The 49,818-nt window shown below is 36.8% G+C and carries 41 protein-coding genes, 1 pseudogene and 1 riboswitch; of the genes and pseudogenes, 27 read left to right on the forward strand and 15 right to left on the reverse strand.

What is annotated here, in order from left to right:
- Positions 1-255: 255 nt before the first annotated feature.
- The 7 genes and pseudogenes from metA to rne form a co-directional block, all read right to left on the reverse strand.
- Entirely contained in the window at positions 256-1,188 is a 933-nt protein-coding gene (metA, locus tag ACGH6P_RS10190; RefSeq protein ID WP_411597400.1) for a homoserine O-succinyltransferase MetA, read from the reverse strand.
- Between the two features lie 221 nt (positions 1,189-1,409).
- A complete protein-coding gene (locus tag ACGH6P_RS10195; RefSeq protein ID WP_220216008.1) occupies positions 1,410-2,222 on the reverse strand; it encodes an ATP-binding cassette domain-containing protein in 813 nt (270 codons plus the stop codon).
- Between the two features lie 24 nt (positions 2,223-2,246).
- Positions 2,247-3,236 (reverse strand): putrescine export ABC transporter ATP-binding protein SapD, encoded by a 990-nt coding sequence (gene sapD / locus ACGH6P_RS10200; protein ID WP_065559789.1) that lies wholly within the window; start codon positions 3,234-3,236, stop codon positions 2,247-2,249.
- Between the two features lie 2 nt (positions 3,237-3,238).
- Positions 3,239-4,099 carry an ABC transporter permease subunit gene (locus ACGH6P_RS10205; RefSeq protein WP_411590910.1) on the reverse strand — a complete coding sequence of 287 codons (861 nt, stop codon included), beginning with the start codon at positions 4,097-4,099 and terminating at the stop codon, positions 3,239-3,241.
- Positions 4,092-4,922 (reverse strand): ABC transporter permease subunit, encoded by an 831-nt coding sequence (locus ACGH6P_RS10210; RefSeq protein WP_411597401.1) that lies wholly within the window; start codon positions 4,920-4,922, stop codon positions 4,092-4,094. Before ACGH6P_RS10210 ends, ACGH6P_RS10205 begins: the two co-directional genes overlap by 8 nt.
- A 184-nt stretch (positions 4,923-5,106) precedes the next feature.
- A complete protein-coding gene (locus ACGH6P_RS10215; protein WP_411597419.1) occupies positions 5,107-5,640 on the reverse strand; it encodes a hypothetical protein in 534 nt (177 codons plus the stop codon).
- A gap of 162 nt (positions 5,641-5,802) precedes the next feature.
- A pseudogene (rne, locus tag ACGH6P_RS10220) lies at positions 5,803-7,797 on the reverse strand (ribonuclease E); the annotation flags it as partial.
- Between the two features lie 741 nt (positions 7,798-8,538).
- Between rne and syd the strand changes: the two are divergent.
- On the forward strand, positions 8,539-9,066 hold the full coding sequence (gene syd / locus ACGH6P_RS10225) for a SecY-interacting protein (protein WP_411597402.1): 528 nt from the start codon (positions 8,539-8,541) through the stop codon (positions 9,064-9,066).
- A 136-nt stretch (positions 9,067-9,202) separates the two neighbouring features.
- A complete protein-coding gene (locus ACGH6P_RS10230) occupies positions 9,203-10,378 on the forward strand; it encodes an aromatic amino acid transaminase (protein ID WP_411597403.1) in 1,176 nt (391 codons plus the stop codon).
- A 117-nt stretch (positions 10,379-10,495) separates the two neighbouring features.
- On the opposite strand, the gene ACGH6P_RS10235 is transcribed toward ACGH6P_RS10230, so the two are convergent.
- The gene (locus tag ACGH6P_RS10235; protein WP_220216015.1) at positions 10,496-11,632 is read right to left on the reverse strand and encodes an MFS transporter; all 1,137 of its coding nucleotides are present in this window, start codon (positions 11,630-11,632) and stop codon (positions 10,496-10,498) included.
- 304 nt (positions 11,633-11,936) lie between these two features.
- Between ACGH6P_RS10235 and purB the strand changes: the two genes are divergently transcribed.
- From purB to ACGH6P_RS10260, 5 genes are read left to right on the forward strand one after another with little or no spacing between them, the layout of a single operon-like run.
- Positions 11,937-13,298 carry an adenylosuccinate lyase gene (gene purB, locus ACGH6P_RS10240; protein ID WP_411597404.1) on the forward strand — a complete coding sequence of 454 codons (1,362 nt, stop codon included), beginning with the start codon at positions 11,937-11,939 and terminating at the stop codon, positions 13,296-13,298.
- Positions 13,295-13,819 carry a GNAT family N-acetyltransferase gene (locus tag ACGH6P_RS10245; RefSeq protein WP_220216017.1) on the forward strand — a complete coding sequence of 175 codons (525 nt, stop codon included), beginning with the start codon at positions 13,295-13,297 and terminating at the stop codon, positions 13,817-13,819. The genes purB and ACGH6P_RS10245 overlap by 4 nt, the downstream gene beginning before the upstream one ends.
- Positions 13,816-14,601 (forward strand): amino acid ABC transporter substrate-binding protein, encoded by a 786-nt coding sequence (locus ACGH6P_RS10250; protein WP_411597405.1) that lies wholly within the window; start codon positions 13,816-13,818, stop codon positions 14,599-14,601. Before ACGH6P_RS10245 ends, ACGH6P_RS10250 begins: the two co-directional genes overlap by 4 nt.
- Positions 14,598-15,269: an amino acid ABC transporter permease gene (locus ACGH6P_RS10255; RefSeq protein ID WP_220216019.1), complete on the forward strand. Its 672-nt coding sequence runs from the start codon at positions 14,598-14,600 to the stop codon at positions 15,267-15,269. The genes ACGH6P_RS10250 and ACGH6P_RS10255 overlap by 4 nt, the downstream gene beginning before the upstream one ends.
- Positions 15,270-15,280: 11 nt before the next feature.
- Entirely contained in the window at positions 15,281-16,033 is a 753-nt protein-coding gene (locus ACGH6P_RS10260; protein ID WP_411597406.1) for an amino acid ABC transporter ATP-binding protein, read from the forward strand.
- 156 nt (positions 16,034-16,189) lie between these two features.
- Here ACGH6P_RS10260 and ACGH6P_RS10265 read toward each other — a convergent pair whose 3' ends face one another.
- Positions 16,190-17,551 carry an MmgE/PrpD family protein gene (locus ACGH6P_RS10265; protein WP_411597407.1) on the reverse strand — a complete coding sequence of 454 codons (1,362 nt, stop codon included), beginning with the start codon at positions 17,549-17,551 and terminating at the stop codon, positions 16,190-16,192.
- Positions 17,552-17,764: 213 nt separating this feature from the next.
- Here ACGH6P_RS10265 and folK point away from each other — a divergent pair, with 213 nt between their 5' ends.
- The 3 genes from folK to gluQRS all read left to right on the forward strand — a co-directional run bounded on the left by folK (position 17,765) and on the right by gluQRS (position 19,770).
- Positions 17,765-18,250 carry a 2-amino-4-hydroxy-6-hydroxymethyldihydropteridine diphosphokinase gene (gene folK / locus ACGH6P_RS10270; RefSeq protein WP_411597408.1) on the forward strand — a complete coding sequence of 162 codons (486 nt, stop codon included), beginning with the start codon at positions 17,765-17,767 and terminating at the stop codon, positions 18,248-18,250.
- A gap of 134 nt (positions 18,251-18,384) precedes the next feature.
- Positions 18,385-18,840 (forward strand): RNA polymerase-binding protein DksA, encoded by a 456-nt coding sequence (gene dksA / locus ACGH6P_RS10275; protein WP_065559802.1) that lies wholly within the window; start codon positions 18,385-18,387, stop codon positions 18,838-18,840.
- Between the two features lie 42 nt (positions 18,841-18,882).
- Positions 18,883-19,770: a tRNA glutamyl-Q(34) synthetase GluQRS gene (gene gluQRS / locus ACGH6P_RS10280; protein WP_411597409.1), complete on the forward strand. Its 888-nt coding sequence runs from the start codon at positions 18,883-18,885 to the stop codon at positions 19,768-19,770.
- Here gluQRS and moaA read toward each other — a convergent pair.
- A complete protein-coding gene (gene moaA, locus ACGH6P_RS10285) occupies positions 19,750-20,724 on the reverse strand; it encodes a GTP 3',8-cyclase MoaA (RefSeq protein ID WP_411597410.1) in 975 nt (324 codons plus the stop codon). The two genes, gluQRS and moaA, sit on opposite strands and share 21 nt — an antisense overlap.
- Positions 20,719-20,849, reverse strand: a riboswitch (molybdenum cofactor riboswitch). It overlaps the preceding gene by 6 nt.
- A 324-nt stretch (positions 20,850-21,173) precedes the next feature.
- Positions 21,174-21,944 (reverse strand): hypothetical protein, encoded by a 771-nt coding sequence (locus ACGH6P_RS10290; RefSeq protein WP_411597411.1) that lies wholly within the window; start codon positions 21,942-21,944, stop codon positions 21,174-21,176.
- Between the two features lie 196 nt (positions 21,945-22,140).
- Here ACGH6P_RS10290 and ppnN point away from each other — a divergent pair, with 196 nt between their 5' ends.
- Complete coding sequence (gene ppnN, locus ACGH6P_RS10295) at positions 22,141-23,517, forward strand: nucleotide 5'-monophosphate nucleosidase PpnN (RefSeq protein WP_220217316.1); 1,377 nt, start codon at positions 22,141-22,143, stop codon at positions 23,515-23,517.
- Between the two features lie 82 nt (positions 23,518-23,599).
- Here the strand turns inward: ppnN and radA are convergent, their stop codons facing one another.
- Complete coding sequence (gene radA, locus ACGH6P_RS10300; protein WP_267349586.1) at positions 23,600-24,979, reverse strand: DNA repair protein RadA; 1,380 nt, start codon at positions 24,977-24,979, stop codon at positions 23,600-23,602.
- 9 nt (positions 24,980-24,988) lie between these two features.
- Positions 24,989-25,963 (reverse strand): phosphoserine phosphatase, encoded by a 975-nt coding sequence (serB, locus tag ACGH6P_RS10305; RefSeq protein ID WP_267349584.1) that lies wholly within the window; start codon positions 25,961-25,963, stop codon positions 24,989-24,991.
- Between the two features lie 176 nt (positions 25,964-26,139).
- On the opposite strand from serB, the gene ACGH6P_RS10310 reads away from it, so the two are divergent.
- A complete protein-coding gene (locus ACGH6P_RS10310; protein ID WP_220216027.1) occupies positions 26,140-26,667 on the forward strand; it encodes an NAD(P)H-dependent oxidoreductase in 528 nt (175 codons plus the stop codon).
- Between the two features lie 54 nt (positions 26,668-26,721).
- On the opposite strand, the gene rsmB is transcribed toward ACGH6P_RS10310, so the two are convergent.
- Positions 26,722-28,014, reverse strand: a complete 1,293-nt coding sequence (gene rsmB, locus ACGH6P_RS10315; RefSeq protein ID WP_411597412.1) for a 16S rRNA (cytosine(967)-C(5))-methyltransferase RsmB — start codon at positions 28,012-28,014, stop codon at positions 26,722-26,724.
- Positions 28,015-28,041: 27 nt separating this feature from the next.
- Positions 28,042-29,385, reverse strand: coding sequence for a Na+/H+ antiporter family protein (locus ACGH6P_RS10320; protein WP_220216029.1), 1,344 nt, complete (start codon positions 29,383-29,385; stop codon positions 28,042-28,044).
- 413 nt (positions 29,386-29,798) lie between these two features.
- On the opposite strand from ACGH6P_RS10320, the gene ACGH6P_RS10325 reads away from it, so the two are divergent.
- The 15 genes from ACGH6P_RS10325 (at position 29,799) to ACGH6P_RS10395 (ending at position 49,136) form a co-directional block, all read left to right on the forward strand.
- Positions 29,799-30,620: a sugar phosphate isomerase/epimerase family protein gene (locus ACGH6P_RS10325; RefSeq protein ID WP_220216030.1), complete on the forward strand. Its 822-nt coding sequence runs from the start codon at positions 29,799-29,801 to the stop codon at positions 30,618-30,620.
- A 46-nt stretch (positions 30,621-30,666) separates the two neighbouring features.
- Positions 30,667-31,539: a shikimate dehydrogenase gene (locus ACGH6P_RS10330; RefSeq protein ID WP_411597413.1), complete on the forward strand. Its 873-nt coding sequence runs from the start codon at positions 30,667-30,669 to the stop codon at positions 31,537-31,539.
- 134 nt (positions 31,540-31,673) lie between these two features.
- On the forward strand, positions 31,674-32,438 hold the full coding sequence (aroD, locus tag ACGH6P_RS10335; protein WP_411597414.1) for a type I 3-dehydroquinate dehydratase: 765 nt from the start codon (positions 31,674-31,676) through the stop codon (positions 32,436-32,438).
- 104 nt (positions 32,439-32,542) lie between these two features.
- A complete protein-coding gene (locus tag ACGH6P_RS10340; protein WP_220216033.1) occupies positions 32,543-33,391 on the forward strand; it encodes an SDR family NAD(P)-dependent oxidoreductase in 849 nt (282 codons plus the stop codon).
- 111 nt (positions 33,392-33,502) lie between these two features.
- Positions 33,503-33,790, forward strand: a complete 288-nt coding sequence (locus ACGH6P_RS10345) for a putative quinol monooxygenase (RefSeq protein ID WP_267349572.1) — start codon at positions 33,503-33,505, stop codon at positions 33,788-33,790.
- A 213-nt stretch (positions 33,791-34,003) separates the two neighbouring features.
- Positions 34,004-36,046, forward strand: coding sequence for an FAD-dependent oxidoreductase (locus tag ACGH6P_RS10350; RefSeq protein ID WP_411597415.1), 2,043 nt, complete (start codon positions 34,004-34,006; stop codon positions 36,044-36,046).
- A gap of 234 nt (positions 36,047-36,280) precedes the next feature.
- Positions 36,281-38,698 carry a glycerol-3-phosphate 1-O-acyltransferase PlsB gene (gene plsB / locus ACGH6P_RS10355; protein ID WP_411597416.1) on the forward strand — a complete coding sequence of 806 codons (2,418 nt, stop codon included), beginning with the start codon at positions 36,281-36,283 and terminating at the stop codon, positions 38,696-38,698.
- 373 nt (positions 38,699-39,071) lie between these two features.
- On the forward strand, positions 39,072-42,140 hold the full coding sequence (fdnG, locus tag ACGH6P_RS10360) for a formate dehydrogenase-N subunit alpha (RefSeq protein WP_411597417.1): 3,069 nt from the start codon (positions 39,072-39,074) through the stop codon (positions 42,138-42,140).
- Positions 42,141-42,155: 15 nt separating this feature from the next.
- Complete coding sequence (fdxH, locus tag ACGH6P_RS10365) at positions 42,156-43,130, forward strand: formate dehydrogenase subunit beta (RefSeq protein WP_294825775.1); 975 nt, start codon at positions 42,156-42,158, stop codon at positions 43,128-43,130.
- Positions 43,123-43,821: a formate dehydrogenase subunit gamma gene (locus ACGH6P_RS10370; RefSeq protein ID WP_267360708.1), complete on the forward strand. Its 699-nt coding sequence runs from the start codon at positions 43,123-43,125 to the stop codon at positions 43,819-43,821. Before fdxH ends, ACGH6P_RS10370 begins: the two co-directional genes overlap by 8 nt.
- A gap of 103 nt (positions 43,822-43,924) precedes the next feature.
- The gene (gene fdhE, locus ACGH6P_RS10375; protein WP_411597418.1) at positions 43,925-44,833 is read left to right on the forward strand and encodes a formate dehydrogenase accessory protein FdhE; all 909 of its coding nucleotides are present in this window, start codon (positions 43,925-43,927) and stop codon (positions 44,831-44,833) included.
- Between the two features lie 280 nt (positions 44,834-45,113).
- Positions 45,114-46,073, forward strand: coding sequence for an ABC transporter substrate-binding protein (locus ACGH6P_RS10380; protein WP_220216041.1), 960 nt, complete (start codon positions 45,114-45,116; stop codon positions 46,071-46,073).
- A 289-nt stretch (positions 46,074-46,362) separates the two neighbouring features.
- Positions 46,363-47,337: an ABC transporter substrate-binding protein gene (locus tag ACGH6P_RS10385; protein WP_220216042.1), complete on the forward strand. Its 975-nt coding sequence runs from the start codon at positions 46,363-46,365 to the stop codon at positions 47,335-47,337.
- Between the two features lie 58 nt (positions 47,338-47,395).
- Positions 47,396-48,349 carry an ABC transporter permease gene (locus ACGH6P_RS10390; protein WP_267360713.1) on the forward strand — a complete coding sequence of 318 codons (954 nt, stop codon included), beginning with the start codon at positions 47,396-47,398 and terminating at the stop codon, positions 48,347-48,349.
- Positions 48,342-49,136 carry an ABC transporter ATP-binding protein gene (locus ACGH6P_RS10395; RefSeq protein WP_267349556.1) on the forward strand — a complete coding sequence of 265 codons (795 nt, stop codon included), beginning with the start codon at positions 48,342-48,344 and terminating at the stop codon, positions 49,134-49,136. Before ACGH6P_RS10390 ends, ACGH6P_RS10395 begins: the two co-directional genes overlap by 8 nt.
- The last annotated feature ends 682 nt before the right edge of the window (positions 49,137-49,818 follow it).

Raw genomic sequence — 49,818 nt, forward strand, 5'->3', positions numbered from 1 at the left:
ATTTTGCATTTTTATATAAAACCATTTTTTTAGGATAGATTATTTTTTGACAGGCGACAAGCTTTTTTTTCTTTTTTAGAAATAAATACGCAATTTATTGGAAATGATTACCCGTTATTTTTTTAATCTCAACAAACAAATTCTAATTATAAATCATTAATCAAATGGTATTGCACAAGCAATAGCCGATCAAAGTTAGAATAATTAATTTATTTTTGGCTCTTTTAATCTAGGTATAATTTCTTTATGTTTGGTTTAATCATCAATTGTTAAATTGCGTGTCGTTAAATCAAATGGTGTTAATTGATAGACATAATAGTTAAGCCAATTGCTGAACAATAAATAAGCGTGACTACGCCATGTAGCTTTAGGGGTTAAGTCTGGATTATTATGAGGAAAATAATTTTCTGGGATAGTTGGCTGAATGCCAACTTTAAGATCACGGAAATATTCATTGGCTAAAGTAAAAGAGTCATATTCAGGATGCCCGGTAACAAATGCCATCCGTTTATCTGCTGTTGCCATTAAATAAGGCCCAGTGATATCTGAATCTGCCAGTATTGAAAGATCGGTATAATTTTTTATTTTTTCAATCGGAAAATCTGCATACCGTGAATGCGGTGCTAAAAAAGAGTCATCGAATCCTCGGGTTAAAATGGCATTAGGTTGTAAAATTTGATGCTGATAAACCCCAGATAATTTTTGTGAACGTGTAAATTTTGGTAAATCATAAAGTACATTTAAAGCGGCTTGTACTGCCCAACACACAAACATGGTTGAGGTGACATGTTCTTTTGCCCATGTGATAATTTCAACTAATTTTGACCAATAGACTACATCCGTAAAGGCCACTTTTCCTAACGGTGCGCCAGTGATAATAAGCCCATCAAAATTTTGTTCACGTATATCGTCAAAATCACAATAGAAACTATTTAAATGCTCGACTGGTGTATTTTTCGATTCACGCTGATCAATACGTAATAGTTGAATATCGACTTGTAATGAGGAGTTGGAAAGCAGTCGTAAAAATTGGTTTTCTGTCTCTATTTTTTTAGGCATAAGATTAAGAAAAAGCAGCTTTAGCGGACGAATTTCTTGTGTATTTGCACGAGAAGATGTCATGATAAAAATATTTTCTTTACGAAGTACATCAACGGCTGGTAATGAATCAGGAATACAAATAGGCATAGCAAAAACTCCTAATAATCAACAATCTTTTATAACCTAAAATAGACGTCTAGAAATCTGTATAGCTAAATATAAGATGTTTTAGATTATTTGTCGAGGTTTTTATTTTGATCAGACAAATCCAATATCTCAAAGAAAATCATGAAACTACTATAAACGAATAAAATTAAATTCGCATTGGTCTTTTTTAGATTGAATAATTGACAACAGTAAGGAAAGAGTTAAAAAGCCCGTGTATCGGTGCGCCATGAGTCAGCGGTTAACGCTTCGCCAAAATAGCTATTAACGAGTTTTTGGGTGATATCACTAAGTGGCGAGGCTAACACTTCGGCGGTATTCCCGTATTCAACAAGTTCGCCTTTGTGCATCACTAAGATTTGATCACTAATATGCTTCATCATCCCTATATCTTGAGTCACATAAATATAAGAGATGTTATGCTCGGCTTGTAATGACAACATCAAATTAACAATCTGTGAACGCATCGAGATATCTAATGCGGCTAACGCTTCGTCTAAAATAATAACTTTCGGTTTTAGAATTAATGCTCTCGCTAGGGCGACCCGTTGTTTTTGCCCCGATGCCATTACCGCTGGATAATAAGAAGCATGTTCAGGCAGTAACCCAACTTGCTTTAATACGTCGCTTATCATTTTTTCACGTTCAAACGCATCGTAATGTGTATTGTGTTTGAGTGGAATTTCAAGCAATTGACCAATGCGAAGTCTTGGATCAAAAGAGCTTTCAACATGTTGAAAAATCATGCGAATAAGTTGACAACGGTAACTATAATCGCCGTATTCGACTTTTGTGCCATCAATCCAAATATCACCACTATCCGGTTTGACCATTCCAACTAACATTTTAGCTAATGTTGATTTGCCCGATCCATTCTGACCAATAATTGCCAAGGTTTTTCCTTCATTGATCGAGAAAGATATCGGTTTAACAGCATCAATGTATAGATGCCCCAAAAATCCTTTAGGAATTTTAAATTGCTTTGACAAATTACGCACTTTTAAAATTGGGTTCATGGTTTAGTCCTGGTATTGATAATTTTACTCATCAGTATTTAAAGGAAAATGACAAGCAACAAAGTGATCTTTAATTTGGATTAATTCGGGTGCTTGAATACATTTTTTTTGTGCATAAGGACAACGTGGGCCCAATCGACAGCCAATAGGTAAATGTTCAAGTGACGGAATAACACCCGGTAAAGTATTTAACGGGCTTTTATGTGGCATTGCCTTACCAAAATCTGGAATGGCGTAAATGAGTGCCTGTGTATAAGGGTGATAAGGCGATTTTATTAAATCTTCGCTATCCGCCACTTCAACCGTCTGTCCACAATACAATACATTAATTCGATCTGTCCACCTTGTAATCATTTGCAAATCATGGCTAATAAGTAAAATCGTGGTGCCCATATTTTGATTCATGCTAGCCAGTAGCCTAAAAATTTGGGCTTCTGTCGTGGCTTCCATAGCATTAGTCGGCTCATCGGCAATGAGTAATTTAGGTTGATTGGCTAATGCAATGGCTATCATGACTTTTTGACATTCACCTTCCGTCAGTTCAAACGGATAAGACTTTAATATTTCTTTATGCTCTTTGATTCCAACCCGATGCAATAGTTCAATCGCACGATTTTTACGCCAAAATAGCCGTTGCCACCAATGACCCTTAAAGGTGCGTCTAGGTATTGCCTCGATCAGTTGTTGCCCAATTTTCATGGATGGATCTAAACATGATTGTGGTTCTTGGAATATCATGGAAATATTCGCACTAATAACTTTACGGCGTTGTTTAGGCGTAAGTTTTAATAAATCAATATTATTAAAATGAAAGCGATCTGCCGAAATTTTCCAATTGTGATTGGTGATCCCTAAAATCGCTTTGGCAATTAAGCTTTTACCAGAACCGGATTCGCCTACTAATCCTCGAATTTCACCTTCTGATAATCTAAGGTTAACCCGGTCGATAGCACGTAGCAGACCGTCAGGAGTAATAAACTCAATCGTTAAATTACGAATATCTAACAATGCCATGATTAATGCCCTGCTCGTCGACCATTTAATCCAAAGTTTAATAAATAAACAAAGATAATGGTAGCTGAAACCGCAATTCCGGGGGATAAAAAGGCCAAGTAATTGGTACCAATAATGTCTTTCATTTTAAACATCATCATCCCTAAATCGGGTCTGGAGGTATCGTTAGCAAAACCTAAAAAGGTGATGCTGGTAATGGCTAAGATAATTGAGCTAAATAACGATACAATTTCAGTTAAATAGACCGGCAGAATATTAGGCAAAATATAGTGATTTAAAATCGTTATTTTGGATAAACCATCAAGCCGATAAGCCGTGATATAAGTTTTATTCCACTCCTTAATCACTCGTTGATGGATATTGTATATAAATCGTGGTGAATAAGATAACCCAATGATTAACAACATATTGGTTATGTCATCTTCAAATAACATACTGACAACGATAACCCCCAATAAAGGTGGTACGACCATAAAAAATCGGAAAATCAATAAAATAAAAGATCGTAGAAATGGAATAAAGAACATTAAATAATTAATTAATCCTGCAATCACAACAACATAAAATACCGCTTTTAGTGTCATCGATAAGGTTGAGCGATAACCAATTAATAAGTAATCAAAAATATCTTGTCCTTTAGCATTGGTGCCTAAAATGTGATTAATATCGCCATTCATAAACCATGCTGGCGGTAAGGAACTTGCATAAATAGGATCTAAATGGGCATGAAAAAACCACTTTGTTGAAACAGCAACAAAGACAATTGCCACAATGCCATAAAAGCCAACAATTGAATAAAGATTACTATGTAGCTTATTAAAACACAATGCCACGCTATTTAATAACCTTGTTACCTTAGACATGATGTTCCTTATGACGTAATGGATAAATAGCCACAGCGGTAATTTCGCCCAATAGTGTTAAAAAGCTTATCACCGTTCCACAAGCAAAAATAGCAATTGAGATAATAAAATAATTATGATGATGATAAGCACCCATAACCCATTGCCCTAATCCAACACGGTTAAATAATATTCCGACAATCATTGTTGAAAACAACAATGTAGTCGTATTATAAGTCAATTGAGGAATAGTTGCCGGAATGGTATTGGGCAATAAATGTCGTCGTAAAATTTTTAAAGGTGACCTTTCTCGAATTGCAGCCATTTTTATGTAGTTCTGGCGTGAGGTATTTTTGACATTTTGGCTAATAAGCTGAATAGTCATAATGCTAGGCTGTATTGCAAGAATGATTATCGGAAGTTTTAAATATTGAAACTGCTCAATCAATAAATCTATTTTATTCTGTTTGTCAGACAGTAAAATCTCTAATAACGATGTACCAATAGCGGAGGAAGAGGTATCAAAATGTATTGATACAGACCAATTTGGAGAGACCCAAAACATAACAATCACAATTAGCATCACAATAGGACATGAATATAGTAATAAGCACCCTAACCGAATCGTGCTATTTAGCCAATTAATATTACTCAAACCTAAAAAGATACCCAACGGTAAACCAACAATTAGTGCTACCGCTAAGGCTAGAATACACAGTTCAATCGTCGCGGATAAAGTATAAAGAAACGAGACCTTTTCTCCTGAGGTTAATGTAAATTGTCCTTGCAATAATTGCCTAAAGAAAGAACTGTAAGCATCAACAATATGAAGATGATTAAACATAGAATGGGGCGAAAAATAGACAAGGCAAAAGCTGATCTGAGCCAAAATGCAGATAATTAATACAAAAGTGACTATTTTTTTCAAAATATAAATAATCATGTTTATCTTATCGCTTTTATTTGTCTAAGTAGGAACAGAAGTGGTCTGATGACCACTCTGTTTATAAATATCAGTTTTGAAACTATTATTCTGAAGGATAGGAAGGTTTACTTGCTTTAGCAAAGGCATGGTTTTGAGAGCTTAAACCGCCCGCTTCTCCTTTCCCTTCAAAGTGATAATCTGATTCTTCCCGTAATTTGAAACCAATTTCAGAATCTACATACTCTGGTGCAGGGGCTTTAGTCATCACTGACGAAGCGTGACCCATAGCTTGAGACACATCAGTATTCACATCACTATCATGACTTTCTTGTTCACTGTCTTTTGCAGCATCATAAACTTGAGTTGATTCAGAATTGATGGATACATCATTCAAATCAGCTGTGTCAATTGTCGGTTCAGAACGGGCTTCTGTCACTTCATTTTTAACGATAACAGGTAATAAAAGTGAAGGAATAACAGGAACCACATTACTTGGTTCATCTTGTGTGATTTGACTATAATCAATCGCAACCCGACCTAATGCCAATTCAAGAGATGCAGCAGCAAATTGTAACGGCATAGGTGATTTTTTAAGATCGCCACTTCGTACCCGTCGTTTATTACGTTGTCCATTCATACGTAGATGTCTGGAAGTGCGTCGTTGACGTTTTGGTTGTGACTCTAAAACAGGTGTTGTCTCAGCCTGTTCAGGCACTATCACCGGTAATAATAACGATGGAATAACAACACGCTCTTCATTGACTTGAATCGGTGCTTCACTATTTTTCACACGTACGCTTTTTGTCAATGAACGTTGTTGACGTCTTGGTTTCACTTCTTTTTGTTTCGGTGTGACCACTTCATTATTATTCGCTGTTTTTTCAGCTTTAGTCGCATTTACCGCATTCGCCGAATGACTATTATTTTGCTTAGTACGACGACTGTTACTACGAGTTGTCTCTTTCACGTCTTCTGTTGCTGCGCTGCTATTAGCATTTGCACCATTGCTATTACGACTATTACGCTGACGGCGACTATTCGATCGATTATTTTCACGTCTTTTAGTCGGTTTTGGTTTAACTTCTGGTTCAGGTTCACTTTTTTCAGCAACAAATAATTTGCGTAACTTACTGAATAATCCACTGAACAAGCCCCCAGATTTTTCAACTTTAGGCTCGCTCTTTTCTTTCGATGTCGTGTTCGCTTCGACTTTTGGCCCTGATAATACCGCTTGTTCAACGATGATTTCAGCCGCTGCGTCTTCTTCCTCTTCTTCCAGTTCTCGGATTAATTTCGGTAAGTTATAACTCAGTACATCAGTCTCTTCGCCAACACGTTTACGAATCACTTTATAAAGTGGCGTTTCCATCTCTTCATCACCCACAATGACAATTTTTACATCAGGGTGCATTCTTTCAATATTATTAATCGCGCGACGTTTTTCATTTAATAAATAGCTGGCAATTGGCACTGGCACGATAACATCAATTTGGACTGTGTTATCTTTCATCGCTTCTTCTTGAATTAATCGAAGAATAGAAAGCGATAATGAATTATTATCACGAATCGTTCCCGTTCCTTGACAACGTGGACAAATGTGATGAGTCGCTTCACGCAAAGACGGACTTAATCGTTGGCGTGACATTTCAAGCAGACCAAATCGAGAAATTCGTGTTGTTTGAATACGTGCTCGGTCTGTTTTCATCGCCTCTTTTAAGCGATTTTCAACTTCACGTTGGTTACGAATTGGTGTCATATCGATAAAATCGATAACAATTAGACCACCTAAGTCACGTAAACGTAGTTGACGAGCAATTTCTTCAGCTGCCTCAAGATTAGTGTTAAAGGCCGTTTCTTCAATGTCACTGCCCCGTATCGATTTAGCGGAGTTAATATCGATTGCTGTTAATGCTTCGGTCGCATCAATTACAATAGAACCGCCGGAAGGTAAACGCACTTCACGTTGAAACGCAGATTCAATTTGACCTTCAATTTGAAAATGGTTGAATAGAGGTACATCCCCCTCATAAAGTTTTAGTCGATTAACGTATTCAACACGCCCCAAATCAACTAATCGTTTTTTAGCGATCTCAAGGACTTTCGGATTATCGATTAATATATCACCCACATCATCACGTAAATAATCACGAAATGCTCGGGTAATAATATCACTTTCCTTGTGGATTAAACTTGGTGCTGGATGATTCTTAGCTTCATTTTGAATCGCTGCCCAATAATTGACTAACGCATCTAAATCTTGTTGTAACTCTTCTTGGCTTTTACCAACACCCGCCGTTCTGGCAATTACACCCATGCCTTTAGGCTTTTCAATAGCGTCAATAATACGTTTTAAATCTGCACGATCTTCACCTTCAATTCGGCGAGACACACCACCAGCACGTGGATCATTGGGCATTAAAACTAAATAACTACCAGCAAGACTAATATAAGTCGTTAACGCAGCACCTTTTTTGCCTCGAATCTCTTTTTCAATTTGAATGAGAACTTCTTGACCTTCTTCAAGATGTTTAATGGTGCGACGACCGGTCATATTGGATGGAAAATAACTATCGGCAATCTCTTTTAATGGTAAAAAACCATCTCGCTCTCCACCATATGAAACAAAAGCCGCCTCTAAACTTGGATTGATTTTAGTAATTTTACCTTTATAGATATTGGCCTTTTTCTGCTCATGCCCAAGACTTTCGATATCTAAATCATATAAGCGTTGGCCATCAACAAGCGCAACTCGCAGCTCTTCTTGCTGGGTTGCATTGATTAGCATTCTTTTCATTATTCTACACTCTTCATTAATCTTAATTAATTGTAGGTAGAATCGTATTATTGATAAATGCTTATTTTAACAATGATAAAAAAAGTACTTAATTCGATATTTCTATACAGTGTTCATTATTTTATTTGTGTTATTTTTGTTATTATTTTATGTGACACCGATTTCACATTGACTACATTAAAATAATATTTTAGGGGGATAACCGCTAAATTCAAAAGTACAAATGACACGCCGAATTATTCCTAAATATATAATTTATTGATATTATTTCAATGGTTAATTTGCAAACCTTCATTTTATTGGTTCTAGCAAATAAACTAAATCTTTATATGATTGTTTAAAATAAACATATTATCTAATTATCTTGATTCTACTTACGCTATTTTGTTTTGACAAACTGTAATGTCTAACGCCATTGCTGCATTACAAGGATAAAAATATCCCCCCTTATTATTCACGTTTCAGCAAAGGATAGCAAGAAAATTAAACTTCATATTTCATCGATAGTTAGATTAATATTTTGAGTTATTTACAAATAATATTTATCATTTCAATAAAATCATATTAGATATATTAAAAATTTATATTAACCACACTAAAAAGCCAAAATTGCTTTACATTTTTTTACGCATTATTTGAAAAATAAAAATTTGGAACTTACTTAGTAGAACATAAAGAGACTTAATTTGTATAATAGAAGAAAAATATAAAACAAATTCAAAAAAGAGACTTAACTTATTTATGAAATCACCCGAAAAAACAGCCTTACTTGATTTTACTTCTCGTTGGATGACTCAATTTGATTATGCCCCTAAAAGTGAAGAATTACATGCCATTACTTCACCTTGTATACTAAAAACAGCGCAACTTGCAGTATATTGGCAACCTTTTTTATTAGAGCCGGCAAGAGATCTAACTATTGTAGAACAAGTCGTTAACATCAATCTGTGTCAAAGTGCTCATGTTTTTTATGGCACACAATATGCCGGAAATATAAACGCAAACTTTGCTGATACTCATTTAGTATTACTACAAGCATGGAATGATGACGATTTCTCAAATTTAGAGCAGAACTTAATTGCCCATTTGTCGCAACAAAAAAGATTAAAACGAATACCAACTATTTTTATTGCCTCTACCAATGAAAGTACCGAAATTATCGCCATAAATAATTTAACTGGCGAAGTGGTTAAAGAAGATCTCATTAGTGGAGAACTGACGATATTAGCTGAAAATTTAACATCATTTTTTAATAATCTTTCAATTTAATGAAAAAAAATAATTCATAAAAATTAACAAGATTATCGTCTAAACATTTATTCACAAATTGTCTGTATCGAAATTGTGTATTATAAAATATTATGTATATAATGCGATGAAAGTGATTAGACGAAATAGGTGAATTATGTTTGAAAGTTTAACAGCAGCACCGGCCGACCCGATACTTGGATTAGCCGATCTTTATAATAAAGATGAACGCACCAGTAAGATTAATTTAAGTGTCGGTGTCTATAAAGATGAAACCACCCAAACACCTATTTTAGAAAGCGTCAAAAAAGCCGAACAATTTTTATTAAATAACGAAACCACAAAAAGTTACTTATCCATTGACGGAATCAAAGAATTTAATATCGCCACACAAATCTTATTATTCGGTAACGAAAATGAACGAGCCAGAACGGCACAAGCACCTGGAGGCACAGGCGCTTTACGAATCATGGCCGATTTTTTAGCTCGCCGAACCAAAGTAAAACGTATTTGGGTCAGTAATCCTTCATGGCCAAATCATCGAAGTGTCTTCCAAACTGCTGGTCTTGAAGTGCGAGAATACCGTTATTATGATGCACAAACCCATAGCTTGGACTTTGATGGATTGATGCAAGATTTAAGTAAAATTGCAGCAGGTGAGGCGGTACTTTTTCACGGTTGCTGTCACAATCCAACCGGTATCGATCCAACTCCTGAACAATGGCAAGCCATTTCAGATTTAGCCTTAAAAAATGGTTGGTTACCGTTGTTTGACTTAGCTTATCAAGGATTTGGACAAGGTATAGAAGAAGATGTGTATGGATTACGACTATTCACCGATCATCACCCAGAATTATTAATTGCTAGCTCATACTCTAAAAACTTTGGGCTATATAATGAACGAGTTGGTGCTTTTACCTTAATCGCTGCTGATACGGAGATTGCGGATCGGGCTTTTAGCCAAGTTAAAACCATTATTCGTGCCAATTATTCTAATCCACCCGCTCACGGCGCCAAAATTGTATCTTATATTTTAAATAACAAGGAATTAAAAGAAGAGTGGATCGATGAATTGACAAGTATGCGTCAACGTATTCATCGTATGCGCCAATTATTTGTCAAAACATTACAAGATAAAGGTGCCAATCAAGATTTTAGCTTCATCGCTAAACAAAACGGCATGTTCTCTTTCAGTGGATTAACAGAACAACAAGTACTGAAACTGCGTAACGACTACGGTATTTACATCGTGAATTCGGGACGAATCAATGTCGCTGGCATGACCCTTGATAATATGTCACGCCTGTGTGAATCGATAGTTGAAGTGTTATAAGCCTATTTTATGAAGTCAATTTTTAGGCATTATTGTTGATTAACTGTTGTGTTAGTTTGATAAAGACAGCATGAGGGATTGATTATCAATCCCTCTGCATATTAAGGATATCACGACTTATCTGGTAAATTTTTTAAATAATAAACAGGCAAATACAATATCTAACACACACAGTGAAATCAGCACTAAAAACGAGCCTAAAACACCGCTTGAATCTAATCCTAAACTAAACAGATACGGATAGCCAAATACGCCAATGAAGTAGCTTAAACTAAAAATAGTTAAATAGATACTTCGCTTTTCAGCATCGATGTCTTTAACCATTTGAGTTTGAATTAACGGATAAACCAAACCATAACTTATGCCTAATAATGACGACGGTACAATATAAAAAATATTGTTTGTCGTAACCAAAAATAGACACAAAGCGATCAACATAATGAATAACAAGCCGATCATGGCTAACTGCTGTGACAGTTTTAAAATAAATTTAGCCAGATAGAATCGGGCAAATAATAATGAAAAAGTATAAGAAATATAAAATATCGAAAAGTTTAAATTCTTCTCTTTCGCAAACACAAATTGAAAGTTCATCATTGAAATGTAAATACAGGCGCCTAAAAATACCATTATTAACGGAATGACCGCATTTGAAGTAACAATGGTTTTCATTACTGGCAAAATCGATAATTTACTGCTATTTTGCTTATTGGATAAGGTTACATTAAAAAATAACCCACCGGCTAACAAACTCAACAACACAGCAAACATAAACATATATTCAATAGCAATATTATAATCGAGCAGTGTTTTGACTATCACTGGCGATAATCCGGCACCTAACATATTAAATGCCGAAATAAACATAAAATGACGACTTAATTCGGCAGTATTACTGGTTGACGACACCATAATCGGCCCCAACGTATAAATAATCCCCCACCCTGCACCAAGCAACAAACCTGCAATATAAAGAAAAACACCACCTGTATACAAAATCAATGCGATAGCAAAGGCATAAATTAACGCCCCCATTGCAGCAATCACATTAGTAGAAACAGATTTCAACACATAAGGAATCGACAAAATCGACGCCACTACCCCAATGATCCCCATTGAAATAATTTCACTCGACATCACTAACGAAAGCTTTAAAGTGTCGGTTAAAAATAACGGCAGCGTTAACATCACGCCATAGGCAAAAGAGGTTAAAAAAGAGCCTAAGCAGACTAATTTAAATAATTTATTATTCATCACTATTTATTCCTTTTTATTAAGCAGGCTCACGTTGTCCCCACGATGATAACATCAAAGAGATGAAGTATCGTGCATAATACGAATAAAAAATAAGAAATTTTGAAAAAATTCCCCTATTTAAGTCTATTCATCAAAACAAAATAAACATTCAACAATTAACTTCCTCTATCACCCGTGATCAAAACCCAACAACCTTAATTCTTTTTAGTTATATCCATAGTCCAAGAGGATATTAGACGCTGTTTGAATAATCTTTAATAATTGAATAATAAAACATTAATTAATCTTTGAGGATATTTCGGTGGCGTCACATGTTATTGATTATTTGATTTTAGGTAATAATTTTAGTACCAGTGAAATGCGAGCGATTTGGTCAGAACAAAATCGCTTAGAAAAGCAAGTTGCTGTAGAAGTCGCACTAGCAAAAGCACAAGGTGAACTAGGTGTCATTCCTTGCGATGCCGCTGATGCAATCGTTGCTAAAGCCGATGCTTCGAAACTGTCCATTGAACAAATTGCCAAACAAGCTGCAAAAGCCAAGCACTCTTTAATGTCAACGATCAATGCGCTACAAGATCAAGTTGGCGATGCCGGTCAATTTATTCATTATGGAGCAACCACGCAAGATATTGTCGATACGGCAACCGTTTTACAACTTAAGCAATCATTTGCCATTATTGAACGTGACACCAAACTGGTGGCATGTGAATTAAAAAAGTTAGCCAAACAGTATCAATATTTACCTATGGTTGGACGCACTCATGGTATGCAGGCACTTCCTACTACTTTTGGGTTTAAACTTGCCGTTTGGTTAGATGAGTTTGTTCGCCATTTACAACGGCTAAGTGAAATTAAACAGCGGGTTTTAGTGGGTAATATCAGTGGTGCAATTTGTACTTATGCCGCCATGGGCAAATTAGGGGTACAAGTTGAAGCCAGAACATTAACTTTATTAGACCTCAATACACCCAACATTGGTTGGCAAGCTGCACGTGATCGGTTTTCCGAATATGCATCCGTCATTGCATTAATCAGTGGGACGCTGGGTAAAATGGGTAATGAGTTTTATAATTTAATGCGCACTGAAATTAACGAAGTTGAAGAGCCCTTTTCTGACGGAAAAATCGGTTCAACCACTATGCCTCATAAACGAAATCCAGCCGCATTAGAAGGCTTAGCTAGCTTAACCGCACCATTATTAAAAAGTGTCGCTTTAATTCATGAATCCATGAAAGTTGAACATGAGCGAGACGCCATGAGTTGGCGAGCCGAGTGGATAGCGCTTCCTGAAATTAATCTCTACCTTTCTTCACAACTACAAACGGCATTAGCTGTACTGCAAGGGTTAAAAGTCAATGCTGAACGCATGTTAACTAACTTAACCTTACAAAATGGTTTACTGCTGTCTGAAAAAGTGATGTTTGAAATAGGCAAGCGATTAGGCAAACAGACCGCTCATCGTTTGGTTTATCAAAGCGCCATGCAAGCTTTTGAGCAAAATAAAACCTTTAAAGCAGTGTTATTAGCTGATCCTATCTTGAATAAAGAGTTTACCGAAGATGAACTCGATAGTTGGTTAGAACCCGTTAATTATGTTGGTTTAGCACCTGAAAAAGTGGAACAAGTAATCCGGTATGCTGATCAAAGTGGAGTCTTAGTATGACGTTCCGCCTAATGACGCAAAATGATATCCCAGCTTATCAAACGCTATTGCATAATGCTTATCAAGCAACCCTACAACTTGGTATCCATTTTGCTGCTGCGACAGTTAATCAAAAACAAATTGCCGATCATATTGAATCAAATGCTGTTTATCTCTATGAAAAACAGGGTAAATTAATTTCAACATTAACGATTCGTTTTCCATGGGGCAATAATCCCGGGCCTTATGGATTACCGCATTTAGGTTGGTTTGCCACTGACCCACAATATAAAGGTCAAGGCTACGGTCATGCGTTATGGGATTTTGTTGAACAACAAATCTTAATTAAACAATTAAGACTTCCTGCGGCGACATTAGGAACAGCCGCAAATCATCCATGGTTAGCCACACTTTACATCAACAAAGGTTATAAACCTATTGGGCAAGCCGATTTAACCCCTGATCACACCACACTCTATTTTGAAAAAATTTTTAATTATAAAAACTACACTGAATGGAAAAAAAGGAATCACAAACAATGAAAACAATCAGAACTATTTTCTCTGCGATACTACTCGCCAGTTTAACATTATTATTCGGATGCGATACAAATAGCCAAGATTCGACCACAAAGCAGCCGATCATAAGAGTCGGTTCAACCGGTCAAAGTTATCCAAATGGATATAAACAACAAGATAAATTAATCGGATTTGATGTTGAACTGACAGAAGCCATTGCCAATGAACTGGGTTATCAAGTCGAATGGGTGGTCGCTGAATTTGGAGGATTAATGGGACAGTTTGATTCTGGACGTTTAGATACCATTGCCAATGCCGTTGCAATCACACCTGCTCGCCAAGCTAAGTATGATTTTTCTCAGCCATATAGTTTTTACGGTAGCCAGATCGTTACCCATCAAGAAAATAACGATATTAATACGTTATCTGATTTTAAAGGTAAAACCATTGCTGGCGTGTTAGGTTCAAATCATATCAATAATTTGAAAAAAGCCTTTCCAAATAATGAAGTGACGATTAAAACTTACGAAACCCGTGACGGAGCCATGTATGATACCGAATATCAACGGGTTGAAGGTTATGTTAATTCAAAACCCATCTTACTGGCTGAAATCAAACGTAAAAATCTTCCATTTAAATTAGTAGGCGAGCCAATAACGATTGAGCAAGTTGCTTTTCCATTTAGTAAAGATGAAAAAGGTCAAGCATTACGTGAAAAGTTTAATCAAGCTTTGGACAAGTTACGCAACAACGGCACGTTAAAAAATCTTTCGATTAAATATTTTGGTGAAGATATTACCTCATGAACTTTAATGTAAACTATTTTTTAAGTGTGTTTCCTCAGATATTACCGTATCTACCGGTCACACTTTTTATTGCTGTTGTCTCAATTTTATTTGCTATGGTGTTAGGTTTGACTATCGCATTGTTACGTAACAATAAAATCATCATTGTTGACGCAATTTTTTCGCTGTTTATTTCGCTATTTCGTGGGATTCCCTCAGTCGTATTACTCTTTATTATTTATTACGGTTTACCGCAGATCTTTCCTGTATTAAAGCACATGGGAGCAACAACCGCCGCTATTGTCTGCTTTAGCTTAAAATATTCTGCTTATCTAGCCGAAATTTTCCGTGCCGGTCTGGCGTCAGTCGACCCAGGACAAAAAGAGGCAGGACTAACCTCGGGACTAAGCACGATTCAGGTTTACCGAAACATTATTTTGCCACAAGCATTGGTCAATGCTTTGCCTAATACCGGTAACATGTTTATTTCATTACTCAAAGACTCGTCTGTCGCTTTTTTTGTTGGCGTACAAGAACTGCTAGCAGCAGGCAAAATGCTAACGGCGAGCTCCTTTCTCTATTTTGAAACCTATTTAGCGGTCGGCATTGTTTATTGGCTAACGGTTGTTGCTTATTCATGGCTACAAAAACAGTTAGAACGTAAATTAAGCAAACCGTATTACCGTTAAGGAGCAAGCTCATGATTTCTGTATCACATCTGTCTAAACGGTTTGGTCATCATCAAGTATTAAAAGAGATAAACCTTCATGTAAAACAAGGTGAAGTTGTCGCCATTATTGGACCTTCAGGCTCAGGTAAATCCACGTTATTACGTTGTTTGAATTTATTAGAAAAACCCAATACGGGTACAATTCGAATAGGCGATATCATTCTGGATAGTGAACATTATCGTCATAAAGAAGAAGTACAATTACGCAAACAATCAGCGATGGTATTTCAACACTATAATTTATTTAAAAACAAAACGGCGTTAGAGAACATTACTTATCCTTTGATTCTGGGTAAAAAAATCAATAAAAGCGAAGCCAAACAACAAGGATTAATGCTATTAAAGCGAGTGGGCATGTTACCTTATGCAGACCAATATCCAATAACATTATCCGGCGGGCAACAACAACGGGTGGCTATTGCCAGAGCATTAGCGGTTAGACCTAAAGTTCTATTATTTGATGAACCGACATCGGCACTCGATCCAGAGCGTGTACACGAGGTGCTGCAAGTCATGTTACAGCTTGCTAAAGAAAATATCACGATGATCATTGTTACTCACGAAATGGAATTTGCTAAATATGTTGCTGACCGAATTATCTTTATGGCAAATGGCGTTGTTGTAGAAGAAGGCTATGCTAAAACTCTTATCGATCATCCACAAAACGAGTTAACTCAACGTTTTTTGCGTCAGCTAACTGATGATATTAATTTCGAAATTTAATAAAGAAAAAAACGTTCGCTCACTAAATGCTTATATCGAGATAAGAAATTGGGGGGATTTTACATCGCCCCCCTATTTAGAATTCACGTAATAGTAAATATCACCTTATTAACAAACTTTAATTTTTATTCTTTTAAGTGAATCAAGATTTTTCAACTATAACTTAACTATATAACGCTTTATAAAATCGCTGACATCTAACCCTTTTGCAAATGCTTGGATATCTTGGCTTAGCGCTATTGCAGTTGGTTGATCATCAATAGCGTTTACGAGTTTTGCTGTCATTTCATTTTGGCTGTATGGATTCTTTGGTGATCCTTTGGGAAAGTCGATGCGTTGGCTGATTTTTTGACCGTTATTGAGTAATATCTCAACCACCACATAACGACCGTTATAAGCTTGAGGATGTGGTGCAAGGGTGATGTGATAACTGCGTTGCATTTTTTGCATCAGTTGTTGAATGTTGTCAGCGATTGGCGTTGCCGAAAATGCCTTAAAATCAGTGGGTAAACCTAATAAAATTAAGGCCAAAATATATTCAGCTGAAAAGCGCCCTTGCTCAGCAAGGGTTGGCTGTTGATAAATTAATGCCGCATCACTCTTAGGTGGCGCAAAGTAAAGGGTAATGTTAGCCACATTCTCAACACGAAATTGTGGATGTCGAGAAAGTAATTGTCCGGCATCCGCAATATAGGATCCAGCGGAACAAAAACTATAAGTTTTAAACCACAATCCAGGGTCAATTATCTTCCAAGGCTTTGCCCAACGGGTTAAATTCAACGCCGTATTCCCTTGTCCATACATGGCGAGAAATCCTAAATTTTCATCTAAAAAATTTTGATCTGCTTGTAGTCCTGCTCTTAACCAATCAACAGTTTGGATGGCATGTTGCGCAGCCAGTCCTGCATGTAAAAATTTTATGGGTGTGCCCATTAACAAGCGCATACCCGAAGCTTGGGTTGCTGCAAGTGCTAATGCTTGCGTTAAAAAAGGTTCATCATACAAATAACAAATTGCGGCTGTGGCTGCTATGCCACCAAGCGTAATAGTGGCATGCCATCCTTTTTCATAATGTTGTGGATTGACGCTTTTACCCAGCAACGCCATGACTTCAAGACCAATAACATAAGCCGTTAAAAATCGCCGTCCATCAATCTGGAATGGCATATGATCTAATCGAATACTGGCAAACAGTGCCGATAAAATCACCGCTGAAGGATGGCCTCGTATATCTGAATGAACATCATCATAATCTAAACAGTGGGCTTGAAAACCATTGAATAATGCCGCTTGACGTGGTGTAGCTAACTTTTTTTGACCAATCAGCCAAGACCGCTCATGCCCCCCTTCTTCTTTTATCCAAGCGAGTAATCTTTGAACATTCATATCCTGACGAGCTTGTAAACAACATGCAAAATAATCGACGATGCCATTAATCGCATTATTAATAACAGTCGAATCACTAAGAATAGGCGTATTTTTAATTAACAAGCATAATTGTTGGTTTAAGTTCATCATATATTCACTCATCAAACTATCATAAATAGACTTGACCAAAATAGCGTAAAATCAGCGTTAAGTTAAAGATTATCTAGTTATATTTTAATAACTAAACTTAATACTATTGCATCAAGCAGTCGTCTTTTTCCCTTCATATAACTATTTTTGACTCATCATTAGTATGCTAATATAGATGACAAATGATTAACCTAAAATTTCACTTATCTAATTATGTCAACTTGTTATATCGCGTTAGGAAGTAACCTTGACGATCCTTTTGCTCAAGCAAATCGAGCAATAGCCGCTTTAACTCAATTGCCTCATACTCAACTGGTTAAAGTCTCACCTTTTTACCGCAGTAAACCTTTAGGGCCACAAGATCAAAATGATTATCTCAACGCTGTGATTAAGTTAACAACGAGCCTTTCACCAATTGAATTATTAGATGCCTTACAATCGATTGAAAAATCACAAGGGCGAGTTCGCAAAGATAATCGTTGGGGGGCAAGAACTTTAGATTTGGATATTCTTTTATATGATGATTTGATTATCAATAGTGAACGATTAACCATACCGCATTACCACATGAAAAACCGAGAGTTTGTCCTTTATCCACTCTTTGATATTGAGCCAGAACTCGTCTTACCCGATAATGACAAATTGTCAGATCTTGTTGCTAAGTGTCCTAAAAATGACATGAAACAGTGGATAGCATAATTATATACATTAATACATATAGTTATGTTAATTTGCTCTAATTATGTAAAAAAAATCATAAAAAAATTTTGCCAATGGCTAATTTATTGCTATAGTTTAGCGCTTGCAAATAATCTGTACTTAAGGGGATTGCTGTGAAAAAGGAACAAAAAGTTAATACATCTTCTCTTAGCCTGCTTTCAATTGCTGGGCTTGAGCCTTATAAAGAGGCGAAAGGCGAGGAGTATATGAACCCTAAGCAATTGAAACATTTCAAACTTATCTTAGAAGCATGGCTTGCGCAATTACAAGGCGAAATGGGCAAAACAGTCTCGCACATGCAAGATGAGGCTGCAAATTTTCCAGATCCAGCTGACCGAGCAACTCAAGAAGAGGAGTTCAGTCTAGAGTTAAGAGCACGCGATAGAGAACGTAAACTGATCAAAAAAATTGAAAAGACATTAAAGAAAATTGAAACTGATGATTTTGGTTTTTGTGAATCTTGTGGCGTTGAGATTGGTATTCGTCGCCTTGAAGCTAGACCTACGGCGGATCTATGTATCGATTGTAAAACGTTAGCGGAACTTCGCGAAAAACAAATGGGAATGTAATTTTAATTACTTTCCTCAAACATTACACTACCAGATAAGCCCATGTGCTATATTGGTCGTTTTGCTCCCTCACCATCCGGACCATTACATTTTGGTTCGTTGGTGACGGCTCTCGGTAGCTATTTACAAGCTAAAGCTTATCAAGGTAAATGGTTAGTCCGTATTGAAGATATCGATCCACCACGCGAAGTCAAAGGCGCTTCCTCACTCATTTTAAAAACATTAGAAATATTCAATCTGTTTTGGGATGATGTTCTATACCAATCAACATGTAGTGAACGTTATCAATCGGTATTGCAATCATTACTTTCCAAACAGCAAGCCTACTATTGCGACTGTTCGAGACAACGAATCCATCATCTGACCAATCATATTTATGATGGCTTTTGCCGTCAGCGAAATTTAACTCCGAACCACCAGCAACATTTTGCCATTCGGTTAAAGCAAACCCATCCGATCTTTGAATTTGAAGATAACATTCTTGGATTACAAACAGTTGAACCAGCAAGTGCGCAAGAAGATTTTATTATTCACCGAAAAGATGGACTATTTGCTTATAATTTGGTCGTCGTTCTGGATGATCATCAGCAAGGCATTACCGAAATAGTTCGTGGTGCTGATTTGCTACCGGTTACCGCAAAACAGATATCACTTTATCAACAGTTAGGCTTTACCGTTCCAACCTATTGCCATTTACCACTAGTCTTAGATCATAATGGTAATAAACTGTCTAAACAAAATCATGCTAAACCAATCGAATTGGATAATCCAACCTCACTAACCATTCAAGCTCTGCAATTTTTAGGGCAACAGATACCACAAGATTGGCAAGATGCAACCCAACAACAATTATTAGATTGGGCAATAGCACATTGGCAGCTTTCAACTATCCCGAAACAAAATGCAGTATTAACCACCAATGTAACATAAGTTAGGCATCATACCCACTTGATTATCGTGTAATCGATGTTTTTCTGGTTTGACTACCAATGAGGCAAGAATGCGTGATTTAAGTTGTGCTTTTTGGTCTGCACTGACCAGTAAATCACGTAAATCAATCGCCGAATCTCCAAACAGACAATAGTGTAACTGCCCAATTGATGACACTCGCAATCGATTGCAACTTTTACAAAAATCTTTTGAATATGGCATGATAAGACCAATTTTACCTTGATAATCATCATGTGCATAAACTTTTGCCGGCCCTGATAGAGCTTGCTTCGGTTGTAACTGCCAACCTTGCTCAATCAATTGACGTTCAATTGATTGACCGGCTAAGTGATAACGATGAAATAGATTACGGCTTTCATTGGTTTCCATAAGCTCAATAAAACGCAACTCAACCGGTCTATATTTAATCCAAGATAAATAATCTGATAAATGGCTGTTGAGATCTTTCATTAAAACAGTATTAATCTTCACTTTCGGTATGCCAATTTCTAACGTTTTTTCAACGCCAGCAATCAGCTCTTTCAGCTTATCTTGACCTGTGATCAGTTTGAATATATGAGGGGAAAAACTATCTATACTAATATTGATTGAATTTAGACCGGCTTGATGCCAATAGTTGATATTTTTTAATAACCGTGTGCCATTGGTCGTGATTGCAAGCTCACGAATACTGGGATAAGACGAAATAACCGACAAAATTTCGGTAAAATCTCGGCGCAATGTCGGCTCACCACCAGTAAGTCGAATTTTATGAACACCAAGCTCAGTAAATGTTGACACAATATTATCAATTTCATTAAGCGATAAAAAATGGTGAGGCTTATTAGGATGATAACCATTGGGTAAACAATACTGACATTTAAAATTACATAGTTCGGTAATCGACAAGCGCAGATATTGAAATCGACGCTGATAATTATCCACTAATTGCATATAAAAAAAACACCTTATCCAAATCGGGAAGCATAGCCATTTCTGCGCTATACCGCGGCTAATTCACCATATGAAACAGGCCAAGGCAACACTTAGGTGAAAAAGCTTCAGAGTTTGGTTTAGTCTAACATAGACAATATTTTTTGACTATAATCAATTAATCAATTCAAACATCCTGAATAAAATTCAAAGGTTAAGTTGATTCATCATTTTTATCAGTCTGAATAACAATGACCTCTTTCGGTATATCATATTTTTTTGGATATAATGCAAGCCAATATGCACCTTGTGACTGTTCTTTCAAAAACTGTTTTAACAGAATATCTTCAATTAAGTCATTATCTGAATGCTCATTCTGAATTTATTGTCGTGCTTTGAGTCATAATATTTCCTTAATTTTTTATTTTTGTCATCTATCCGTAAATTACTTCATTGAAATTAGAAAGTTATCAGGTTTTATTTTTATTGGTTATTGATCTTTCATCAATCACCTTAAGCCAATCTGGTAATATTGGCGTTCTACAATAGTAGTTAACCTTTCCTTTAAATATTTTTAATCGTTGAAAATCAGGTGTTTGTGGATCGTTAAATATTTCCGAATCTTGACGAGAGTGTAATTTTTTGAATCTCTCTGTTTCCTTTTCAGCACTATATCGCCAAGGCTCAAGATATCCTAAACATGAAAAAATCTTATTAGAAAAAAAAGAGTATCCCCCTCCTACCCAAAAAAAGAAAAGAATTATTGCAATACTCCATCCCCAAAAACCATTTTTAATCACACTAAAATAATAAGTAAAAGAAGCATCATCACATAATCCGACAATAAAAAACAGCAAAAACATAGGAACAAAAAAGATTGAAACCATAATAAAAGTGAGTTTTAGCAGTTCTAAAGTTGAAGCTCCAAGCGGACGAGGGAAGATAATTGCATGCTGTTGAGGTATTCGGACGGCATAAGCCTGGTAGGTATCATCTTGCGTTGGTTTAACTATTATTTCGACATAATCACCATCATTAAAAGCAATCTTTGTCAGCCGACCATCAACTTGCTTATTGCCAACAAAACAAAAAAAATATTTCCCATTTAATTGTGGGCACCATCCAAATAAATAACAGAAAAAAGCAGTTATTGAACAAATTAACGGAAAAGCACCTGTATCTTTTTCTCCTTTCCTTAAATGGCTAACGGTTCCTTTTAATAAATAAAACTCATTTTTCATTTGAAAATATTCCTTTATTTTTTCGCTATCATGATAATCAATATCAAAAAATAATTCTACTCTACTTTATAGCTCTCAATTTAGAATAATTACGATAAAATTGAAAAAAGTTCATTTTATAAACTTTACTTATTCAATCTGTTTGAGTATATAATAACTCCTTTGTCGATAAAACCGTCAAATGGAGGTTGTGATGATTACCACCCATATAAGTCCATTAGGATCTATGGATTTACTCGCTCAAGCTGAAGTGGATATTCTAAAGAGATCAGCAAATAGTGAATTATATCAATTATTTCGAAATTGCTCATTGGCAACACTGAATGCGGGTAGTAAAACCGATAATACGAAAGAGCTATTAGATAGGTTTCAATCGTTCGAAATTAATGTGATTAGTAAAGAACGAGGCGTTAAGCTAGAGCTCATCGATGCGCCAGAAAGTGCTTTTGTAGATAAACGCATCATCCGTTCAATTCAAGCTAACCTTTTTGCGGTGTTGCGCGATATTCTTTTTTTAAATAGTCAAATCAGTGCTGTTAAGCAATTAGTGTCGAATGTCAACCTTGATAAAGATCATTCCTATTATATTACTAATTTGGTTTTTTCGATTTTACGTAATGCTAATGCGCTACATGTCGGCGAAGAGCCTAATCTTGTGGTTTGCTGGGGTGGTCACTCAATTAATGAAAACGAATATTATTATGCCCGTCAAGTCGGCATGCAGTTAGGGCTACGTGAGCTTAATATCTGCACTGGCTGTGGCCCCGGCATTATGGAAGCTCCCATGAAAGGCGCCGCTGTTGGTCATGCTCAGCAACGCTATAAAGATAGCCGTTTTATTGGGATGACTGAACCTTCAATTATTGCCGCTGAACCACCTAATGCCTTGGTCAATGAGCTTATCATCATGCCAGATATTGAAAAACGGCTTGAAGCTTTTGTCCGTATGGCACACGGTATTATTATCTTCCCTGGTGGTCCAGGTACTGCTGAGGAACTGCTCTATATTTTAGGCATTATGTTAAACCCTGCAAATAAAGATCAGACATTGCCACTTATCTTAACTGGCCCTAAAGAATGCGAAGGTTATTTTGCTGCCATCGATGACTTTATTCGTCAAACCTTAGGCGAAGAAGCCACCAAGCTTTATCAAATTATTATTGATTCGCCAGAACAAGTTGCACGCATTATGAAAAAAGGGGTTAAACATGTTAAATCCTCACGCTTAAAAACAGGTGATGCTTACGGTTTTAACTGGCTCCTTAAAATTGATGGTTCGTTACAACAACCTTTTGAACCCATTCATGAAAATATGGCTTCATTGAATTTACACAAAGATCAGCCTGTGGAATTATTAGCCGCTGATTTACGTCGTGCATTTTCGGGAATTGTTGCCGGTAATGTGAAGGAGTTTGGTATGAAACAAATTGCTGAACGAGGCCCTTATAAGTTACAAGGCGATAAGGAAATAATGAAACAGTTGGATGATTTATTACGTAGCTTTGTTAAACAAGATCGGATGAAATTACCGGGTGGAACGGCTTATCAACCTTGTTATGAGATCTGTTATTAACACATCATCTAAAATAGCTTATTTAACTGTTATTTTGCCGGTATTTTTTGTCGGCAAAATAACAGACGCATCAACCAATTAGCTATAAATCATTCAAAATATCTAAAGCTTCAGAAACTTTTTTGACACCAAAAACTTGCATATTTTCAGGTCTCTTTTTCGGCATATTGGCAATCGGTACTATCGCTTTTTTAAAGCCATGTTTTGCCGCTTCAGAAATCCGCTCTTGACCACTTGGCACAGGGCGAATCTCGCCACCTAAGCCAATCTCGCCAAAAATAACCACATCTTGTGGCAGTGGACGATTTCGAAAACTTGATACTAAGGCGGCAATCAAAGCTAAATCGGCACTGGTTTCAGTAACTTTTACACCACCGACGACATTAACGAAAATGTCTTGGTCAGCCATTTGTAATCCACCATGCCGATGCAAGACCGCCAGTAAAAGGGCTAATCGATTCTGATCAAGCCCAACTGTTACGCGTCTTGGATTCCCATACATTGAATGGTCTACCAGCGCTTGAATCTCAACCAATAATGGACGTGTCCCTTCCCATAACACCATCACCGAGCTACCGGGTAGCATTTCATCCCCACGACTTAAAAAAATCGCTGATGGATTACTGACTTCTTTCAATCCTTGCTCGGTCATGGCAAAAACACCTAATTCATTCACTGCACCAAACCGGTTTTTATGGCTACGCAACGTCCTAAATCTGGAATCCGCATCACCATCTAATAAAATTGAACAATCGATGCAGTGTTCAAGGACTTTAGGACCGGCAAGTGACCCATCTTTAGTAACATGTCCAACCATAATAATGGCTATGCCTTTGGTTTTAGCAAAACGAGTTAAATAAGCAGCGGTTTCCCGCACTTGAGCGACACTCCCCGGCGATGATTGAATATCAGCAAGATGCATAACTTGGATGGAATCAATAACCATGAGTTTAGGTTGTGATTGTTCAGCCAGCAAACAGATCTGCTCAATACTGGTTTCTGACAGCATATTAATATTATCGGTTGGTAGTCCTAAGCGATGAGCACGCATAGCCACTTGCTGTAAGGACTCTTCACCCGTTACATAAAGGGTGTTCATTTGCGTTGAAAGCTTACTCATGGTTTGTAATAACAGGGTACTTTTACCGGCACCCGGATTACCCCCAATGAGAATTGCACTACCAGGGACAACACCGCCCCCTAACACTCGGTCAAATTCGGAAAAGCCGGTAGAGAATCTAGGCAACGCTTCTAAACTGATTTCAGACAGTTTTTGAATTTTTGCCTGTCCAACGCCACTACCTGCATAACCGGTTAACCGATCATTGCGTGATGATGCACTTGCCAGCCTAACTTCGGTAATGGTATTCCAAGCATGACATGCACTACATTGACCTTGCCAACGAGGATAATCTGCACCACAATCATTACAAACAAAAGCACGTTTAACGGTTTTTGCCAACTTAATCTCCTAACCTTCACTTAATAAACTGGTCGATAAGATACACCATAATCCAGTTAAATCTGCATAATTAATGCTAATTCGAGCCTTTTCAACCACTTTAGGTTTACCATGATAAGCCACACCAAGACCTGCAATTCGAATCATCATTAAATCATTCGCACCATCGCCAATAGCAACCGTTTGTTCAATGGGTATATCTAACGATGCAGCTAAATTCTGTAATGTTCGAGCTTTAAATTTGGCATCGACTATTTGACCCGTCACTTTACCGGTTAATTTATCATTTTTGATTTCTAACTCATTTGCATACGCATCGACCAATTTTAATTTTTGTTTTAAATGGTCGGCAAAATAGGTAAATCCCCCTGATGCGATAGCGACATACCAATTTCTTTTTTGTAATTCTTTAACTAGATAAGTCAGTCCCGATGTCAAAGGTAATCCATTTTTTACTTGCTGTAAGAGTTCTTGAGGAGCCCCTTTCAAGGTTGCAACTCGCTTACGTAAACTGGTCGCAAAGTCTAACTCGCCCCGCATAGCTTGCTCGGTAACAGCCGCTACTTGATGTCCAACACCATATAATTTGGCAAGTTCATCGATGCATTCAATTTTAATCGCCGTGGAATCCATATCCATAACAAGCAAACCCGGTGAGTGTAAGGTGGGTAAATTATCAATAGGTGATACATCAATGCCTAATGCTAGGGAAATAGATTTTGCCTTTTTAGGCATAACGCCAGCAATCCGGACAATTTGGTAAGTTTTAATTTTCCAAGAAGAAACTATTACCATTGGCATCGCCAACTGATTTTGGAATTTTGACAGTATCGTTTTATTTAATTTTTTACCATAGATGATCCAACCTGTTTTACCTGCATTATAGTCAAGCGGAACCACTTCACAACCATTCAAAGATAATGGTAAACCTTGCCAGTTTTGAATATTTTCGGGGAGATCACTATAGGTGAGAGTATAAGCCATTACAAATATCTTTATAACACAAAATAAACCGAGAATTTACCACATCTACTAAAAATTGTCCAAGCGACCAATAATTAACCTATAATTTAGTTTATACTAGTATTATTTTTATACTAGTATATAGTTTATACAATTGAGTAACGTGCATTTTTTACATAAAAGGAAAGGAAATTACTATGACATTAATGATTTTAGGCCATCCCAATATGGCGCAATCCATTGCTAACAAAACAATTATTGAGACATTACAGCAAACTGTTACCGATCTTGAAATCCGAAATATACATCAACTTTACCCTAATTATCAAATCGATGTAGAACAAGAACAAGCCGCATTATTGAGACATGATCTTATTATTCTTCAATATCCTATGTATTGGTTTAATATGCCAGCTATATTAAAGTTATGGTTTGATGAAGTGTTGACTTACCAATTTGCTTATGGCTCACAAGGTGATAAATTAAAAGGTAAAAAGTTATTGCAGAGTTTAACAATAGGGCAAAAAAGTTACCAAGAATACGGTGAAAATTTAATTGACCACTTTCTTGAATCAGTAAAATTTTCGTCTCTGTATATACAAATGGAATATCTTCCACCAGCATTATTATATGGTGTATCGCCATTTGATGATAAAACAGAAATAAGAACCAAAGCCTTAAAACATGGACAGGAATTAGCTGAATTGATAAAAAGTTACTGCTAATGACAAAATGTGATGATATAGCGTGAGGCAGACATCATCACATTAAACGTTCTGTTAGCTATGTTTGGTTAAAACCGCATAAAAAAACCCATCACCGCCGTTGTCGGTAGGTAAAAACTGTTTAACCTCGCCTTGCAATTTTGCATCACTATTTTCATGTAAAAAACGCTCAATTTGCAATCTATTCTCTTCTGGAAGAATTGAACAAGTCGCATAGACTAAAGTACCACCTGTTTTTAAATAAGGCCAAATATTCGTTAAGATCGCATGTTGTAACTCAGTGAGTTGGGCTATATCACTATCACGACGTAACCATTTTATATCTGGATGACGCCGAATAACGCCCGTAGCTGAACATGGGGCATCAAGTAAAATCCGGTCAAATTGACGCCCTGCGCACCATTTTTCTGGCGTTAATCCATCACCAACTTTCACTTCAGCACATTGTTTTAAACGCGTTAAATTGTCATTAATCCGTTTAGCACGACTCGCATCAACATCAACCGCTAATACTTGAGCATTTGGGGCGACTTCTAAAATATGTGTAGTTTTACCACCAGGTGCTGCACACATATCTAAAATTTGCTCGCCATTTTGCGGGGCAAGTAGATAAGCCGCATATTGTGCAGACAAGTCTTGTACGGTCACCGCACCTTCAGAAAAATAGGGCAATTTGGTCACATTAACGGGCTGTAATAACCTAATGGCAGAAGGTATAGCTGTACAAGCTTGTGATTCAATGCCTGCTTCGGTAAGCATTTGTTGGTACTCACTCACTGAATAGTGATTAAGATTCACTCGCAACCACATCGGAGGTTTTTGATTATTAGCCGCTACAATTGCTTGCCACTGCTGTGGATAGGCTTGCTTAAGACGAGTTAGTAACCACGTCGGATGGAGAGTTCGGGCTGTATCTTGTTTACTGTCTTGCGAAAATTTGTTTGTCAAAACAGCTTGTTGACGCAAAAATTCCCGCAACACACCATTAATTAATCCTTTGAGAGCGATTTTTTTTAATTCCTTAACCGCGTTAACTGTTTCTCCTACTGCTGCATGCTCCGGAATACGGGTATAGAGAACTTGGTAAACACCCACTAACAATAAATAGTGTAAAACTCTATTTTTACCAGTAAGCACTTTGTTCATCAAGCTATGAATATAGAAATTCAGTTCAGGTAATACCCGCATTACCCCGAAACAGATTTCTTGAACTAACGCTTTATCTTTATCGGCAATTTTAGGATTTAAAGTCATCAATGCAGAACTAAGCGATTGCCCTTCTTCCAACACATTAAAAATAGCCTGAGCACAAACCGCTCGGATATTTTGATATAACTTGTTATTCATAAGCAATGACAGCCTTTATTAATGTTATTACAGAATTAACGATCCAACCCAACCCGCAATAAATAAAGGGATATTAAAATGGGTGAATGTTGGAATAACACTATCACGAATATGATCATGCTGACCATCACTATTAAGCCCAGCCGACGTTGCTAAAATAGTATCAGAAGGCGGAGAACCAGCATCACCAATCGCTCCAGAAGCACCAATTAAACAGACTGTTGCAATAGGTGAAAAGCCAAGTTGAATACAAAGTGGGACATAGATTGCCGCAATAATAGGCACCGTCGAGAATGACGAACCGATACCTAACGTGATCACCAATCCGACTAACATCATCATAAATGAAGCAATAACTTTATTACCCGCGAATAAAGCAGCACTGTTAATCACTAACGGTTCAATATCATTTGTTTGTTTTAGCACTTCGGCAAAGCCTTGGGCAGAAATCATAACAAAACCAATCATGGCCATCATTTTGATGCCATCGGTAAAAACGCCGTCTGCTTCACCCCATTTAATGGTTCCCGAAACAATAAAGCAAATAAAACCAATTAGCGCCCCTAAAATCATTGAACCTGTATAAAGTTGGATAGCAAAAGAGAGAACAATCGCCAATAAAGACACAATAAGTGAACGCTTATTTACACTATTTACCGTTTCTAAATTCGTCTCTTCACGAATAATTTTATATTCTCTTGGTTTACGGTAACTGACAAAAATTGCCCAAAGTAGTCCAACAAACATCCCTAGCGCTGGTATCGCCATAGCATGCATTACATTCACATGACTAACATCCATGCCGGACGCAGTGATATTTTTTAATAAAATTTGATTTAAAAAGATATTACCAAAACCAACCGGTAAGAACATATAAGGTGTAATGAGTCCAAATGTCATTATACAGGCAATCATTCGTCTATCTAACTGTAATCGAGACATCACATATAATAGTGGTGGGATTAACAGTGGAATAAAAGCAATATGGATAGGTATGATATTTTGTGAAGAAATACTGACCAAAGCAATAATAATAATTAATAACCATTTTATGCGTTTTTTAGCACTGCTCGTTGTCAACTGTTTAACCGCTTTATCAGCTAATAATTCTGGCAATCCCGATTTTGAAATTGCAACCGCAAAAGCACCAAGCATAGCATAAGAAAGAGCGATATTTGCACCATTGCTAATACCTGTATTGAATGCATCAATGGTTTGTTTTAACGTTAAATGGCTAAATAAGCCACCAACAAAAGCACCAATAATTAAGCTAATTACCACATGAACACGGCAAAGAGATAAAATTAACATACAAATTACCGCAATAACCACAGCGTTTATTGACGATAAAAGCTCAAAAACTGTATTCATAGATATATTCTCTTAAATAAACAAAGTTAATTATTTTAGTGGATGACTATAGAAAGTGCAATTGATAGTAAATACTGGCTTGTAACCATGATTATTCTAAAAATAGTTGACGTCTAAATGGATTTTAAGTGACAGATTAAAATAAAAAGCAAAATCAACACATTGCTCAATAAACTCCCCATATTTTTTATAACTGTCTGATTAATTTTTTATTGATAAAGATCTCATTTTGATAAAAATCCTTTTTTTATCCTTGCTAATTACAGAATAAATGGCTATTTTAAATAATAGATATTTTTAATAGAAATCATTATATTTATAGAAATATAATAATGAATCATAATGTGGCTTATTTAAAAATTACACTAATTTTATGCTTTAGATGAATTAAATTTTTAATTAAGGAGAAAGATATGTCTAACCGTCCAATTGGATTGGCAGCGTTAACTGTCTTAGATGTTTCACCTGCTAACCAAGTCCTCGTTGCAGCAGAAGCGGGTTATACTCATGTCGGTTTGAGGCTCATACCGGCTACGCCAACTGAACCGGTATATGCGACCGTCGGCGATACGCCATTGGTTCGAGAAATTGAACGCCGTTTAAAAGAGACAGGAATTAAGGTATTAGATATAGAAATCTTCCGTTTAAAACCCGATACCCGTGTCATTAACTTTTTACCCGTACTGGAAACAGGCGCAAGATTAGGTGCCAGTCAGGTACTTTTGGCGGGTAACGATCCCGATCAAAATCGACTAGCCGATAATTTTGCCCAGCTTTGTGACATTGCCGCTCCCCTTGGCATTGCTATCAATATCGAACCGATGCCATGGACAAACATACCTGGCGTCAATGCCGGTGTTGAACTGCTAAAAAAAGCGAATCAAAACAATCAAGGTATGATAATTGATCCCCTGCATTTTGATCGAGGTCCAAATACCCTTGACGATTTGAAAAAAGTACCTAAAGATTGTTGGCGTTATATGCAACTGTGTGATGGTACTAAAGAAAAACCTCAAGACACAGAAGGACTACTTTATCAAGCCCGTAACTATCGTTTATCCCCGGGGCGTGGTGGTATTGACCTTGTATCTTTGTTGAAAGCTTTACCTGAAATGCCGATTTCAATTGAATGTTGTAATGACGAATTAGCTTTATCTAAATCCCCAATTGAACGCGCTAAAATGTATATTGAAGATACACGTGCATTATTAAAACGTGTTGCTGAACAATCTTAATTGTTAACGCTTTATTGAAAAAAAAGTGTGTAGTGGAGAATTTTTAATGAGAAATAATATTGACGGCCATTATTTATTGATTGGTTTAATGGCTTATCCAATACGTCACAGTTTATCACCGCAAATGCAAAACACTATTTATTCAAAACTAAATATTCCTTATGTTTATTTGGCTTTTGAAGTTGATCAAGAAAAATTACCCGATGCAATAAAAGGTCTTCGTGCCTTAGGTTTGCGAGGTAGTGCGGTATCGATGCCCAATAAACAATTGGTTTGCCAATATCTTGATAAGTTAACACCTGCGGTTGAAATGAGTGGGGCTTGCAATACAATTTTGAATGATAACGGCATATTAACCGGTTATAACACCGACGGCATTGGCTATATGCGCATGTTGAAAGAAGCAGGCATTGATGTCATAGGTAAAAAAATGACGATTCTTGGTGCAGGCGGTGCAGCAACAGCCATTGTAGTACAAGCTGCGCTTGATGGTGTGAAAGAGATCGCCATCTTCAATCAGAAAGATGACTGCTATGCAAAAATTGAAGCAATTGCAAAAAAATTAAATGAAAACACACCATGTAAAGTCAGTGTGACCGACCTTGCTGATAAAGAGCAACTCCGTCAAGCCATTGCCACCAGTGAAGTACTTTGTAACGCTACAGGTGTTGGAATGAAACCATTAGAAGGGCAAAGTTTAATTACCGATCCAACGATGTTAAGACCGGATCTTGTCGTAACAGACTGTATTTATAGCCCACGTAAGACCAAATTGCTTGAAATCGCAGAACAGCAAGGTTGTAAAACCTTAAATGGGATTGGCATGATGCTTTGGCAAGGTGCAGCGCAAATCAAAATTTGGACGGGTGAAGATGCACCTATTGAGTATGTAAAAGAAAAAATGGGATTTAATGATTAGTCGATAAGTAATCTTTTTACCTAATAATTCAATTAAAAATAAGTTAGCAGATTATTTTATGTTATTGTCTGATTTGAATCACACAATATAAGATTAAACATTATAAACATAATCTTTTACCAACAGGATATAAAATGAAAACAGTTACAACCAAAAATCTAGTTATAGGATCGGGTGCGCCGAAAATTATTGTCCCAATTGTTGGGAAAACTGAAACCGAACTACTTGATGAAGTCACATTTTTACAATCGATAGATTTTGACGTTTTGGAGTGGCGAGTGGATCACTTCACCCAAGTTGATAATATTGATGCTGTGAAAACTGTTGCTAAAAAAATTGCAACCTTATTACCGAGCAAACCTATTTTATTTACCTTTCGTACCGCTAATGAAGGTGGGGTAAAACCGTGGCCACTAACCGATTATCTTGAATTAAACAAAGAAATAGCTAAGAGTGGACTGGTCGACCTGATCGATGTTGAAGTCTTTATCGGCGATCAATACGTAAAAGAAATTATTAATGTAGCGCATCAACATAATGTATTGGTTGTCACATCCAACCATGACTTTGAAAAAACACCTGCGAAAAACGATATCATTTCTCGATTACGTAAAATGCAAGATTTAGGTGCTGATATTCCCAAAATTGCGGTTATGCCACAGACCACAGATGACGTCCTTACCTTATTAGCGGCAACCACAGAAATGAATGAAAAATATGCAACCAGACCCATCATTACCATGTCAATGGCAGGGCTGGGGGCAATTAGCCGAGTGGCAGGAACAACATTTGGTTCAGCAATGACATTTGGAGCAGCTAAAAATGCCTCAGCACCGGGGCAATTAGATGTCAAACAGTTACGTTATATTTTAGATGTGTTGTATCAAAGTAAACAGTAGGTTAAATAATTTGGTACTTACTTTGACATTAAGATTTAATCAAACATAAAGATATGCGAAGAAAGTATAAATAAAAGTTATCAAGTTGAATAATAGGAGTTTTTATGAGCCAAAGTTGGTTAGGATTAGAAAATGATGTTTGTGTCATCACAGGTGCAATTGGTGGCATGGGCTCCGAAATTTGCCGTGAATTTGCCAAACAAAAAGCGAATCTTGTACTTATCGATTTAGATGAAACAAAATGTCAACAACTCGCTAAATCGTTAAGTAATGAATACGGTATAAAAGCAATTGGTCTTGCCTGTAATACCACTAACGAAGCACAAGTAGATGCAGCGGTCGCAAAAGTAAAACAAGAATTTGGACGTTGTGATGTACTGGTTAATACTGCAGCGATTTTACGTTTTTGTCCGATTGAAGACCTTCCTCTTGATGAATGGAATACTACCGTTAATATTAACCTAACAGGATATTTCCTTATGTCTCAACGTTTTGGCCGTTTAATGATTGAGCAAAAATCAGGTCGTATGGTGCATATCTCAACGGTGGCGTCGCACACGCCTGAAACTTACAGTGGTGCTTACAGTTCAACCAAAGCTGGGGTTTCGATGATGTCTAAACAATTTGCTGCTGAATGGGGACAATTTGGTATTCGCAGTAATGCAGTCTGTCCATGTTTTGTCAAAACACCTTTATCAAAAAAATTCTATGAAGATAAAGAAGTTGAACAAGGTCGTACCCGTATGATTGCCAGCCGTCGTATTGGTGAAACCATCGATATTGCTAATGCTGTTTTATATTTGGCAAGTAAACGTTCTGATTATTCAAATGGTACTGAGCTTGTGGTTGATGGTGGTTACGAAGTGATGCTTGGAGATTTAGTCCCACGTCCGGGTGGTCGTCGCCAATTTGCAGAACAACAACATGCGGCTTCGAAAGCATCGAACAAATAAAAAATATCAGTCAATTAGGCTTATAGCTCACGACCGTGATCATGGTGGTTAATTGGCTTTTTAGAATTTGAAAACCACAATCAAAATAGAGAATAACCATAAGGAATATCGATGTGTGAGCTAAATATTATTGCAATACATGAGGTAAAACCAGAGTGGGTAAAGGAATATCAACAAGCTGCCCTAAAAGTGCGGAATGAAAGCAGAAAAGAAGCTGGTTGCATTCGTTATGAACTCAGTCTGGATACCAATAACCAACATATTTTTATTTTCTCTGAAATATGGGCAAACCAAGCTGCCATTGAGTTTCATAATACGACGGCTCATTTTATGGAATTTAAACAATTCTTAGAGAATAAATTAGTCGATAGAAAATGGTATAAAACGAAAAAATTCTAATTAAATAGATAACGAATTCTCGTAATGGCTCGCGCTTTGTATAACGCGAGCCATTCTAGTTTTTATCTATTTATAGATAAAATGAATAAATTAAACTTAATCTATAAAATATAAGCATGAGTTAGCAATGGATTTATTATTAACTTTAACACGTTTAGAAGACTATTTTGCAATGTTTGATAGAGAAATTATTTAAATAAAAAGGAGACAAATATGCCCAATTTTTCAGCTATATTTGAACCGTTTGTAATTAATAAAACAACTATACGCAACAGAATTGTCATGCCACCGATAGGGACTAACTTTGCCACATTACATGGCGAAATGGTGGATGACCATATTCAATACTATGAACAACGAGCAAAAGGCGGAACTGGGCTTATTATCCTTGAAAACGTATGCGTTGATTTTCCTTATGGTACTAACGGTACCACACAACTGAGAATCGACAACGATCAATACATTCCCGGATTGTATAAATTTACTGAACGTATGCACAAGCATGGGGCATCGGTCGCAGTACAAATTAATCATGCAGGCGCATCCGCTTACCCCGGTCGCTTAAATGGCTTGCAACCTATTTCTTCATCCAATATACCGTCTAAAACAGGTGGCAATATACCCAGACCAGCAACGGTTGAAGAGCTTCATGATATTGTTAAACAATATGGACTAGCAGCTCACAGAGCCCAAAGAGCTGGTTTTGATGCTGTTGAAATTCATGCCGGACACTCTTATTTGCTGAGTCAATTTTTATCACCGCTGTATAACAACCGTACAGATGAATTTGGAGGCAGTATCGAAAACCGAGCAAGATTAATTCGTCTGGTTATTGATGAAATGCGTAGCAAAGTCGGCCCTTTCTTTCCAATCCTTTTACGGATTAGTGCGGTCGATTTTGTAGATGGAGGAAATACTTTAGACGATACCTTAGCTATTTTAGAACACCTGAGTGAGGGTGTGGATGTTTTTGATGTATCTGCCGCCCAAAATGATACTATCCAATTTCAGATTGATCAGATGAATCTCCCTGACGGTTGGCGTTCTTACATGGCAAAAGCTGTGCGAGATAAATTTAATAAACCGACCATTGCGTCTGGTAACTTTCGAGACCCATCAATCATCGCTAAAACAATTGAAGAAGGGATTGCTGATTTTGTCGTTTTAGGACGAGGGCTAATTGCCGAACCTTATTGGGTTGAAAAAGTACAAAATAACGAAATCGACACATTAAGAAAATGTATTTCATGTAATATTGGTTGTGCAGATCATCGCATTGCGAGATCTAAACCAATTCGCTGTACAGTTAATCCGGATATTATCAGTTATGAAGACTATAAACGCTATCAGATCTCAACCCCGCTTAATGTTGTTGTAGTGGGAGGCGGAACGGCTGGACTTGAAGCCGCATGCACAGCAGCAGAAGTCGGATGTAATGTTACATTATATGAAGAAAAGCCTTTTTTGGGTGGTCTGTCAATGATGATTTCTCGATTTCCATATAAACAACGTATTGCCGATTTACCTAAATTTCTTATCAACCGTGCCAAAAGTTTAAAAAATCTCACAATCAATCTTAATACACGAGCAACGCCTGAAATAATCGAAAAATTACAACCCGACTTAGTGATTAGTGCAACCGGTTCAAAACCTTTATTACCCCCTATTAAAGGATTACACGATCAGCTTAGTGCACCAAACAGACAAGTATTTTCGATTTTTGACATCATGGAAGACTTCAATCAATTTACCGATATTGCCAATAAAAAAGTGGTTGTCATCGGTGGGGGAGCTGTCGGGCTGGATGTCGTTGAATATTTTTCTGAAAACAACGCCAAGGCGGTTTCCATTGTTGAAATGAAGCCTGCTATGGCTGAAGATTTGGATTATATTGGTCGTATTTCTATGATGACCATGCTCAAACATAATCAGGTTGATGTTCATCTTTCTACAACTTTACTGGAAGTCGCTGAAAATCACTTTTTAGTTAAAGATAAAGATGGTCACCAATTTAAATTAGAATTCGATTATGGTTTTGTCTGTTTAGGAATGCTAAGTGAAAACACCTTTAGCCAAGCTTTTTCTGAACATGCAACTAAAAATAACTATGTTTATCATAAAATTGGCGATTGTAAACAAGCTCGTAAACTTATCGATGGCATGCGTGAAGGACGAGATGTTATTACCCTGATCCAACGATTGGAGAGGATAAAAAACAAAGAGATTCGTGGAGTTGATATCAATAAACCTTTATAATGCTTTCAACTATCGTTATAAATAGAGTTATTTAACTCAAACTATATCGACGAAAGATTGTGCAAATTAGCTAACGTTTAAATGATAACAAGTATATACTTAGTGAATCTCTCTTATTTAAACAATAAGGGAGATTCACTATTATGATTTAAATACTAATTTCTGTATTAGTTTGATTAAGTATATTTCATTATTTAAGCCTATAATTAGCGAAATACGATGAGGTTTATTTTTATGTTTTCGTGGTGGACTAAAGTTTCTTTTTCACTAATCCAAATCCCAATTAAATTATTTGTTAAAAGTAAACCTATACCAGCAGATCCGGTTTCTGAATTAGGTCTTGATACTAATAAACCCATATTATATGTTTTGCCCTATAATTCTAAGATTGATCTTATGGTTGTTCGTTCTTTATGTTCCAAGTTCGGCTTACCTGATCCGCTAGAAGGCATCGATATTAATGGTAATATGGTTCCTTCATATATTTTTATTGATAAAGGCCCGGGTATTTTTGCCTCTAATCAACAAAAAACAAAAGCAATCGACATTTTAAGAGAATATATTTCTGCTCATCAAGAAAATCCCGAGTTGGATATTCAAATGTTACCGGTTTCGGTGATGTTCGGACGCAGTCCAGATAAAGAAGGCAAAAAAAGCCCTTCTCTACAAGTGCTGGGAGCAACTTATAAATTATATAAAATCATTGTTTCAGGTCGAGATTGCTATACCCGTTTTTCAAGAACCGTGTCATTAAAAGATATTGAAATCAATAATCAACAAAATATTTCGGTCTTAGCCCATAAGCTTGCTCGTGTTGCACGTATTCATTTTACCAAACAAAGAATGGCATCAGTGGGTCCTAAACTGCCTGTACGGCAACAAATGCTGAATAAATTATTAACTAATCCTAGCCTTTCTGAAGCAATTCAAGAAGAAGCCAAAAGCAAAAATATTAGTCTTGATAAAGCGAAAAAAAATGCACTGGCAATGTTAAACGAAATTGCCGCTAATTTTTCTTATCGAATGCTAAGAATTACCGATATTGTTCTAACTTGGGCATGGAACAGACTTTACCAAGGTTTAAAAGTAACCAATGCCGATCCAGTTCGAGAACTGGCGCAAAATGGACATGAAATTGTTTATGCACCGTGTCATCGCAGTCACATGGATTATCTTTTATTATCTTATGTTCTTTATCGACAAGGATTAGTACCACCTCATATTGCTGCTGGTATCAACTTGAACTTCTGGCCTGCTGGTCCGATTTTTAGACGACTAGGTGCCTTCTTTATTCGTCGTTCGTTTAGAGGAAATAAACTTTATACTTCCGTTTTTCGTGAATATTTAGCTGAGTTATTTATTCGAGGCTATGCTGTTGAATATTTTATCGAAGGTGGGCGTTCACGTACCGGTAGATTGCTCGATCCGAAAACAGGCATGCTCATGATGACCATTCAAACGTTATTGCGTGGCGATGCAAGACCTATCACCGTTGTACCGGTTTATATTGGTTATGAACACGTTTTAGAAGTGGCGACTTATGCCAATGAATTACGCGGCGCAAAAAAAGAAAAAGAGAGTTTATGGCGTACGCTAAAAGCCTTTTTAAAATTAAAAAAATTAGGTTTTGGCTATGTTAATTTTGGTCAACCTATCCCACTGAACCAATTTTTAAATCAACAAATACCGGAATGGCGTGATGCAATTGAACCAACTGGCACCGCTCGCCCAAATTGGTTGACACCCACTACCAATATGCTGGCAAAACAGATCATGGAGCGTATCAATGCCTCAGCAGCTATTAACGCCATGAATTTATGTTGCTCTATCTTATTGGCAGCGGATCAACGGGCATTAACTAAAGTTAAACTTATAGAACATATTAATTATCTTCTTACATTATTAAAAAATATTCCTTATTCTGATTTGATAACGATTCCCGCTCAAAGCGCAGATGAACTATTTGAACATGCTAAACAAATGGGTAAATTTGTTATCACAACCGATGAGGCTGGCGAAATTGTCGGTTTAACCACTGAACAAGCGGTTTTAATGACTTATTATCGTAATAATATTCAACATTTGCTGATCATACCTGCAATCGTTGCCAGAATTCTTGTGAAGAATAATCGCATCTCCTCAGAAGCGGTTTTAGAGCAGGTAAAATTGCTTTTCCCATTAATTAAATCTGAACTGTTTTTATATCATAATGAAGCGCAGTTAGTTGAATATGTAAACCAAATTATCGCCACCTATTGTGACTTAAATTTAATTAGTTGTACGTCAGATAAATTAGTGCTCAATTATGCAAAAATGTCTGGTTTACAGTTAATTGCTTCGTCATCAAAAGATACCTTACAACGTTACGCGATTGCTTTTTCGCTTTTGCAAAAAGACCCTTCAATTAGTCGAGCTAATTTAGAAAAAGAAGGTCGATTAATTGCGGAAAGATTATCGGTATTACATGGAATCAATGCGCCAGAATTTTTTGATAAAGGGGTCTTTTCAACACTGGTTGCATCACTACGAGAACAAGGTTATCTGGACGATCAAGATAGTGCCAGTTTTCAAAAAATTGAAAACATGAATAACATCCTAAAACCTCTCATTACTCATCGAGTCTTGCAAACAATTGAGGAAATTAATCCTTAATCACGAGTTGGTATCGATAGAGTTTGCCCTTTTATCAGTGGCAAGCTCTATCAATATTGTTGAATATAGCAAAATCCACAATACCAATCGATTCACTTGATAGCTTGTATATTGATAATAATTTTAAGTTTTGTTAAGATACACTTTACATAATTATTGCAAAGTGCTGCTAACAATTTTAGATAAAATTTAATAAAAATTATCGGATCTTTTCTTCTGTTTTTTTGATTAATGTCAAATTTTAATCATTGATATCTGTTTTTTCCTTTATTTCCAATTGATAAACGATTATTATGAATCATTATCCAATAGGGATATTAGTACCTATCAATATAATAAATTAAAATGTAATGTCAGCTTTTAAGGAGTTCATATGCTATTTAACCGTAGACAGTTCTTTAAGATCTGCGCTGGTGGCATGGCAGGAACAACAGTTGCCACGCTTGGACTTGCTCCCAATGTGGCGCTTGCACAAACTCGCCAATTCAAATTATTAAAATCGAAAGAAACCCGCAATAACTGTACCTACTGTTCGGTTGGCTGTGGAATGTTACTTTATAGTCGAGGAGATGGAGCTAAGAATGCCGAATCTTCTATTTTTCATGTAGAAGGCGATCCTGATCATCCAGTTAGTCGTGGCTCACTCTGCCCAAAAGGTGCTGGGGTGCTAGACTATATCAAAAGTGAACAACGTGTTAAATATCCCGAATATCGTGCTCCTGGCTCTGATCAATGGCAACGTATCAGTTGGGATGAAGCGATTGATCGTATTGCTCGATTGATGAAAGAAGACCGAGATAAAAACTTTATCGAAAAAAATGAACAAGGTACAACCGTGAATCGCTGGACATCAACCGGTTGGTTGGTTACTTCAGCTGCGAGTAATGAAACGGGTTGGCTAGCGTTCAAAATAGCTCGCTCATTAGGTATGCTAAGTCTTGAAACTCAAGCAAGGGTTTGTCATGGCCCGTCGGTATCTAGTCTTGCAGCAACGTATGGGCGTGGTGCGATGACAAATAACTGGAATGACATTAAAAATGCCAATGTCGTCATCGTTATGGGTGGAAATGCCGCTGAAGCTCATCCGGTTGGTTTTAAGTGGGCGATAGAAGCTAAAATCACAAATGGCGCTGAACTTATCGCTATTGATCCTCGTTTTCACCGCACGGCTTCGGTTGCCGATAAATATGTTCCGATTCGTGCAGGTTCGGATATTGCCTTCTTACTAGGTATTATTAATTATCTCATTACCCATAACGAAGTTAATTTTGAATATTTAGTCACACACAGTAACGCTAGCTTAATTGTGAGTGATGACTTTAATTTTGATGAAAATAGTGGTCTATTTAGTGGCTATAATGCTGATAATCGCCAATATGATCAAGCCAGCTGGACATATCAAAAAGATGAAAAGGGTTATGCGCGTCGAGATAAAACACTCACGCATCCACGCTGTGTTTGGAATCTGTTAAAACAACATGTAAGTCGATATACACCAGAAATGGTAAACAAAGTTACCGGAAGCCCGATAGACGGATTTTTATATGTTTGTCGCTCTCTTGCCAGTACGAAAACCAATGACCGAGCAGCAACATTTTTATATGCCTTAGGTTGGACACAACATACTTATGGTACTCAAATTATTCGTACTGCTGCCATGATTCAACTTATTTTAGGTAATGTGGGTGTCATGGGTGGAGGAATTAATGCCTTACGTGGACACTCAAATATTCAAGGTTTAACCGATGTCGGACTCTTATCCAATCGTTTACCTGCATATTTGGATTTACCTAAAGACTCGCAAGTTTCGCTTGAACAGTATCTGGATGAAAAAACCCCTAAACCGTTAGGCGTCAATGAGGTGAATTTCTGGGGTAACTATCCCAAATTCTTTATCAGTTTTATGAAAGCGATGTATGGTGATAAAGCGACTAAAGACAATCAGTGGGGATTTGATTGGTTACCTAAATGGGATAAAACTTACGATATCTTACGCTTTAGTAAAATGATGCGTGACGGTCAAGCTAATGGTTTTATTTGCCAAGGATTCAATCCACTTGCTGCCTTACCTGATAAAAATAGTATTCGTGAAGGTTTATCTAAACTCAAATTCTTGGTGAACATTGACCCATTACCCACTGAAACAGCCGAATTTTGGAAAAATCATGGTGAGTCAAACGATGTCGATTCAAGCAAAATTCAAACCGAAGTCTTTCGATTACCGACTAACTGTTTCGCTGAAGAAAACGGTACGATTGTCAATTCATCTCGTTTATTGCAATGGCATTGGGCAGCAGCAAAGCCTCCTTATGAATCGCTATATGACCCCGAAATCATTTCACGTATCTTTCTAAGAATCAAAGAACTTTATGCTGAAGAAGGCGGTGCTTATCATGAACCAATTAATAATCTTTCTTGGGATTACCAAGATCCAGAAGGGCCAGCAGCGGAAGAATTAGCCCAAGAGTGTAATGGTCGTGCTCTTGCTGACCTTACGGATACCAACGGTAATGTGATTCTGAAAAAAGGTCAATTATTAAGTGGTTTTTCTCAGCTTAAAGATGATGGTACCACCTCTTCAGGTATCTGGATATTCTGTGGTTCGTGGACTGAACAAGGTAATTTAATGGCAAGACGTGATCCAACAGATCCATCTGGTAAAGGTATCCATGCTGGTTGGGCATGGTCATGGCCAATGAATCGACGTGTACTCTATAATCGGGCATCGGCAGATGAACACGGCAATCCATGGGATCCAAACCGAGTATTGATAAAATGGAATGGTTCTCATTGGGATGGCAATGATGTTGCTGACTTTACCGCTACCTTGTCTCCAAGTTCTGGTGCAGGTGCCTTTATTATGAATAACGATGGTTTAGGTGGATTATTCTGCTTAAATCGTCTGGTTGATGGGCCTTTCCCTGAGCACTACGAACCATTTGAAACGCCAATTACCAATAATCCGTTGCATCCAGAACAAATCAATAATCCGGTTGCTCGAGCATTTAAAGAAGATTTAGCGCGTTTAGGTTCAGCAGATGAATTTCCTTATGTGGGAACAACATACAGTATTACAGAGCATTTCCACTTTTGGACACAACACGCAAGATTGGCCTCAATTACGCAACCAGAACAATTTATCGAACTAAGCGAAAATCTTGCCAATAAAAAAGGAATCAAATTAGGCGACACCGTTAAAGTGACTTCGTATCGAGGCTATATAAAAGCGAAAGCGGTAGTAACTAAACGCTTGCCTACGTTAACGGTAGACGGTAAAGAGATCGAAACCATTGGAATCCCAATTGTTTGGGGATTCACTGGACAAACTAAGAAAGGATTTTTGGTCAATGAATTAACTCCTCATTTAGGTGATGCAAATTCACAAACGCCAGAATATAAATCATTCTTAGTTAACATCGAAAAAGTTACCACCGTGGCATAGGCAGGAGGATTAATTATGTCATTACAAACTCAAGATATTATTCGTCGTTCTGCAACTAATGATTTAACGCCTGCGCCGCGAGCACGTGATTATCAACAGGAGGTGGCCAAATTAATTGATGTCACCACCTGTATTGGTTGTAAAGCATGCCAAGTCGCCTGTAGCGAATGGAATGACCTGCGAGCAGAAGTAGGCAATACGGTCGGTGTTTACGATAATCCCGCTGATTTAGAGCCTAAAGCATGGACGGTAATGCGCTATTCTGAAGTTGAAATTAACGGAAAATTTGAATGGCTAATTCGCAAAGATGGGTGTATGCACTGTTCTGAGCCTGGCTGTTTAAAATCTTGCCCTTCTGAAGGTGCTATCATTCAATATGCTAACGGAATAGTCGATTTTCAGTCGGAACATTGTATTGGTTGTGGCTATTGTGTAGCAGGTTGTCCGTTTAACATTCCTCGTATCAGTAACGAAGATAATCGAGCCTATAAATGTACCTTATGTGTTGATCGTGTTTCGGTTGGACAAGAGCCGGCTTGTGTTAAAACCTGCCCGACTGGTGCTATTCATTTCGGAACTAAACAAGATATGATTCGACATGCTGAGCACCGAATAGCCGATTTAAAAAAACGGGGGTTTGAACATGCAGGGCTTTATAATCCTCAAGCAGTCAATGGAACGCATGTCATGTATGTATTACATCACGCTGATCAACCCGATCTGTATCACGGGTTGCCAGATGAACCCCATATCAGTGAACTGGTTAGATTCTGGAAAGGCCCTTGGAAACCACTTTCAGCTGCCGCCTTTATTGCTACTTTTGGAGGATTACTTTTCCATTACATGGGCGTCGGTGCAATTGAAGTAGACGAAGAAGATATCGAACAGGAAAAACAAGCGGATAAACAAGCAAGAAAACGGTTAGGATTACCTATTTTTGGTCGTAAAAATAGTGCCGACATACCACAAAAGGAGGAACATCATGAATAAAAAAGGAATGATTCTTAGAACACCACTTATTGTACGTTTTTGCCATTGGTGTATGGTGTGTCTTTTCATCTTAACGGCATTATCTGGTTTATCGTTATTTTTTCCGTCCATTAAACTATTTGGACTTTTTCTTGGAACCCCTCAACTGGTTAGAGCGTTACATCCCCTAATTGGATGCATCGTCTTTATACTGCTGATGTTCATGTTTGTAAAGCTTGCTCATCATAATATCCCTAATAAAAATGATCTGTTATGGATCAAGAATTTTAAACATGTCATCATGGGCAAAGAAGAAGGTATACCCATTGGCAAATATAATGTTGGTCAGAAATTTTTATTTTGGTGTATCATGAGTTTAATCACTGTGTTATTCGTAACCGGTATGATTATGTGGCGAAGATATGTTTCAGATTATTTTTCAATTGAAATTGTTCGTATTGCAATCTTTTTCCACTCGTTCGCAGCTATTTGCTTAATTTTACTCGCTATTGGCCATGCTTATATGGCTATCTGGGTTAAAGGTTCAATTAAAGGGATGATTACAGGGTATGTATCTCGAGCTTGGGCTCGAAAAAACCACTCTTCATGGTATGAAGAAGAAATGCAAAAAATCTATCAACAGGAACTGGAAGCAGATAAACCTGTAGAAATGAAGCAAACAACAAAAGTCGAACAAAAAACAGCTTTATAGTTGTTTCTAAAATATATCTATTTTATCCGCTGATACTTATCAGCGGAATTATCTCAATCACGAAATCGATTATGGATAAAATAATCATGAATGGTAACCAATAATGAGTATAAAAATCATCCCACAAGTCCAGCTTGAAGAACAAAATATCAATTCCGTTATCAGACAAATTCCCTTACTTTTTTATCCTTCACCAACAACGCTCTATTTGCATCGAGCTAACAGGCTAAAAGAATTAGCAAAAAATAGTCCATTTAGTGATTATCTCTGTTTTTGTGCTCAATTAGCGCAAACGCAAGCAGACTTAGTTAGCCAAAAACCACTAAATAAAGAGCTATTCGAGCCATTAAATAATGATTTACCGCCACTGAGTATAGAAAACTTTTCATTACCCTACTCTTGGCAGGATTATTTAAAGGCGTTATTACAATCATCATCAAATTTAACCGATCAGATTTCAATCGTGATTGAACAACTGGATAAAAACAGTATTGAGCAATTACAAAATAAAGCTTTGCATTTACTTAAAGGCGAATTCCACGCAGTTGATGGCAATGAAGCCGTATTTATTTGGTCTGCACTCTCTGTTTACTATAGCCAGCTAGCTAGCCAAATAAAAGGTAAAGCAGTATCCGAAAATAGTGATAAAAATTGGCTATGTCCCGTTTGTAATAGCATGCCGGTTGCCAGCGTCATTCAACTGGGTGGTCATAATGGACTGCGTTATTTACATTGTAGTTTATGTGAGAGTGAATGGTATGTGCCAAGAGTAAAATGTACCAGCTGTGATAACATGAAAAATATTGAATATTTTTCGCTAGATAGTGAATTGTCAGCGACTAAAACAGAATGTTGTGATGCTTGCCACAGCTATTTAAAAATCTTTGATCAGGATAAAGATCCGCATATTGAAGTTGTTGCTGATGATATTGCCTCTTTAATACTTGATATCAAAACCGAAGAAGAAGGTTTTGCAAAAAGTGGTATCAATCCCTTTGTATTTGCACAATAAGAATTTTGCTTCTAATAAATTTAGAATTAACCTTGAATAGGAAACTGAACAATATTAGCAGCTATTTTTAGCTTTCTTTCATGAAAAGGAGGATTAAAAAAACAATAATCTGATTATTATATTCTTAATTTGTTTGAAATTTTAGCGTATTTTTATATTAATCAGATGATGCCTCATCCTTTTAAAAAATAAGAATGACAAAAAAGTCTAATTACACCTTAACATTTTGATTGAATCAGTTTAGAATAATACTATTGTACTAGTTTGCGAGTTTATTTTTATGAAACGCTTTTTTTTATTCAGTTGTTTGATGTTAATTACCCCTTTTATGTGTATAGCAAATACGGTAAAAAGTGTTGCCATAACTGCAATTGTTGAACATCCCTCACTAGATCAAATCCGAGATGGTGTAAAAGATGAATTAACAAGCAGTGGTTATATATTAAATGAAAATTTAACGGTTAAGTACAAAAGCGCCCAAGGCAGTAGCGCGACTGCAGCACAAATTGCCAGACAATTTATTGCCGATAAACCCGATGTTATCGTCGCTATTGCAACACCAAGTGCACAAGCAACAGCCGCAGTAACTAAACAAATCCCACTCGTATTTGCAGGAATTACTGATCCCATTGCCGCAAAGCTAGTTAAAAATTGGGAACCAACCAATACCAATATTACGGGTGTATCTGATTTTCAAGAAATTGGTCCTCAAATCGACTTTATGAAAAAAATTGTCCCGAATGTAAAATCGGTAGGATACATCTACAGTCCAAGTGAAATCAATTCCACTGTGGTAATGAAAAATTTGAAAGCACAACTTGCAGAACAAAATATTTCATTGGTTGCTGTGCCCGCACAACGAACTGCGGATATTTCCACTGCGGCAAATTCATTAAAAGGCAAAGTTGACTTGATTTATACGACAACCGATAACAATGTTGTATCTGCTTATGAATCATTAGTGAAATTTGCTAATGAAAACAAAATTCCTTTGTTAGCATCTTTTCCTGATGCAATTGAAAGAGGCGCCGTTGCGGCTTATGGCATGAGTTATTATGATGTTGGTCGTCAATCAGGCAAACTTGTTGTTCGCATTTTGAATGGAGAAAAACCCGGCAGTATTGCGCCAGAAATTGGACAAGCATTACGACTGGTTATCAATATTGAAGCCGCGAAAAAACAAGGCGCAACATTATCGCCTGAAGTTATTCAGTCCGCTTATAAAGTCATTGGTGAATAACATAATCCCATTTTTGCTTTGCTGAATCAATCAGCAGAGCATACCCCTATTATCAACAGAACTCGCTTACTCTCGAACGAATGATTATTTTCGTTTTTTTATCTATAAAAGAAGCAAAATACACCCAATTTTTGTCGATTAAAAGTGCTTTACAATCACTAGTTATAACAGATTGTAATTAAAAATTTACAGCTAAATAAAGTGATATTCCTAGAAAATTATTTAAATATGATTTATAGTAAACACATATTTATCTAAGTTGTAAAAAAATTATTACAAAGGTACCTATATGCGTAATCGTATTTGTAAACTTATTATGCTACTCTGTTTATCAACCCTTACTTTTTCATCGTTTGCTGATACAGCAAAGGAACAAAAGTATGTTGCTATTACAGCCATTGTTGAACATCCTGCATTAGATAATGTTCGAAGAGGGGTGGAAGATGAATTAAAAGATAATGGTTATATCAACGGTGAAAACTTAAAATTACAGTATGCCAGCGCTCAAGGTAGTAGTGCTAATGCTGTTCAAATAGCTAAACAATTTGCTGCTAATAAACCCGATGTGATTGTCGGAATCGCAACACCTAGCTCACAAGCTTTATTAGCGACGACTAAACGTATTCCAATCATTTTCACGGCTGTAACAGATCCCGTTGCCGCAAGATTAACCCCTAGTTGGGAAGCGTCAAAAACCAATGTGACCGGTGTTTCTGATGCACTACCGTTAGATGCGCAAATAGATATGATGTTAAAAATCAAACCAGATGCGAAAAACATTGGTTATGTCTACAGTCCTAGCGAAGTCAATTCAACTATAGTACTTAAACAATTACAATCAGCACTGGAAAAACGTGGTATGCAAATTATCGCAGCTCCTGCTCAACGTACTTCAGATATTTCAACAGCAGCAAGGAGTTTAAAAGGTAAAGTTGATCTGATTTATACCACTACCGATAACAATGTCGTTTCGGCTTACGAATCTTTAGCAAAAGTCGCTAATGAAAGTAAAATACCTTTGTTAGCCTCCGATCCTGACTCAGCCGAACGTGGAGCCATCGCGGCCTTGGGAATGAGTTATTATGACTTAGGACGCCAAGCTGGTAAAATCGTTATCCGCATTCTTAATGGTGAAAAGCCTGGCGATATTCCGCCACAAATAGGTAACATTACACAGTTAACAATCAATAAAAAAGCAGCTGAGCGACAAGGCGTCGTATTATCTGAAGATGTATTGAAATCAGCAACGAAGATTGTTGAATAGTTTTTAATTTGATCACTATACCGCTAATTTTAGCGGTTAATTTTAATAGGTTTTTTTCATGTCTTTTGAATTTTTAATAGGCTCGCTGGGAATTGGACTTATTTATGCCATTGTGAGCTTAGGTGTTTTTATATCTTTCCGTTTACTCGATTTTCCGGATCTTACAGCCGATGCTAGCTTCCCGTTAGGTGGCGCAGTATGTGGTTTATGTATTTATATTGGTATTGACCCTTGGATTGCCACACTTTTAGGTATGTTTGCGGGGTGTATCGCCGGTAGTTTGACTGGCTTGCTGTATGTTAAGCTCAATATTTTGCAATTATTATCCAGTATTATTGTCATGATAGGTTTGTATTCAATCAATTTAAGGATATTAGGTCTTGGACGTTATATTACTCACGAAACAACTGAATATTCAGGATCACCGAATCTTGCGTTATTGGATGCGAAAACTATTTTTTCACCCTTTATTTCAGAAGACTACAGTAACCAATATATTGTTCAATCCGTTATGGTTTTTGGCTTTGTTGTTGTGGTTTGGTTACTGCTACATTTATTTTTAAACACCCAAATGGGATTGGCATTGAGAGCAACCGGTACAAACCAAAGAATGGCTAGATCTCAAGGTGTCCCAACGGGCAGCATCACCATTTTAGGTATGGCTATTTCCAATGGCTTAATCGCATTAGGTGGTTCATTATTTGTGCAAACCCAAGGCAGTGCTGATATTACCATAGGTGTGGGGACAATCGTCATTGGTCTTGCTTCTATTATCATTGGTGAAAGTATCTTCCCAACAAAACGTATATGGGCAATTATGCTGGCAGTTATTCTAGGCGCTATTCTTTATCGTTTATTTATAGCTGTAGCACTAAGTAATGAGTTTTTGCACAAAATAGGCGTAGGCACAGAAGACTTAAATCTTATTACCGCAATATTGGTTGTACTTGCTCTTGTACTACCTAAGCAATTAAAAAAATACTCGAAAAAAAGAGGAAATAAACATGCTTAACGTTGAACAATTGCAATTAACTTTTAACCAAGGTACACCTATTGAAAATCACGTATTACGTGGCTTAAATTTAAATATAAAAGAAGGTGAGTTTGTTACGATTATTGGTAGTAATGGTGCGGGTAAAAGTTCGTTACTTAATATTATTAGCGGAGATTTACTCAGTGACTCAGGGCATGTCATCATCAATGGCAAAGATGTAACGCGTGTTCCTGCCTGGAAAAGAGCAGGAATGGTTGCCAGAGTGTTTCAAGATCCGATGGTGGGAACCTGTGAAAATTTAACCATCGAAGAAAATCTTGCTATTGCTTATAATCGTGGACGTTGTTTTACATTACGCCCTGCACTTAATCGCAAAATTCAGTCCATATTTAAGGAAAAGCTTGCGACTTTAAATTTAGGTCTCGAAAATCGTTTATCCGATATGATGGGGTTACTTTCAGGAGGACAAAGACAAGCAATAAGTTTATTGATGTCGACCTTACAGCCATCTAAAATTTTGTTACTCGATGAACACACCGCTGCACTTGATCCTAAAACAGCTCAATTCGTTCTAGATCTGACTAATGAAATAGTGGGCAAAAACCACTTAACGACCATGATGGTAACACATTCAATGAAACAAGCTCTAGAATACGGAAACAGGACCGTAATGCTTCATCAGGGACAAGTCGTACTTGATGTTTCTGGTGAACAACGTGATAAGATGACGGTAAATGACTTATTAGCTATGTTTGAAAAAACACGCGGTGAAAAAGTTACTGACGATGCCTTACTTTTAGGTTAATATTAACAAACAAGCAATATTCCTTAATAGGAGTATTGCTTTCTCTTTTTGTCTGTCCAATCAAACTCTCCAAACTTTAAGCTCTTTCAATTGCTCACATAATGTTATCAAAGCATAAGTTAATCAAAGATCACTTTTTCATATTAATGGATGACCAATAATAAAGTACCTTAGCTAACGCTTTTTTTAAATATTTAATCTACAGACATTAACTTCGATTCAATATCTTTCCAATAAAGAGCATAAATTTGACTCATTGTTATTATAGAGAGCACTTAACTAGACTATTGGCTAGATAGGTGTCAAACATTTAATGGAATTTTATAATCAACAGTCTAGTCTAAATAACAGATATGTTATTAGCATCAAACAAATTTATCACTCATTGGGCAGGTTAAATCTACAGATTTATATTTTTCATGTTATGAAAATTGAACTACGACATTACACTGATATAACAATAGATATTTAATGGAATTTTGTAATCGACGACTTAATGTAGATAATAGACATGTTATTAACATCAAACAAACTTATTAATATTTGTAATAAGTATTAGGTAGATCCAATCTGCTGTTTGATATTATTCATGAGATACCGCTTTAAATGGTTTATTAAAAGCGATTAATGAGCTCATTTCAAATCATATCCCGTTCAGTCGTCAGTTTGATTGATTTTAATT

It is taken from the genome of Gilliamella sp. CG25, assembly GCF_046635705.1.
Classification (GTDB): domain Bacteria; phylum Pseudomonadota; class Gammaproteobacteria; order Enterobacterales; family Orbaceae; genus Gilliamella; species Gilliamella apicola_I.

What these genes read in the sequence shown, in the direction of transcription:
- ACGH6P_RS10325 (WP_220216030.1), top strand. Translation starts at nt 29,799, where the DNA reads ATGTCTAACCGTCCAATTGGATTGGCAGCGTTAACTGTCTTAGATGTT.
- fdhE (WP_411597418.1), top strand. Translation starts at nt 43,925, where the DNA reads ATGAGTATAAAAATCATCCCACAAGTCCAGCTTGAAGAACAAAATATC.
- syd (WP_411597402.1), top strand. Translation starts at nt 8,539, where the DNA reads ATGAAATCACCCGAAAAAACAGCCTTACTTGATTTTACTTCTCGTTGG.
- ACGH6P_RS10205 (WP_411590910.1), bottom strand. Translation starts at nt 4,099, where the DNA reads ATGTCTAAGGTAACAAGGTTATTAAATAGCGTGGCATTGTGTTTTAAT.
- ACGH6P_RS10395 (WP_267349556.1), top strand. Translation starts at nt 48,342, where the DNA reads ATGCTTAACGTTGAACAATTGCAATTAACTTTTAACCAAGGTACACCT.
- ACGH6P_RS10310 (WP_220216027.1), top strand. Translation starts at nt 26,140, where the DNA reads ATGACATTAATGATTTTAGGCCATCCCAATATGGCGCAATCCATTGCT.
- ACGH6P_RS10195 (WP_220216008.1), bottom strand. Translation starts at nt 2,222, where the DNA reads ATGAACCCAATTTTAAAAGTGCGTAATTTGTCAAAGCAATTTAAAATT.
- ACGH6P_RS10345 (WP_267349572.1), top strand. Translation starts at nt 33,503, where the DNA reads ATGTGTGAGCTAAATATTATTGCAATACATGAGGTAAAACCAGAGTGG.
- rsmB (WP_411597412.1), bottom strand. Translation starts at nt 28,014, where the DNA reads ATGAATAACAAGTTATATCAAAATATCCGAGCGGTTTGTGCTCAGGCT.
- ACGH6P_RS10390 (WP_267360713.1), top strand. Translation starts at nt 47,396, where the DNA reads ATGTCTTTTGAATTTTTAATAGGCTCGCTGGGAATTGGACTTATTTAT.
- ACGH6P_RS10350 (WP_411597415.1), top strand. Translation starts at nt 34,004, where the DNA reads ATGCCCAATTTTTCAGCTATATTTGAACCGTTTGTAATTAATAAAACA.
- plsB (WP_411597416.1), top strand. Translation starts at nt 36,281, where the DNA reads ATGTTTTCGTGGTGGACTAAAGTTTCTTTTTCACTAATCCAAATCCCA.
- ACGH6P_RS10330 (WP_411597413.1), top strand. Translation starts at nt 30,667, where the DNA reads ATGAGAAATAATATTGACGGCCATTATTTATTGATTGGTTTAATGGCT.
- ACGH6P_RS10340 (WP_220216033.1), top strand. Translation starts at nt 32,543, where the DNA reads ATGAGCCAAAGTTGGTTAGGATTAGAAAATGATGTTTGTGTCATCACA.
- ACGH6P_RS10210 (WP_411597401.1), bottom strand. Translation starts at nt 4,922, where the DNA reads ATGTTTAATCATCTTCATATTGTTGATGCTTACAGTTCTTTCTTTAGG.
- metA (WP_411597400.1), bottom strand. Translation starts at nt 1,188, where the DNA reads ATGCCTATTTGTATTCCTGATTCATTACCAGCCGTTGATGTACTTCGT.
- serB (WP_267349584.1), bottom strand. Translation starts at nt 25,963, where the DNA reads ATGGCTTATACTCTCACCTATAGTGATCTCCCCGAAAATATTCAAAAC.
- ACGH6P_RS10265 (WP_411597407.1), bottom strand. Translation starts at nt 17,551, where the DNA reads ATGATGAACTTAAACCAACAATTATGCTTGTTAATTAAAAATACGCCT.
- ACGH6P_RS10380 (WP_220216041.1), top strand. Translation starts at nt 45,114, where the DNA reads ATGAAACGCTTTTTTTTATTCAGTTGTTTGATGTTAATTACCCCTTTT.
- gluQRS (WP_411597409.1), top strand. Translation starts at nt 18,883, where the DNA reads ATGTGCTATATTGGTCGTTTTGCTCCCTCACCATCCGGACCATTACAT.
- ACGH6P_RS10235 (WP_220216015.1), bottom strand. Translation starts at nt 11,632, where the DNA reads ATGAATAATAAATTATTTAAATTAGTCTGCTTAGGCTCTTTTTTAACC.
- ACGH6P_RS10255 (WP_220216019.1), top strand. Translation starts at nt 14,598, where the DNA reads ATGAACTTTAATGTAAACTATTTTTTAAGTGTGTTTCCTCAGATATTA.
- ACGH6P_RS10290 (WP_411597411.1), bottom strand. Translation starts at nt 21,944, where the DNA reads ATGAAAAATGAGTTTTATTTATTAAAAGGAACCGTTAGCCATTTAAGG.
- folK (WP_411597408.1), top strand. Translation starts at nt 17,765, where the DNA reads ATGTCAACTTGTTATATCGCGTTAGGAAGTAACCTTGACGATCCTTTT.
- sapD (WP_065559789.1), bottom strand. Translation starts at nt 3,236, where the DNA reads ATGGCATTGTTAGATATTCGTAATTTAACGATTGAGTTTATTACTCCT.
- ACGH6P_RS10385 (WP_220216042.1), top strand. Translation starts at nt 46,363, where the DNA reads ATGCGTAATCGTATTTGTAAACTTATTATGCTACTCTGTTTATCAACC.
- ACGH6P_RS10370 (WP_267360708.1), top strand. Translation starts at nt 43,123, where the DNA reads ATGAATAAAAAAGGAATGATTCTTAGAACACCACTTATTGTACGTTTT.
- ACGH6P_RS10245 (WP_220216017.1), top strand. Translation starts at nt 13,295, where the DNA reads ATGACGTTCCGCCTAATGACGCAAAATGATATCCCAGCTTATCAAACG.
- ACGH6P_RS10320 (WP_220216029.1), bottom strand. Translation starts at nt 29,385, where the DNA reads ATGAATACAGTTTTTGAGCTTTTATCGTCAATAAACGCTGTGGTTATT.
- ACGH6P_RS10250 (WP_411597405.1), top strand. Translation starts at nt 13,816, where the DNA reads ATGAAAACAATCAGAACTATTTTCTCTGCGATACTACTCGCCAGTTTA.
- moaA (WP_411597410.1), bottom strand. Translation starts at nt 20,724, where the DNA reads ATGCAATTAGTGGATAATTATCAGCGTCGATTTCAATATCTGCGCTTG.
- ACGH6P_RS10230 (WP_411597403.1), top strand. Translation starts at nt 9,203, where the DNA reads ATGTTTGAAAGTTTAACAGCAGCACCGGCCGACCCGATACTTGGATTA.
- fdxH (WP_294825775.1), top strand. Translation starts at nt 42,156, where the DNA reads ATGTCATTACAAACTCAAGATATTATTCGTCGTTCTGCAACTAATGAT.
- ACGH6P_RS10260 (WP_411597406.1), top strand. Translation starts at nt 15,281, where the DNA reads ATGATTTCTGTATCACATCTGTCTAAACGGTTTGGTCATCATCAAGTA.
- aroD (WP_411597414.1), top strand. Translation starts at nt 31,674, where the DNA reads ATGAAAACAGTTACAACCAAAAATCTAGTTATAGGATCGGGTGCGCCG.
- ACGH6P_RS10215 (WP_411597419.1), bottom strand. Translation starts at nt 5,640, where the DNA reads ATGAATGGACAACGTAATAAACGACGGGTACGAAGTGGCGATCTTAAA.
- fdnG (WP_411597417.1), top strand. Translation starts at nt 39,072, where the DNA reads ATGCTATTTAACCGTAGACAGTTCTTTAAGATCTGCGCTGGTGGCATG.